This is a genomic window from Acholeplasma sp. ORD1043 (genome assembly GCF_057808485.1).
Map to the genome: position 1 here is coordinate 1 of NZ_JAQLOJ010000010.1, position 57671 is coordinate 57671.

General features: G+C 32.8%; 50 protein-coding genes and 2 other annotated features (1 of these 52 running past the window's edge). Of the genes, 34 read left to right on the forward strand and 16 right to left on the reverse strand.

Going from position 1 to position 57671, the window contains the following annotated elements; genetic code table 11:
• Positions 1-45: 45 nt before the first annotated feature.
• The 12 genes from PG914_RS04565 to rpmH form a co-directional block, all read right to left on the reverse strand.
• Positions 46-2742: an immunoglobulin-like domain-containing protein gene (locus tag PG914_RS04565; RefSeq protein WP_488822529.1), complete on the reverse strand. Its 2697-nt coding sequence runs from the start codon at positions 2740-2742 to the stop codon at positions 46-48.
• 50 nt (positions 2743-2792) lie between these two features.
• Positions 2793-4226 carry an ABC transporter substrate-binding protein gene (locus PG914_RS04570; RefSeq protein WP_488822530.1) on the reverse strand — a complete coding sequence of 478 codons (1434 nt, stop codon included), beginning with the start codon at positions 4224-4226 and terminating at the stop codon, positions 2793-2795.
• A 43-nt stretch (positions 4227-4269) separates the two neighbouring features.
• Positions 4270-5199 carry a carbohydrate ABC transporter permease gene (locus PG914_RS04575; RefSeq protein WP_488822531.1) on the reverse strand — a complete coding sequence of 310 codons (930 nt, stop codon included), beginning with the start codon at positions 5197-5199 and terminating at the stop codon, positions 4270-4272.
• A gap of 9 nt (positions 5200-5208) precedes the next feature.
• Entirely contained in the window at positions 5209-6135 is a 927-nt protein-coding gene (locus PG914_RS04580) for a carbohydrate ABC transporter permease (RefSeq protein WP_488822532.1), read from the reverse strand.
• A complete protein-coding gene (locus PG914_RS04585) occupies positions 6135-7751 on the reverse strand; it encodes an ABC transporter ATP-binding protein (RefSeq protein WP_488822533.1) in 1617 nt (538 codons plus the stop codon). The genes PG914_RS04580 and PG914_RS04585 overlap by 1 nt, the downstream gene beginning before the upstream one ends.
• A gap of 339 nt (positions 7752-8090) precedes the next feature.
• Positions 8091-9482 carry an asparagine--tRNA ligase gene (gene asnS / locus PG914_RS04590; RefSeq protein ID WP_488822534.1) on the reverse strand — a complete coding sequence of 464 codons (1392 nt, stop codon included), beginning with the start codon at positions 9480-9482 and terminating at the stop codon, positions 8091-8093.
• 44 nt (positions 9483-9526) lie between these two features.
• Positions 9527-9747 (reverse strand) — a binding site (T-box leader).
• A gap of 23 nt (positions 9748-9770) precedes the next feature.
• Entirely contained in the window at positions 9771-10928 is a 1158-nt protein-coding gene (locus PG914_RS04595) for a DNA recombination protein RmuC (protein ID WP_488822535.1), read from the reverse strand.
• A gap of 14 nt (positions 10929-10942) precedes the next feature.
• A complete protein-coding gene (locus PG914_RS04600; protein ID WP_488822536.1) occupies positions 10943-11818 on the reverse strand; it encodes a hypothetical protein in 876 nt (291 codons plus the stop codon).
• Positions 11819-11981: 163 nt separating this feature from the next.
• Positions 11982-12602, reverse strand: a complete 621-nt coding sequence (jag, locus tag PG914_RS04605) for an RNA-binding cell elongation regulator Jag/EloR (RefSeq protein ID WP_488822537.1) — start codon at positions 12600-12602, stop codon at positions 11982-11984.
• A 13-nt stretch (positions 12603-12615) separates the two neighbouring features.
• Positions 12616-14091, reverse strand: a complete 1476-nt coding sequence (locus PG914_RS04610) for a YidC/Oxa1 family membrane protein insertase (RefSeq protein ID WP_488822538.1) — start codon at positions 14089-14091, stop codon at positions 12616-12618.
• On the reverse strand, positions 14084-14440 hold the full coding sequence (gene rnpA, locus PG914_RS04615) for a ribonuclease P protein component (RefSeq protein ID WP_488822539.1): 357 nt from the start codon (positions 14438-14440) through the stop codon (positions 14084-14086). Before rnpA ends, PG914_RS04610 begins: the two co-directional genes overlap by 8 nt.
• Before the next feature lie 132 nt (positions 14441-14572).
• On the reverse strand, positions 14573-14707 hold the full coding sequence (gene rpmH / locus PG914_RS04620; RefSeq protein ID WP_035369861.1) for a 50S ribosomal protein L34: 135 nt from the start codon (positions 14705-14707) through the stop codon (positions 14573-14575).
• 365 nt (positions 14708-15072) lie between these two features.
• On the opposite strand from rpmH, the gene dnaA reads away from it, so the two are divergent.
• The 12 genes from dnaA to PG914_RS04680 all read left to right on the forward strand — a co-directional run bounded on the left by dnaA (position 15073) and on the right by PG914_RS04680 (position 31359).
• Positions 15073-16431, forward strand: coding sequence for a chromosomal replication initiator protein DnaA (dnaA, locus tag PG914_RS04625; protein ID WP_488822540.1), 1359 nt, complete (start codon positions 15073-15075; stop codon positions 16429-16431).
• Positions 16432-16558: 127 nt separating this feature from the next.
• Positions 16559-17689: a DNA polymerase III subunit beta gene (gene dnaN / locus PG914_RS04630; RefSeq protein WP_488822541.1), complete on the forward strand. Its 1131-nt coding sequence runs from the start codon at positions 16559-16561 to the stop codon at positions 17687-17689.
• 541 nt (positions 17690-18230) lie between these two features.
• On the forward strand, positions 18231-18437 hold the full coding sequence (locus PG914_RS04635; protein WP_488822542.1) for an RNA-binding S4 domain-containing protein: 207 nt from the start codon (positions 18231-18233) through the stop codon (positions 18435-18437).
• Positions 18434-19480 (forward strand): DNA replication/repair protein RecF, encoded by a 1047-nt coding sequence (gene recF, locus PG914_RS04640; RefSeq protein ID WP_488822543.1) that lies wholly within the window; start codon positions 18434-18436, stop codon positions 19478-19480. Before PG914_RS04635 ends, recF begins: the two co-directional genes overlap by 4 nt.
• Positions 19470-21380, forward strand: coding sequence for a DNA topoisomerase (ATP-hydrolyzing) subunit B (gyrB, locus tag PG914_RS04645; RefSeq protein WP_488822544.1), 1911 nt, complete (start codon positions 19470-19472; stop codon positions 21378-21380). The genes recF and gyrB overlap by 11 nt, the downstream gene beginning before the upstream one ends.
• Before the next feature lie 14 nt (positions 21381-21394).
• On the forward strand, positions 21395-23989 hold the full coding sequence (gene gyrA, locus PG914_RS04650) for a DNA gyrase subunit A (protein WP_488822545.1): 2595 nt from the start codon (positions 21395-21397) through the stop codon (positions 23987-23989).
• Positions 23990-24085: 96 nt separating this feature from the next.
• Complete coding sequence (locus PG914_RS04655; protein WP_488822546.1) at positions 24086-24538, forward strand: hypothetical protein; 453 nt, start codon at positions 24086-24088, stop codon at positions 24536-24538.
• Between the two features lie 140 nt (positions 24539-24678).
• The gene (locus tag PG914_RS04660) at positions 24679-25308 is read left to right on the forward strand and encodes a TetR/AcrR family transcriptional regulator (RefSeq protein WP_488822547.1); all 630 of its coding nucleotides are present in this window, start codon (positions 24679-24681) and stop codon (positions 25306-25308) included.
• 3 nt (positions 25309-25311) lie between these two features.
• Positions 25312-27621: an ABC transporter ATP-binding protein/permease gene (locus PG914_RS04665; RefSeq protein WP_488822548.1), complete on the forward strand. Its 2310-nt coding sequence runs from the start codon at positions 25312-25314 to the stop codon at positions 27619-27621.
• Positions 27622-27637: 16 nt separating this feature from the next.
• Positions 27638-27839, forward strand: a binding site (T-box leader).
• 53 nt (positions 27840-27892) lie between these two features.
• Positions 27893-29161, forward strand: coding sequence for a serine--tRNA ligase (gene serS / locus PG914_RS04670; RefSeq protein WP_488822549.1), 1269 nt, complete (start codon positions 27893-27895; stop codon positions 29159-29161).
• Positions 29162-29374: 213 nt separating this feature from the next.
• Positions 29375-30046 carry a response regulator transcription factor gene (locus PG914_RS04675; protein WP_488822550.1) on the forward strand — a complete coding sequence of 224 codons (672 nt, stop codon included), beginning with the start codon at positions 29375-29377 and terminating at the stop codon, positions 30044-30046.
• A gap of 80 nt (positions 30047-30126) precedes the next feature.
• The gene (locus tag PG914_RS04680; RefSeq protein ID WP_488822551.1) at positions 30127-31359 is read left to right on the forward strand and encodes a sensor histidine kinase; all 1233 of its coding nucleotides are present in this window, start codon (positions 30127-30129) and stop codon (positions 31357-31359) included.
• Here the strand turns inward: PG914_RS04680 and PG914_RS04685 are convergent.
• Positions 31340-31756, reverse strand: coding sequence for an HIT family protein (locus PG914_RS04685; protein ID WP_488822552.1), 417 nt, complete (start codon positions 31754-31756; stop codon positions 31340-31342). The genes PG914_RS04680 and PG914_RS04685 overlap by 20 nt on opposite strands.
• Positions 31757-31858: 102 nt before the next feature.
• Here PG914_RS04685 and PG914_RS04690 point away from each other — a divergent pair, with 102 nt between their 5' ends.
• The 11 genes from PG914_RS04690 to cls all read left to right on the forward strand — a co-directional run bounded on the left by PG914_RS04690 (position 31859) and on the right by cls (position 44730).
• Positions 31859-32449: a phosphate propanoyltransferase gene (locus tag PG914_RS04690; RefSeq protein ID WP_488822553.1), complete on the forward strand. Its 591-nt coding sequence runs from the start codon at positions 31859-31861 to the stop codon at positions 32447-32449.
• A complete protein-coding gene (locus PG914_RS04695; RefSeq protein WP_488822554.1) occupies positions 32449-33654 on the forward strand; it encodes an HD domain-containing protein in 1206 nt (401 codons plus the stop codon). The genes PG914_RS04690 and PG914_RS04695 overlap by 1 nt, the downstream gene beginning before the upstream one ends.
• Entirely contained in the window at positions 33651-34190 is a 540-nt protein-coding gene (gene rnmV, locus PG914_RS04700) for a ribonuclease M5 (RefSeq protein WP_488822555.1), read from the forward strand. The genes PG914_RS04695 and rnmV overlap by 4 nt, the downstream gene beginning before the upstream one ends.
• Positions 34174-34971, forward strand: a complete 798-nt coding sequence (gene rsmA, locus PG914_RS04705) for a 16S rRNA (adenine(1518)-N(6)/adenine(1519)-N(6))-dimethyltransferase RsmA (RefSeq protein ID WP_488822556.1) — start codon at positions 34174-34176, stop codon at positions 34969-34971. Before rnmV ends, rsmA begins: the two co-directional genes overlap by 17 nt.
• A 115-nt stretch (positions 34972-35086) precedes the next feature.
• On the forward strand, positions 35087-35371 hold the full coding sequence (gene spoVG / locus PG914_RS04710; protein WP_488822557.1) for a septation regulator SpoVG: 285 nt from the start codon (positions 35087-35089) through the stop codon (positions 35369-35371).
• A 228-nt stretch (positions 35372-35599) separates the two neighbouring features.
• Positions 35600-36562, forward strand: coding sequence for a ribose-phosphate diphosphokinase (locus tag PG914_RS04715; protein ID WP_488822558.1), 963 nt, complete (start codon positions 35600-35602; stop codon positions 36560-36562).
• Positions 36562-37137 (forward strand): aminoacyl-tRNA hydrolase, encoded by a 576-nt coding sequence (gene pth, locus PG914_RS04720; protein WP_488822559.1) that lies wholly within the window; start codon positions 36562-36564, stop codon positions 37135-37137. The genes PG914_RS04715 and pth overlap by 1 nt, the downstream gene beginning before the upstream one ends.
• 34 nt (positions 37138-37171) lie before the next feature.
• Positions 37172-40591, forward strand: a complete 3420-nt coding sequence (gene mfd / locus PG914_RS04725) for a transcription-repair coupling factor (RefSeq protein ID WP_488822560.1) — start codon at positions 37172-37174, stop codon at positions 40589-40591.
• 91 nt (positions 40592-40682) lie between these two features.
• A complete protein-coding gene (locus PG914_RS04730) occupies positions 40683-41924 on the forward strand; it encodes an adenylosuccinate synthase (protein ID WP_488822561.1) in 1242 nt (413 codons plus the stop codon).
• Between the two features lie 8 nt (positions 41925-41932).
• Positions 41933-43117 carry an aminotransferase class I/II-fold pyridoxal phosphate-dependent enzyme gene (locus PG914_RS04735; RefSeq protein WP_488822562.1) on the forward strand — a complete coding sequence of 395 codons (1185 nt, stop codon included), beginning with the start codon at positions 41933-41935 and terminating at the stop codon, positions 43115-43117.
• A 110-nt stretch (positions 43118-43227) separates the two neighbouring features.
• A complete protein-coding gene (gene cls / locus PG914_RS04740; protein ID WP_488822563.1) occupies positions 43228-44730 on the forward strand; it encodes a cardiolipin synthase in 1503 nt (500 codons plus the stop codon).
• Here the strand turns inward: cls and PG914_RS04745 are convergent.
• Positions 44722-45390, reverse strand: a complete 669-nt coding sequence (locus PG914_RS04745) for a DUF2238 domain-containing protein (RefSeq protein WP_488822564.1) — start codon at positions 45388-45390, stop codon at positions 44722-44724. The two genes, cls and PG914_RS04745, sit on opposite strands and share 9 nt — an antisense overlap.
• An 82-nt stretch (positions 45391-45472) precedes the next feature.
• Complete coding sequence (locus PG914_RS04750) at positions 45473-46366, reverse strand: AAA family ATPase (protein WP_488822565.1); 894 nt, start codon at positions 46364-46366, stop codon at positions 45473-45475.
• A gap of 192 nt (positions 46367-46558) precedes the next feature.
• Between PG914_RS04750 and pflB the strand changes: the two genes are divergently transcribed.
• From pflB to PG914_RS04785, 7 genes are all read left to right on the forward strand, one after another.
• Positions 46559-48832, forward strand: coding sequence for a formate C-acetyltransferase (pflB, locus tag PG914_RS04755; RefSeq protein ID WP_488822566.1), 2274 nt, complete (start codon positions 46559-46561; stop codon positions 48830-48832).
• Complete coding sequence (pflA, locus tag PG914_RS04760) at positions 48819-49571, forward strand: pyruvate formate-lyase-activating protein (protein ID WP_488822567.1); 753 nt, start codon at positions 48819-48821, stop codon at positions 49569-49571. Before pflB ends, pflA begins: the two co-directional genes overlap by 14 nt.
• A 90-nt stretch (positions 49572-49661) precedes the next feature.
• Positions 49662-51248 carry a formate--tetrahydrofolate ligase gene (locus PG914_RS04765; protein WP_488822568.1) on the forward strand — a complete coding sequence of 529 codons (1587 nt, stop codon included), beginning with the start codon at positions 49662-49664 and terminating at the stop codon, positions 51246-51248.
• The gene (locus PG914_RS04770; RefSeq protein ID WP_488822569.1) at positions 51245-52087 is read left to right on the forward strand and encodes a bifunctional 5,10-methylenetetrahydrofolate dehydrogenase/5,10-methenyltetrahydrofolate cyclohydrolase; all 843 of its coding nucleotides are present in this window, start codon (positions 51245-51247) and stop codon (positions 52085-52087) included. Before PG914_RS04765 ends, PG914_RS04770 begins: the two co-directional genes overlap by 4 nt.
• Positions 52084-53193, forward strand: a complete 1110-nt coding sequence (locus tag PG914_RS04775; protein WP_488822570.1) for a glycerophosphodiester phosphodiesterase family protein — start codon at positions 52084-52086, stop codon at positions 53191-53193. Before PG914_RS04770 ends, PG914_RS04775 begins: the two co-directional genes overlap by 4 nt.
• 59 nt (positions 53194-53252) lie before the next feature.
• A complete protein-coding gene (locus PG914_RS04780) occupies positions 53253-53837 on the forward strand; it encodes a YdeI/OmpD-associated family protein (protein ID WP_488822571.1) in 585 nt (194 codons plus the stop codon).
• Positions 53838-53851: 14 nt separating this feature from the next.
• Entirely contained in the window at positions 53852-54547 is a 696-nt protein-coding gene (locus PG914_RS04785; RefSeq protein WP_488822572.1) for an HAD family hydrolase, read from the forward strand.
• Positions 54548-54601: 54 nt separating this feature from the next.
• Here PG914_RS04785 and PG914_RS04790 read toward each other — a convergent pair whose 3' ends face one another.
• A complete protein-coding gene (locus PG914_RS04790; protein ID WP_488822573.1) occupies positions 54602-55009 on the reverse strand; it encodes an OsmC family protein in 408 nt (135 codons plus the stop codon).
• 99 nt (positions 55010-55108) lie between these two features.
• Between PG914_RS04790 and PG914_RS04795 the strand changes: the two genes are divergently transcribed.
• The 4 genes from PG914_RS04795 to glyA form a co-directional block, all read left to right on the forward strand.
• Positions 55109-55642, forward strand: a complete 534-nt coding sequence (locus PG914_RS04795) for an inorganic diphosphatase (protein ID WP_488822574.1) — start codon at positions 55109-55111, stop codon at positions 55640-55642.
• Between the two features lie 6 nt (positions 55643-55648).
• Positions 55649-56356, forward strand: coding sequence for a YebC/PmpR family DNA-binding transcriptional regulator (locus PG914_RS04800; RefSeq protein WP_488822575.1), 708 nt, complete (start codon positions 55649-55651; stop codon positions 56354-56356).
• Positions 56357-56400: 44 nt separating this feature from the next.
• A complete protein-coding gene (locus PG914_RS04805) occupies positions 56401-57036 on the forward strand; it encodes a DUF805 domain-containing protein (protein WP_488822576.1) in 636 nt (211 codons plus the stop codon).
• Positions 57037-57237: 201 nt separating this feature from the next.
• A protein-coding gene (glyA, locus tag PG914_RS04810) for a serine hydroxymethyltransferase (RefSeq protein WP_488822577.1) crosses the window boundary here: on the forward strand, positions 57238-57671 show its start. Its footprint extends 793 nt past the window's final position; only the first 434 of its 1227 coding nucleotides appear in the window; it begins with the start codon at positions 57238-57240; its stop codon lies off the right edge, out of view.

Sequence of the window (57671 nt, forward strand, 5' to 3'; positions counted from 1 at the left end):
TTTTGAATCCGCCTTTTTCTTATTATTTGTTGAATTTAAAATTAATTATTTTGTCCAACTAAAGTTGTCAATAACCATTTGTTGGTTACCGTCGTTACCTGTAGCATAAATCTTAACTGTAACTTCACCAGTTAATGCTGGTCCGTCATAAGTATAAGTAAACACTGTAGTTAATGCACCAGAACCTTCACCAAAAGCAGGGATATCATATGTTGTTGTTACGCCATTAGCTGTAACATCAATTTTGTATGTTCTTGGAGTACCACCAGTGAATACCTTGCGGTATTCAAATGAGAATCCATCTAAACCATCAGCAAATACTGCTTGTAATGAAGAAGGTTCATTTGCACGACGTAATAATACGCCAGCACCATCAATTGTACTATCAGCAGGAGCTGTAGCATTCATTGCATGTACCCATGTCCATACAACGCCTTGAGCAGTATATGTACCATTAGTGTATGATGAAGAGTTTGTTGATAATTCTGAAGCACCATCAAATGTTTCTGTGAATGTTTCAACTGCAGTACCTTTTACAGTGATTTCAAATACTTTAGTATCTGTTTCTTCACCGTTTACTAATGTAGCTGTTAATGTAACAACAACATCATTTTCGCCTCTTGTAATTTTGCCGTCTAAAGCGATAACAGCATCATTTGAAGTAGCCCAAGTAATTGTTGAACCTTTCGCACCAGTTGCTGGTAATACTAAGTCAACAGTAGTTGTAGCAGGTAATGTTAATTCAGCTTTGTCTAATGCTAATTCTTCAGCATCAGTTAATACCGGGGTAGCACCTTCTGAAGCTTGAGAAGCTTTGTAGATTGTTACAAATGCATTGTTGCTAGCCCAACCTAATAAACCACCTTCAATTGATACATAATCACCAACTTCTAAAGCAGCGATGAATGTAGAATCATCTAATGCCGTAACTCTAGAATCCCAGAAGAATCTGATCGTCTTGTTAGTTACTTCATCTAATAATACTAAATCGACATTACCAAAGTTATTAGCAGTGATTGATTGAACTTTCATATTTGAAAGACTGATTAAACCTGATTGGAATGGTAATAAGTCAGCAGCAGCCCATGATTCTACTTCACGTAGATCTTTAGCTTCTGGTAACGCAGCACCAGCACCTAATTCAGTGAATTCATAGTTTGTAATTTGTTGTAAGCCTTGGTATGCACCACGTTGACCTAAGATTTCAACTTCCTTACCAACAAGAGCAATTAAGTCTACGTCTTTAGCGTTGTGGAATGTTGCAATAAAGCCAGTTTCGTCGAATACAACGATTGTATCATTTGCAGAATATCCTAGTACTGTTGCATGGATTCTTACATAGCCTGAAGTCTTAGCTAAAGCTTGAGCAACAGTTGAAACTGCAGGTAAACCGACAACCATTGAAATTTCTTTAGTATCTGTTACTGAACCTGATTGGAATGTAGCAACAACTGTAACAGTAGCTAAACCTTCAGCAGGCATTGTAACAGCACCGTTTGTTAAGTTTAATAATGCATTATTTGGATCATCAGCATTCTTGAATGCCCATGAAATTTGAACACCATTTGCATCTGTAGCAGGTAATGTTACATTACCAGCTTTAACTACTTCTGCAGGTAATGTGGTTGCATTCTTAGCTAATTCAACTTTTTGAGCATCATTTAATGTAGCAACGATACCAGTTGGGCCGCCTACATAATAAACTGCGAATGCATGATTGTTTGAACGGTAAGTATAGATAACAATATCCATTGTTACTTCATAACCGTTAAATGATTTAACATATGCGAAATCACTTGTACCATAATAGAACATGAAGCCCATAGCAGGATTATCTTGTGAACCAGTAGTCCAACCTTCAGTAGATTGTGCAACATCTAATAAATAGGTGTTATAGTTACCAGTATCACCAGGGATCATATAAACTTTACCAGTTACTCTTGCATAAACTGCTTCAAAATTGCCGTCTGCAACTGTACCGTAAGCTGACTCATGAACACCGGCATTAACCCATGCATCACGTTTTTCGTTAATGTTTGTGATAACTTCTTTAGTTGGCATTTGAGGAGTTGCATCAGTTTGTTCTACAGCTGTAGATTCAGTGATTTCCCAGATACCATAGTACCAGTCAATTGTACCAGAAACTGTATATACTTTACCTACTTCTAAATCTTTAGCTGCGCCTTGATAGATTTGAATAATACCTGTTCCATCATAAGCCCATGCTTCAGAAGCACTCTTAGCAAAGACGGTCATATTAGCAATTTCAACTTGATATGTACCATCGTATGATTCATCAGTAAGCGCTAGAATATCGGCAACTGTATTGATTTCAATATCAGCGACTTCTTTTTCTTTTACTGTTAATTCTATTGACCAAAGTTTAGTTAAAATATCATCAGATAATTCTGATTTGATTTTTAACTCTGCTGTGATTGTAACTTTGGCATCCCCTTGTCCTTTGATAGGACGATTAACTGTAGCAATGATAAAACCTGCTGCATTTGGTTCACCAAATGAAAGGATTCCTGTCTCACTTGATTCCCATGTAGCGGTAACACCACCAGTCATAGTTGAAGGTAATTGGAAGTTACCTGTTATGTTTGATGGATCATTGATAAGTTGTGTCAATGATTGAGACGCTGTATCTAATTTTGCTAAAGCTCCGTCAACTGGTTGTTCACACGCCCAGAGTACAACAGAGAATAACATTACTAGAAATGCGGTTAAAACATTTTTCATGTATTTTATCTCCTTTATATAAATTTTATTTAAATAACATGAAATACAGATTAGTTTCTAATAAAGTCGTAAGTATCTTCGAATTCTCTTTGGATGAATGCTTCTAAGTCATCATCGCTAGATGGAGTATATTTGAAAATTCTATCTAACATCTTACCAACTTCAGTTCTAGTTTTTGATCCTAAACCGAAGACAGCTGATGTGAAGAAATTATTTTGATATTGATTGAAAATTTCAATCGCTTCTTTTACTAATTTGTTTTGTAAGTCCACAGATGTTGTTGCATTCGGGTTAATTGATGCAACATAATCTAACCATTCTTGAGTCTCATAAGAAGATTTTCTAGTTGGAGCATAACCAGATGGTGTACCAAATTCAACACTCTTTTCTGGTTGTGTGATGAATTTCATGAATAACCATGAAGCTAACATTTCTTGTTCGTTTGATTTTTTGAATAGATTAATGTTTGGTCCTTGTTGGATTTGGAATGCATGTTCTGCATCTTTACCAGGAAGTGGAGCAACACCTACACGATATCCAGATTGCATTACTTCATTTGAAGCACCAATATAAGCGTAACGTGTGCCACCAGTTGAACCAACATACATGTATACTTTTTTATTAGTTTTCATGATGTCTGATGTATATGCACCATTTAAACTTCTAGTAATCATTAAACCTTTGTCTACTTTATCTTTGAAATACATAAGCATTTCTTTGTTTTTATCATTTGCAAATTGAATTTCACCTTGACCAGTTACCTCATTGTAACCTGTATAAGGAGCATCCCATTGTTTAGCACCAGTAATAAATAAATTATCTGATGAATCGTAACCAAATGGTGTAGCATCTGGTTCTCTTAATTTAATATCTGCAGCGATTTCAAATACTTCTTCCCAAGTAGTTGGGACTTCATAACCATATTTTTCGAAATATGAGGCATTATAGAAGAATGCTTCACTTGATTTAGAGAATGGAAGTGATAAAACTGTACCCTCATTATCATAACCAACACTTTCAGCCCATAAACCTGGTAAGAAGTCGTTGACTTCTTCTTCTGTCATTCCATAAACTGGATGAGAAATAAAGTGGTTTAATGCTAGCGGAGCATCAGCTGTAGCATATCTTGCAATATGGTCAGGATAACTTTCTGCGATATGGGGTTCATTACCTGCAGCAATTGATAATGCAATTGTATCAGCAAGAGCACCATAATCATCTGAAATCTTAGTTTGAACTACCGTAACGTTTGGATATAATTCTTGGAAATCCTCAATCCAAGATACTAATAGTTCCTGACTTGCGGCTCCCATGCGGTGCCAAAAATTAATTGTTACAGGTTTAGTTGTATCAAAAACAGCTGTTTCTGGTAGTTCGTACCATTCAACTAGTTTTCCACCAACTTTACCGGTTCTTTCGCCGCCACATGCAACAAGCACGAAACTGACGAATAAAGCCATTAAAGTTATATAAACTTTTTTCATCGATTCTTTTCTCCTTTTTTTTTGAAAATATTTTTATTAGGTTTTAACCTTTAACACCTGATCTTGATACGCCTGTCATAATATATTTTCTAAAAATTACGAATAATAATAACAGTGGAACCGTAACAATAACAGTTGCAGCCATTTGGTAATTGATTAATGTTCTACCAGAACCAGTTGATGATTGGTCTGTGAATGAACTTCTTAGCCATGTTGTTACGAGTTTATATTTCGCGTTAGCAACCATATCTGGCCAGATGTATGCATTCCATGAACCCATAATTTTTAAAATTACAATTGTAATAATACTTGACTTAGCCATTGGTACCATTACTCGCCATAAATATACGAAATCACGAGTTCCATCGACTTTTGCAGCATAGTAGAGCTCATTTGGAATTTGTTTAAATGTTTGTCTTAAAAGATAAATGTGGTAAATAGATACTAGGAACGGAATAACCATTGCGTAGTATGACTCAATTCCATCAGCATTAAACCAGCCTAATCTAGATACTGTAATGAAGTTTGAGATAACCATCATTTCCCCTGGAATCATCATTGTTGCAAGTAAAAGAGTGAAAATTAATTCGCGTCCTTTAAAGTTTAATCTTGCTAATGAAAAGGCAACAAAGATAGAGAATAGGGTTCCTAATAATGTAGATGCTAATGCAACCACAATTGTATTAAATAAATATGTGGAGAATGTAATACTTCCTTGTGATGCTTGCGAATAGAAGAAAACATTTATATAGTTTTGTGGGGAGAATACTTTAGGAAATAAACTAATATTTGCAGAGTTTAAAACTTCCTCACTACTTTGGAATGATACGTTTAGCATCCAATAGAATGGAACTAAAACGATAATCGCAACAACTGTTAAGAATAAGTAGGTAAAGATCTTAGAAGTAATCATTGCTGATTTTTGAGCTACGATTTTTTTATTGTGTGTATAATCTGTTTTAATTGTTGTCATAGCGCCCTCCTAATAGTGTACTTTCTTCTTACTTACATATAGGTTGAACACAGTGATAATCATAATAATAAGGAATAAAATTACCGCTGCAGCTGCACCTTTAGAATAGTAAGAGACAAAATTATCATCTAACCAGCCATCGCCCTTAATCTTACTATAGACGTAAGCAACGACAGTCCATTTACCTTGATATAGGTATCTACCTTCACCAGCAACCGCTAAGACAGATTCATAAGTCTTAAATGCACCGATTAATGAAGTAATAACAATATAACTAATCAATGGGGAAAGTAGAGGAACTGTAATTTTTGAGAATACTCTACGTTTTGGTGTCGAGTCAATTTTGGCTGCATCATAATATTGTTTAGAAATACTTTGAAGTCCACCGATAAATACTAAAATTTTAAATGGTAACGCATTCCAAATGTTATAGATTACAACTACCATCATCCAGCGTTCATATGGGGCTGTGTCACCAATCCAGTCTAATTTTAAGTTGAGTATTGTATTAACTAGACCTTCTGGAATTCCACCTGAGACAGTTGGATGGGCAAACATTAAGCTAAATACCATACCAACAGCAAGTGTATTAGTTACATAAGGAATAAAGAAAATTGTTTGGAATATTTTTTGAAGTGGCTTGATTGAGTTTAAACCAACAGCAATTAACAATGCTAAGATGGTTGAACCCCCGACAGTGAAAATAACCAAGACAGTAGTATTAGCAAGTGCTGTGAAGAAAGAATTATCTATGAACACTGCTTGATATGCCATTAAATCAAAATAGCTACCAAATGTATCATTTGTTGGGTTATATTGCGTAAAGAAAGAAATCAATACGGTTTTGATCAATGGATAAAATGTGAATACTGTTAATAGGAATAGCGGAATGGCTATATAGAGCCATGCAATCCTATCTTTTTTATGGCTTAACATTACGCAATTCTCCTACCGGTTTCTTTATCAAAAATAAAGGTCTTACGAGGTTTCAAGTTAAACTTAACTTCTTTCATGCCACTAACATTAACTTCATCATTGTTTAAGATAATTCTCATTGATCCATTAAATGCATTTTTGTGACTTACAACTAGTGCTAAGTCACGACCAATTGTTTCAACGAATTGTGCTTGAACAGTTAATGCGCCATCTTCAGATATTTCATAACCTTCAGGTCTAACACCAATAACAACTTTGTTTGATGAAGCATCTTTTAACTTATTTGAAGTAAAGACGACTTTTCCATCAATTAACACTTTGTTACCTTCAACTGTTCCTTCATAAAGGTTAATTGGAGGAGTACCTAAGAATTTAGCAACAAATAAGTTTTCTGGTTGATCATAAACCGCTTGAGGCTGACCTTTTTGTTGTTCTTCACCGTAGTTCATAACAATAATCTCATCAGAGATTGACATCGCTTCTTCTTGGTCGTGTGTTACGAATACTGTAGTAATACCTGTTTCTTTTTGGATACGTTTAATTTCTTCACGAGTTTGTAAACGTAATCTAGCATCAAGGTTTGATAATGGTTCATCAAGTAATAATACTTTAGGTTTTTTAACAAGCGCACGAGCAATCGCAACACGTTGTTGTTGACCACCTGATAATTGAGCTGGCTTCTTGTCTAATTGATCTTCAATACCAACAAGTTTAGCCATTGCAATAGCTTGTTCAATCATATATTTTTTATAATTCACTGAACGTGCATCGTGTACAAGTTTAATACTTGGAGTCATTGTTTGTTCAAGACGAACTCTAATCAAGGCTTCACGTTTTTCTTTGTCAGTTTCTTGAGTCTTAGCTTCAGAAATAATTTGTTTTTTGTTTTGAAGAAATGCTTTATATTTTTGATCAAAGTTTTCTTTGATCGTTTTATATAATGTATCAAGACTTTCTGGAGTGATTTCGGCTTTTTTAGCTAAATAGTCTTCTCTAAATGCGTTGATACGAGCAATGTGCTCTTCTTTAAGTTTAATTAAAACACCATTGTGAGCTTCTTTAACTTGTTGATAGTGTTCTTTGTTGCTAGATTCTTTAGCATCTTTAAGTTTCTTTTCTTCAGCTAATACAAGGCTATCGTATTGAGCTTTAGCTTCACTTTCTGTTCTTCTAAATTTATTTTGAAGACTTTCAAGTTGAACTTGATAATCATAATAAGCCTTAGCTTCCTTCGGCATTTCGAGTAAATGTGCTTGTTTATAAGCTTCATCAATCGATACCTTGCGCAAGTTCATATTTTCAAGTGGGAACAAGATGTTTTGTCTCACTGTCATATGAGGGTATAAAGCATAGTTTTGGAATACTAATCCAATACCACGTTTTTCAGGTGTTAATTCAGTAACGTCTTCGTCACCGAAAAAGATTCTACCTTCTGTTGGATAAAGTAAACCAGAAATCATATAAAGGGTTGTTGATTTACCACATCCTGAAGGTCCTAAAAGACCAACCAATTTTCCTGAAGGAATCACGATGTCTAAATTCGAAACTGCGCGTGTTTCGGTTTTAGCTTTAGGATCCGAGAATACCTTGGTTAATCCTTCTAACTTAATTTGCATATTGCCTTGCTCCTTAATTTTTTTTGTGTTCTTTTAAAATTTTTCCATAAAAAAAGCCCATAGAAATAGGCATTTATAATGATACTAAAAAAGAAACGAATGTTTCGTTGGTGTTGTTTACTTGAATTAAATCGAAACTAACTGTCATTAATTTCATAAGAATCCATATTCCTCCAACTTCATCTATCATTATATGATAAAGCAAGACTAAATACAAGCGTTATTGATATTTGATACCTACTTAATTTTTTGCAAAATTAGTAAAATTATTTCGTTGACTGAATTAGAAAAATATATCCAAACGAAATTTTATGAAAAAAGTGCGCTTTTCGCACACTTTTAAAATTCTAAGTTTTTAGGTGTTCTTGGGAAAGGAATGACATCTCTAATGTTTTCAACACCAGTTAGATAGATTAATAATCTTTCAAATCCAAGACCAAATCCTGAGTGAACACATCCTCCATAGCGACGAAGATCTAAATACCAGTCTAAATCTGCCTTAGGAACATGCATTTCTTCCATTCTACGTTCTAATACATCTAATCTTTCTTCACGTTGTGAACCACCAACTAATTCACCAGATCCTGCAACCAGTAAGTCAACTGCTGCAACTGTTTCATTGTCATCATTCACTTTCATGTAGAAAGCTTTAATATCTTTTGGCCAGTCAGTTACAAAAACTGGTGTACCAAAGTGTTTCTCTGTTAGATATTTTTCATGTTCTTTTGCTAAATCTCTACCGTGAACTGGTTTGTTTTCAAATTTAACACCTGAATTTAATAGAATATCAATCGCTTCTTTATGTGTAACTTTGTTAAATTCTGAGTTTACAACCTTATCTAACTTGGCAAGTAGACCAGGTTCTACAAATTTATCGAAGAATTGCATTTCTTCTTTTGCATTTTCTAACACATAAGAAATAACGTATTTAACCATTGATTCAATCACATACATGTTATCTTCTAAATCAGCAAATGCCATTTCTGGTTCAATCATCCAGAATTCTGATGCGTGTGTCATTGTGTTTGAATTTTCAGCTCTAAATGTTGGCCCGAATGTATAAATATTACGGAAAGCCATAGCAAATGCTTCACCTTCAAGTTGACCTGTAACTGTAAGGTTCGCAGCTTTGCCAAAGAAGTCTTTTGAAAAATCAATTTCACCTAATTCTGTTCTTGGTAATTTATCTAAGTTTAATGTTGTAACTTTAAACATTTCACCTGCACCTTCACCGTCATTAGCGGTGATTAAAGGTGTGTTAACATAAACAAAGTCTCTTTCTTGGAAGAACTTATGAATTGCAAATGCAGTTAAACTTCTTACTCTAAATACTGCAGAGAAAAGGTTGGTTCTTGGACGAAGATGCGCAACTTCTCTTAAGAATTCTCTTGTGTGGCGTTTTGGTTGGATTGGATATGTTTCATCTGCACCACCTAATAGTTTCACACTTTTAGCTTTGATTTCAAATGGTTGACTACGTTCAGGGGTTAATTCCAAGATACCCACAACTTCAATAGAAGAACCTACTGTTAGTCTTGTAACTGCTTCAAAATCTGCTGTTTTTTCTCTTTCATAAACCACTTGAATAGTTTCAAAGAAACTACCATCATTTAAATTGATGAATCCAAATTCTTTTTGATCACGATGGTTTCTAATCCATCCTTGTAATACAACTTCTTGATCAGCAAAAGCTTTTGGATCTTTGAAGATTTGTCTAATTGTTAATTTCATATTAAACCTCCTGTTAAAAAATAAAATCCTTAGACTAAAAATAGCCTAAGGACGAATTAAATATTCCGTGGTACCACCTTAGTTCTGGGTTTCCCCAGCACTCATAAACTTGATAACGGTAGTTAACCGTACAGTTCTACTCAACTAAAAAAAGTCTTTCTTCTGTCTCTCAAAGGGTTATTCATATGCATAATATGTTAATTTTCACCAACCATTAACTCTCTTAAATAAACACGCATATTACTCGTCTTCTCTACGATTTAGTTTGATTATATCAAATTTATGGCTTTATTCAACATCATTTGGGTCGTTTAAGGATTCAAAATCACTCTTTTCAATCTTAAATACCTTTTTGTTTAAACGTCCCATTGGTTTTTCTAAACTATCCGCTGCTTTATTGATATTATTAATGGATTTTTTCACATCTTCCCAACGTTCAAAGAATAATCTAAAATCATTGAATAACCCTTCTAGTTCTTTTAACATCTTTTCAGCATTCTTTTCTCTATCAATATTAGATGCAATAACAATAATCATTGTAAGCATATAAACAAGTGTTGTTGGTGATGTAATCCAAATAGATTTTTTTTGAGAATATTCAATTAAATCCGGATATTTAGCTTGGATTTCAGCAAAAACAGATTCAGACGGAATAAACATAACTGCTTGATCCGCTGTTTCACCTTTTAGAATATATTTTGAACTAATATCATCAATGTGTTTTTTAATGTTGGTTTTAAAGTCTTTTTGAGCTTGATTTCTAGCGTCTTGAGAAGCTGTATCATCATTCATTAATAAATAATTTTCCAAAGAGAATTTGGAGTCAATCGGAATATTTCCAACCCCTTCAGGGCCATAGATGATTGCATCAACCATTGCGTTATTTGATAATTTCTTTTGACGTTCATATAAAACTCTATTACCTTCACCAAAGACGTTATCTAAAATGTTATAGAGTTGAGCTTCCCCGTACATACCGCGAAGTTTTTTATCAGAAAGTAAACTAGAGAGTTCATCAACGTTAGTTGATAATCGTTCAATATTTTTTTGAGTCGTGTCAATAACTGTTAGACGTTCTTTAATACCATCAAATAGTTCTTGACTCGTTTTAAATCCTTCTTTAAGTCTAGTTTCAACTTTTTCATTGATTGAAGTCACATCTGTTGTTACTTTTTGAGTTAGATAATCTTTAAATCGATTTAATTCGTCTTTAATTTCATCTTTATTTTTAGCATTTTTAACTTCAAGTTGTGCTGCGATTTCTTGTTTTAAACCATCAATTTTAGCCAGTAATTCTGCTTGATATCGAATCTTTGATTCGTCTTCCTGTGGATTTTGAATAACACCTGGTGTTTCTTTACTTTTTACTAAGAATAAAACTAGAATGATAACTAATATGATTAAACCAGTAATAATGGCTATTAATACTATTTCTAAATTTGTCATTTGTCTTATCCCCCTTAATCTAAGTAATACACATGAATTTCTTGATTTCCATCTTCGTTTGTGATGGTTTCCTTGTAAATTGTGATGTAAACATCATCAGATAAAAGAATATCGTAGTCAGAAGGTATAAATCCATCTTTGTCTAAATTATAGTTTGGATTTGAATTTGTATTTACTTGAGCCCATGCTCTAGTGACTAAATCTGTACAATAAAACTTATCTTGTGTATCGAATATGAAAAGATAATTATATAAACCGCGGTCGACTTTATCTTCGATAAAATCTACTGCTGAATCAATATGTTCTTGACGTGTATTTTGATCTCTAAATTTAGTTCTAACAGCAAAAATTTCAGGACGATAGTATTTTCCATAATAAGGATATTCCGCATGTCCTACACCGCGATATGGAACCATCCAATAATTGGTGATTTTTTGTATAGAAACACCATATTCGTTAGTTTCATCATAACCTCTATGTAATACGACATTAACCATCGTACTAAAATCAAGAAGCCCGTTTGCTGTCATTCCGGTTGATTGTAGAATTTGATTGTCTTTACCAACCAGTGCAGCGTGTCCACCTAACCAAAAAGATAGCATTTGGTGAATTACTGGAGTGTATGGAAATGGTGATTCAAAAGTTAATAAAATATCACCCTCAACACCAGGGTAATGACGTGTAACAGAATCATAAAAAACATCACGATCATCTGCAATTTCCCATTCATGAACTCTAGCTACTTTATGGTATACATAAGTATCACCAAATTTGGTTACAGTTTCTGACTCATATGCACGTGATTTAAACTCTTCTAGTTTCTCGTTTTTCTTAATATTTTCATAGGTTGAAACACCTATCGAATACATGAATGAAAATAGGAGAATCATAAATATAAACTTGAGTAATTTAATGCCAAATCTTCTTCTTTTTTTCATAGTCACATTATAACATTAAAGAATACTCCAAGTACTCTTTATTATCCTTAATAATCTTATTATAATCGAAAACATTTAATAAAAGAAAAGTGGAACATTAAGTCCCACTTTAGGTTTATTTCTTTCTTGGTTTGATAATGATTGCGCGTTCTTCGCCTTCACCTTCAGATTCGGTTTCAACATCGCGCCATTCTGATAGTTTGGCATGAACAATACGACGATCAAACGCGTTCATTGGGTCAAGTTTAACTGCAATACGTGTTCTTGCTACATCTTTAGCAGTTTTAGTTGCTAAAATTTCTAATTGTTTTTTACGGTTTTCATGATAGTTTCCGATATCTAACGTAACAAGTACTGGGTCTTTAGAGAATGATGATAAATGATTTCTTAATAAGGTTTGAAGTGCTAGTAATGTTCTACCATCTTTACCAATTAATAATGCATTTTCGCTTGATTGTAAACGGTAGAATATTTCATTTGGTTGATGAGATCTAATTTCCATTTTGCATTCAATACCAAGTGCTGTGACAATACCTTCTAAGTAAACCTTACCTTCGGTAATCAAGTCAATTTTAGGGGTTGCTAAGTATGTTGTAGTTGCTCCTACACCTAAAAAGCCTTTTTTCTCTTTAAGAATTTCTAAATCGATTTTATCTTCTGCAATTTTTAATGCTTCTGATGCTTTTTTTAATGCTTCTTGCAGATTTTTAGCTTCAATTTGAACTTGCTTTAACATGTTTAATTCCCCCTTAAACAATGGATTGAGCAGATTTTTGCTTTTGGTACTTTCTTTCTGAAAGCTTACGATTAATCATTGATTGAATAATTGAGTAAATATTACCAACTACCCAGTAGAAACCTAACGCGTTAACTGATGAGAATGTAGTGATTGTCATCATAGCAATCATGACTGTTGAGACAGTTTTCATTGTCTTTTCAGTTTGCATAGCTTGTTCAGTCTTAACTTGAGTACCAGTATTTTTTGCATAGCTTGGTTTTTTAGCTGATAACTTTTGTAGTAACCACATTGTAACACCAACAATTGCGGCTAAAATATAACTCCATGGATCGGTGAATCCACCAGTAGAAGTTAAATCTAATGTACCAAACATCATCTTAGTGTTTGAAATTTGGTTTAACCACATTCCACCAGGATTTGTAATACGATAAACTACTTGGAACATTGCAAGGAAGATAGGCATTTGGAATAATGGTGTTAAACATCCTAAGACTGAAATACCATATTTCTTATAAATTGCCATCATTTCAATTTGCATTTTTTGTTGACTAGCTGGGTCTTTCTTCATTGCGTACTTATTTTGTAATTTATTTAAATCTGGTTGTGCAAGTGCCATTTTCATTGACATATCGTTAGCTCTTGCATAAATTGGCCATGCGATTGTACGCACGATAATTGTAGCGAATAAGATACCAACTGCATATGAGTTGAAGAAAATGCTTGCAAAGAATTGCATTAAGAATGAAATGGGGATAATTAAGATCCAGTCCCAAATATAACCTAAGAAACTGTTTTCCATTTCAGTAGAAATAGGTAATTGATTGTCGTTGGCAGGTTTAACTGTATGGTTTTTAACAATCACTGTTGTTTCTTTAGCATCTTGGAACTTAAATGTAAATACATTTAGTGCTTCCATTTTCTTAATATTATCAGCATAACCTGATGGTTTTGCATCTTCGAAGTAATTTACTGCTGGTTCACTAGTTACATCATCCATAGATTCTGCACCAAATGTAGCAGTTAAAACTGAGATACCTTCTAGATCAACTTCTCTCATGATAGTTGTCCAGTATAATTTCATGACATTTTGAAGTTTTTCACCTTCATCCTCAATGCCATAAGAGGTAGATAATGCTTGAACTGCAACAGCTTCCATATCAGGAGCTGCGTCATTAAATAAATAAATATTATATGATGTTGTATATCCGCTATAAGAGATTGTAACCTTATAGATACTATCTGATAATAAATCAATTGTTGTAACAACTTCTGCATTATCAATTAGAGCCGCAGAACGGTTGTCTAAGATAGCATAGACTTCAAAGTCATCTTCTGATACGACAGGTTTTCCACCAGTCACTTCTTCTGTAGTGTAAACAATCTTATTCGGGCTAACGAATAAATCTGATTTGTTTGCACTACCTGTACAAGCAACTAATACAAAACCAAGAGCTAACACTGTAAGTACTGCTAAAAATTTACGCATTTGTTCGATCCTCTTTTTCTATTAATTTTGCTCTTTGTAACAATTTTGATACATGTTCTAGAATACTAATGTATTCTAAAGTACTAACACTAGGTTTAACAACAATCACAAAAGAAACATCGCTTTTGATATCATCTTTAAATTTCGAAAGCACGTATCTAATGCGTCGTTTAACCAAATTTCGTTCAACTGCATTTCCGTATTTCTTACCAATTGATATAGCATATTTAAAGTGTCTGTGTTCGTGCTTTTGCATATAGATCGCAAAATAGCTGTTACCTACAGAATTCTTTTTCTTGAATATGCCATCTATTTCGTTTTGACTTTTGAGTGAATAATATCTGTTCACGAAACTCACCTTTACTTATTTCTATTAAATTTAAAAAATAAAGGACTGCCTAAAACAAATACAACGATTTGTCAATTATCTGGTAGTCCTGGTTATTTTTAATTGAATAGATTCATTTATTGGTTGGTAAAATTAAACGGTTAATACGTGGCGACCTTTAGCTCTTCTTCTTGCAAGTACTTTACGACCATTTGCTGTAGCCATACGTGCTCTAAACCCGTGTGTACGTTGGTGTTTAATTTTGCTTGGTTGATATGTTCTTTTCATAAACGAACACCGCCTTTCTCATGAAACCTTGCCTAACTTATTATAAATAAAGTATCTGTAATTGTCAAACATATTTTTTAAAATAATTTTGTCCACAAATTTTGCCCCACTTTTTAACATTGCTTTTCAACAAAATTGTGGATAAGTTGTCCACAAGTTATCCACAGTGTGGGAAAGTGGATTAAACAATATGAATGGCTTTATAAGGCTGTAAGGTTAGTTTATTTTGTCCACATTTTACCCACTTTGTAACTATTTTCAGTAAATTTTATCCACAAAAAATGTGGAAAACTTTTTATTGTTTTTTCGTGCGCGTGTGCTATTATAGTAGTAACTCAAACCACAAATTTACAAAGGAGAAAAAAATGAGTCCTTACGACAACCTCTGGCAAACAATTTTAAAGGATTTAGAACGACTATATAGTGAAGAAACATATAACGAGTTGTTCTCTCCAATCACCTCTACATATAAATATCAAAACGGACTAATTACGATGGTTGTAGCCAACGAGTTTTTGAAGAATCGTATCAATAAACTCTATATTGGCAAAATCAATGAGTTAGCATCTAAATATTCAGATCATCCGGTTCGTTTTAAATTCATTACTCAAGATGAGGTTAAACCAGAGGATTCTTCTCCTGAACGTAAAATTTCAATCGATTATCGCCAAGGGAATTTAAACTCTACATACACTTTTGATTCTTTTGTAGTTGGTAAAGCAAATATGTTTGCATTCCGTATGGCGATGAAAGTTGCCGATCAACCTGGTGTTGTTGCTAACCCATTCTATATTTTTGGTGATGTTGGTTTAGGTAAAACCCACCTTATGCAAGCAATTGGTAACTATATTTTAGATAATGATGTTTCAAAACGTTTATTATATGTAAAAGCTGATAATTTTATTGAAGATTTTGTTTCCTTATTATCTAAAAACAATAAAACAGATGAATTCAATAATAAATATAGAGATATTGACGTTTTACTAGTTGATGATATCCAAATTATGGCTAATGCTTCTAAGACTCAAATGGAATTTTTTAAGTTATTTGACTACCTATATTTAAATAATAAACAAATTGTAATTACATCTGATAAACCGGCATCTCAATTAACAAATATTATGCCTCGCTTAACTACCCGTTTCGAGGCTGGATTATCTGTTGATGTTCAAGTTCCTGACTTAGAACACAGAATTAACATTCTAAAACGAAAATTATTAACTTTTGATAGTTCAATTGTTGTTCATGATGACATTCTAACCTTTATTGCTTCACAGTTTACAGCAAACATCCGCGAGATGGAAGGTGCATTAATTCGATTAATTTCTTATGCTCAAACATTCAATTTAGAGATCACCATGGATGTGGTTGAAGATGCTTTAAGTAGTATCTTAAAAACTAGAAGAAAAACAGATTCCTTAAATGAAAATAACTACGATAAGATTCAATCTGTAGTGGCTGATTACTTTAATATAAGTCTACAAGACTTAATAGGTAAGAAACGCCATGCTAAATACGCATTACCTCGTCATATTGCAATGTATGTAATTAAGCTTAAATATAATCTAGCTTATAAAACAATTGGTTCTCTATTTAGTGACCGAGATCACTCAACGGTACTTGCTGCATGTGAGAAGGTTGAGAAAGATATGAAGTTAGATAAAAATCTTAAGTTTGCCTTAGATTCAATTCTTAAAAAATTAGATATTTCTTCCACAAAGTAATGTGTACAAAAATATCAAAAATGTGGTAAAATAATAAGTGTATGAAGCGCTCAAATGACGTTTTCCACTTTCCCACAACTACTAATAATAATAACTAGAAACTATAATAAATAAAAAGGGGTTAATTATGAATTTCACAATTGACAGAGATGTACTTTTAAATAACCTTATTCATGTTCAAAAAGGATTACCAGTTAAGACACCATTACCAATCCTTTATGCGATCAAGTTTGAAGTGTTCTCAGATTATATTCAATTAACTGCATCTAATTCAGATATTGCTATTCAAGTTTTAATTGACGATAAATCATTATCTGTTCTTAAGACTGGTAAGATTGCATTACCAGGTCGCTACTTTATCGATATTATTAGAAAAGTGGCCGCGCAACGCATCGAAGTTGCTCTTCAAGAAGAAAGATTATTAGTCATTAAGGCTGATCGTTCTGAATTTAAATTAAAATTAATGGATGTTGATGATTATCCAGATGTTGATTTCTTAGATTTAGCAGAACCGTTAACTGTTTCTTCTGAACTTATTAAAGAAATCATTAAAGAAACTAACTTTGCAACAGCTGATAATGAAAAACGCCCAATTTTAACAGGGGTTAATTTAAAACTTCAAGATCAAAGAATCTATGCGGTTGCTACTGACTCTTACCGTCTATCTCAAAAGAGTTTAGCTTTAAGATCAAGCAATGAGCCATTTAATATCGTCATTCCTAATAAATCACTAGATGAATTATCTAAGATTTTAGATCATGTGAATGAAGAGTTAGAAGTTTTCATCAACCCAAACAAAGTTTTATTCAAAATGAATAAGATTTTATTCCAAACAAGATTGCTTGAAGGTACTTATCCAGATACATTTAAGATTATTCCGACATCATTCCCAACAATTATTAGTTTCAATAAAGAAGAATTATTAGCTGCGGTTGACCGTGTAAGCTTATTATCACCACGTGACCGCGAATCAAACTACAACATTATTAAACTGACATTACGCCCTGACCAAGTAGTTGAAATTTCATCAACTAACAATGAAATCGGGGATGCTAAAGAAGAAGTAATTCCGTCAAGTGATGTTGATGGTGGTCTAATCTCTATTGCTTTCTCTTCAAAATATTTAAATGAAGCATTAAAAGCATTCAAATCAAGTGAAGTTACATTAAACTTTGCTGGAGATATTAGACCGTTCGTTATCAAAGGTAACTTAGATCCAGATTTATTACATCTAATCCTACCTGTAAGAATCGACTAATTTATAAAGCGTTCCTAAATGGAGCGCTTTTATTATGCTCAAAATTAGGATGAGAGAGATAAAATTAGCGATTTTAGCCTTTTTATATAAAATCATGAGTTCGTATCTTACCCTGAAATAAAACGTTCATATATAAGGAATTTGAAACATATGATTAAAATCTCTTAAGAAAGGTAAAAAACATGTAAAAAATACACACATTCTTCACCATATAAAACGATCTAAAAAGAGATAAAGTAAGATTTAAAACGACTAGTTTTCCTCTACTACATACACTGTTAGTTATCAAAAATATAAACATTTTTGTGATAAAGATAAGTATTATGATTGATTTACTTCCCACCATAATATCAATAACAAATTAAGTTTTTTCGCACGCGTAAGGAAAACCACACATTTTATAAAACGGCAAAAATCGGCTCGATTTAAAAGTTTTACATAAAACCTTAACTGAGTTAAATATTGATATCAAAAAGCGTTATTTTAGGCGTGTTTTTTCTTATATTATGATATAATATAAACAGACAAGGAAATAAAACACATGGAAATCGTAAAAATTATTGGTGAATTTATCACCATCTCCCAATTATTAAAAATTAAAGATTATATCTCATCTGGTGGAGAAACCAAGTTTTTTTTATTTGAAAACGAAGTTCTTCTAAATGGTGTTGCAATTGTTGAAAAAAGAAAAAAGATTTATCCAGGTGATATTGTCACAATTAACAAGAAGAGATATCAAATGCAATGATTGAAAAAATCGAGATTAGGAATTTTCGTAGTTTAAGTCAGTATGAACTAAAAATTAATAATCCAGTGGTTTTAATTGAAGGACCCAATGGTGTAGGTAAAACTTCTATCCTAGAAGCGATTTACTTTGCAGCTACGACGAAGTCACATCGAACATCAACCGAAAAAGAGATGATCGAACACGATAAACCTTATGCTTTTGTTAAACTTCAAACACATGATGCTCAATATGAAATAGTTTTATCAAGTAGTGGAAAGAGAACTTTAATCAATAAAGTTGAAATTAAAAAGATTTCTGATTACATTGGTAAACTCCATTTAGTTATGTTTGCCCCAGAGGATTTAATGTTAATCAAGGGGGGACCTGCAGAACGTAGATATTTCATGGATTTAGAACTGATGCAAGTTTCTAAAGAGTATTTACGATGGCTCAATCATTACAAAAAGATTCTAAAACAAAGAAATTCACTCCTAAAGAAGTTAAAACCTGATGATGATCTTACTTTCTTAAACATTTTAGGTGAACAACTCTATGAAGTTGGTTCAAACATCTATGATGCAAGAGCGTCCTTCACTACAGAAATTAATGAATTCTTAAAAGCGTCAAATTTCAAGTATAACGACTTTAAGGTTGAAATTAAGTATCAACCTAACCTCAGTAAAGAGGCATGGCTAAAATACTTAAAAACGAAGCAAAAACAAGATATCCTCTATGAACAAACGATGACTGGTGTTCATAAAGATGATTTTGAAGTTCTTTTTAATGGAGTATCAGCTAAAGATTTCGCATCGCAAGGAACCCAAAGATTAATTGTTATTGAATTAAAGCTTGCACTATTAGAGTGGATCAAGAAAAAAACAAATAAAGAGGTAATCCTACTCTTGGATGATGTCTTATCAGAGCTTGACTTAGATAGACAAGAGAAATTCTTGGCTTCAATCTCTAATGCACATCAAACATTTATTTCAAGTGCAGTAAGTATAAATACCCATATCAAATATCAAAAAGTTATGTTGTCAAAGGAGAAGCATGATGGAAAATAATAAGAATAATGCGCATTATACCGCCGATAATATTCAAATTCTTGAAGGATTAGAAGCCGTTAAAAAAAGACCTGGTATGTACATTGGTTCAACCGGGGAAAGAGGACTTCATCATTTAGTTTGGGAAATCGTAGATAATTCAATCGATGAAGCACTAGCAGGTTATGCAGATACCATTTTAGTTGAAGTATTACCAGGTAATATTATTCGCGTTTCAGATAATGGACGCGGTATTCCTGTTGATATTCACCCTAAAACTGGCCGTCCAGCGGTTGAAACCATTTTAACAACCTTACACGCAGGTGGTAAGTTTGATAAAGGTTCATATAAAGTTTCTGGTGGTCTTCACGGGGTTGGTGCTTCAGTTGTTAATGGTCTTTCAGCATGGTATTTAGTTGAAATCCATAAAGATGGTAAGAAGTACGAACAAAAGTATGAGTATGGTATCCCAGCTTATGACTTAAAAGATCTTGGACCAACAGATAAATCTGGTACAACAACATCTTTCTTAGCAGATCCACATATCTTCACTGAGACAACACACTATAACATTGAAACGCTAAGAAATAGAATTCAACAATTGGCCTTCTTAAATAAAGGTTTAAAGATTTCATTAGCTGATTTAAGAGTCGAACCTCACTATGAAGAAACATTCCATTATGAAGGTGGAATTATCGAATATGTTCAATTCTTAAATACTACTAAATCAAAGATCCATCCAGAAGTTATTTATATCGATAAAGAACAAGATGGTATCACTGTTGAAATTGCTCTTCAATATGTTGATTCATATACACCAAATATTTATTCATTCACAAATAACATTTCAACCACTGAAGGTGGTATGCATGAAGATGGCTTTAAACTCGCATTAACACGTGTATTATCTAAATATGCAGATGATCAAAAGATGAAGAAAGATGATGCAATTTCAGGTGAAGATACAAGAGAAGGTTTAACTGCCATTATTTCTGTTAAACACCCTGAACCACAATTTGAAGGTCAAACTAAGACTAAACTTGGTAACCCAGAAGTACGTTCAATCACTTCACAAATTACGCAAGAAGCATTAGAAAGATTCTTACTAGAAAATCCAGCACAAGCTAAATCAATTGTTGAAAAGGTTATCCTTGCAACAAGAGCACGTGTTGCTGCCAGAAAAGCTAAAGAGTTAACTAGAAGAAAGTCTCCACTTGATGCATTAGGTTTTGCATCTAAACTTGCTGACTGCCGTTCGAAAGATCCTGAAAAATCTGAATTATATATCGTCGAAGGGGACTCTGCGGGTGGTTCTGCAAAACAAGGTCGTGACTCAGAATTCCAAGCGATCTTACCACTACGCGGTAAAGTTTTAAACGTTGAAAAAGCACGTTTAGACAAAATGTTAAACAACAAAGAAATCGTAAACCTTATCCAAGCGATGGGGACAGGTATTTCTGATGAATTTGATATTACTAAAGCAAGATATCACAAGATTGTTATTATGACCGATGCCGACGTCGATGGCGCGCACATTAGAACATTATTATTAACATTCTTATTTAGACACATGAAACCATTAATTGATGCCGGTTACGTTTATGCGGCTCAACCACCACTATATAAAGTTAGCTGGGGTAAAAACATTGCGTATGCTTATTCAGATGATGAGCTACAACAAATTACTTCAAAGATTGAATCTAAACCATCAATCCAACGCTACAAAGGTCTTGGAGAAATGAATGCAGAACAACTTTGGGAAACAACAATGGACCCACATGCTAGAACATTACTACAAATCAAATTAGAAGATGCAATTGAAGCTGATCAAGTATTCTCAATGTTAATGGGAGAAGAAGTTGAACCTCGTAAAGACTTCATCCAAAAGAATGCTCAATATGCAACTGATATTGATATTTAAGAAAGGATTTCATCATGAGTGACGATATTAAACAATATGACAAAGTAAAAGAAGTGAATATCTCTTCTGAGATGAAGACATCGTTCTTGAATTATGCGATGAGCGTTATCGTATCACGTGCATTACCAGACGTTCGAGATGGCTTAAAACCGGTTCAAAGACGCATTTTATTCTCAATGCATGAAAATAATATGTATGCATCGAGTGCACATAAAAAGTCTGCACGTATCGTCGGGGACGTTATGGGTAAATATCACCCACACGGTGACTCTTCAATCTATGAAGCAATGGTTCGTATGGCACAACCATTCTCATATAGAAAACAATTAGTCGATGGACATGGTAACTTTGGTTCTGTAGACGGCGACGGCGCAGCTGCGATGCGTTATACTGAAGCAAGATTATCTAAGATTGCTGGTGAAATGGTTCGCGATATCGATAAGAACACAGTTCAATTTGTCGACAACTATGATGCTTCTGAACAAGAACCATCAGTGCTTCCATCACGTTATCCAAACTTACTTGTTAACGGTTCAACTGGTATTGCAGTAGGTATGGCAACAAACATTCCACCACATAATTTAGGTGAAGTTATTGATGCAATCTTTGCATACATGGACTACCCTGATATTACAGTATTAGACTTAATGAAATATGTTAAAGGACCAGACTTCCCAACCGGTGGTCAAATCCTTGGTATTACTGGATTACGTTCTGCTTATGAAACGGGCCGTGGTATTATTGCAATTCGTGCAAAACATGAGCTTGTTGTCACTAAAAACAGAACTGAAATCATCATTACAGAAATTCCTTATGCAGTTAACAAATCAGCATTAATTGAAAGAATTGCTGAAGTAGTTAAGAATAAGATTATTGAAGGTATTTCAGATTTACGTGATGAATCAAATAGAAAAGGTATGAGAATTGTCATCGAATTAAAGAAAGATGTCAATCCAATGGTTACTTTAAATAACCTATATAAACATACTCAATTACAAACATCATTTGGTATTAATATGATTGCCCTTGTTAACGGACAACCACAATTACTATCATTAAAAGATGCTCTACACCACTATTTAGTTCACCAAGTAGAAATTATTACAAGACGTACTCAATTTGATTTAGAAAAAGCTGAAGCTAGAATGCATATCATTGAAGCTTTAGTTAAAGCATTATCAGATGTTGATAATGTTATCCAAATCATTAGAGACGCTAAAAACCCTGATATCGCTAGAACAAACTTGATTGAAAAATATCAATTCTCAGATATCCAAGCACGTTCAATTCTAACAATGCAACTTCAAAGATTAACTTCGCTTGAAATCGATAAGATTTATGAGGAAGCAGAAGGATTAAAAGTACGCATTGCTGAATATAACGAAATTCTTCAATCTGAAGAAAAGAAATATGAAGTTATTAGAACTGAATTATCAGAAATTAAAGCAAAATATGATGATGACAGAATCTCTGAAATCAATATGTATGAAGACTTAGATATTGATAATGAAGATTTAATCCCAGTTGAAGATATTATTGTGACTGTAACAAATAATGGTTACATCAAACGTATGCCAGTTGATGAATATAAACTTCAAAACAGAGGCGGCGTTGGTATGAGTGGTGTTAAACTCCATGAAGATGACTATGTTGAACATATCGCAATGACATCAACACACGACTTCCACTTATTCTTTACTAACTTTGGACGTGTATTTAAGATTAAAGGATACGCTCTACCAAGCGGTTCTAGACAATCTAAAGGTGTACCAATTGTTAACTACTTAAACTTCTTAGAAGGAGAAAAACTTGCATCATTTACTGCAGTTAAGAACTTCGATGAGGAAAACCATTATCTATTCTTTGTAACGAAGAAAGGTATTGTTAAGAGAACACACATCTCAAGTTACCAAAACATTAGATCAAATGGTATCATCGCACTATCACTTAGAGAAGGTGATGAATTAATTACTGTAAAATCAACCGATGGTAATAAGCAAATTATTTTAGGTGCATCAAATGGTAAAGCAATTCGATTTGCTGAAACTGATGCAAGAGAAATTGGACGTACAGCAACCGGTGTTCGCGGTATGTCACTTGCTGATAGCGAATCAATTGTTGGTGTTGCAGTTGTTGATGGACAAAATGAAGATATTTTAGTCATCACAGAAAAAGGTTATGGTAAACGTACAAATGTTGAAGAATACCGTCTACAACAAAGAGGTGGTAAAGGTGTTAAAACACTTAATGTCACTGAAAAGAATGGTAACCTTGCAACACTTCGTTCAGTAACAGATGATGAAGATCTAATTGTTGCAACCGATAAAGGTATTACAATTCGTCTGGCAATCAACCAAATCTCTCAAACAAGAAGAGCTACTCAAGGTGTTAGAATCATCTTATTAAAGAATGATCAAAAAGTAGCAACTGTGGCAGTTGTTCCACACCAAGATGATGTTGAAGAAGAAGTTGTTTCAGGGCCAGAAATGACTCAAGAACAAATGTCTTTAGAGAATGCAGCAAAACGCATTGAAGCAGTAGAACTTTCAGTAGATGATACTGTTGAGGAAGAAACTGAATCAGCAACTCAAACTAAACTAGACTTATAATAAATAAATAAACTCTATTCCTTTTGGGAGTAGAGTTTTTATTTTTACTAAAATTGATATAATAGAAGTATCATAACGCTTAGGGGTAAGTGCATAATGGAAAAATTATTTAAACATGGGATTAATCTAAATAATCCGGCTATTTCTATTTTATATAAAGAATCAAAAAATAAGATACTTTCCAAATCAAATGATTTTATTAAAGTGTTTGAAAACTACTATACTTTGAAAGTATCACTTTTTGATGGGTTAATTGATTGTGATATGGACTTACATTTCAAAGACGATAAATTAGTTGAAATTGAGTTTTGTAAACCAAATCCAGTTAAAAGTAAAGATGCAAAAGCGCATTATAAAGAGATTCAAAAACATTTAGAAACGCATTTAGGTAAGGGCGAAGAAATACCAAATATCCTAGATGTTGTAAATCAAACAAAAAGTGATCAAATCAAATTTGTATGGGAATTAGAAGAAGCAACGGTAATTCATAAGTTAATTCATGAACTAGCTTACGAAGAATCGGTCATCATTAAAATTAAGGCGTATTAAAGGAACCTAGAATAACGGGTTCCTTTTTGTTATTTTATAGACAAATATAAAAATTAACACACAATCATGCAGAAATTAAAATATGTACTATAATATATGATAATATTTCGTTGAACAATTATTCAACGAGGGTGATTGTAATGAAAAAAATAGAAGAAAAAACAACGCGAACACAGCAAAAAGAACAAACTAAACGTAAGATTTTAGATGCAGCATTAAAAAGATTTTCTTTACGTGGTTTTCACGGGACATCAATTAGAGATATTAATAGTTCAATTGATGTAGCAGATGGACTGTTATATCACTATTTTCCTGGTGGAAAAGAAGAGTTATTTAAGATTATTTCAGAAGATGCTGTAAAAGAAATTGAAAATGAAATAATAAGTCGTCAAATAAGTTTTGAAACAATGCAACTTGAAGATATATTAGAAAGCATGTATCAATTTACATCAGATGTATTTAGTAAACACGACAATGAAGTTAAATTATTGGTTAGTGCCTATTCTGAACTTGAATCAGATGCTAAAAAGAACATTGTAAAAATTATTAACGAAGCAGGCAATTGGTTTCCTAAAATTCTTGATGACAGAATCAAAAAAGGGGAATTAAGAAAAATGGATACAAATACTGCAGCATTATCAGTTATAGGTATCTTCTCTTATCACTTCATTATTGAACAAATGAGTTTAGGTGAAGGTGTTTTAAAAAATAAGGAATTAAGAAAGCAAATATTTAAATCATTAATATCAACTTGGAAAAGTGAGGCATAGACTATGTTAGAAGTCAAAAACATTAAGAAGCATTATAAATTAGGGGAACAAACTTTCACTGCACTAAAAGGTATCTCTGTATCTTTTAGAAAGACTGAGTTTGTTAGTATCTTAGGGGAAAGTGGTTCAGGTAAAACTACCCTTTTAAACATCCTTGGTGGTCTAGATCGATATGATAGCGGGGATTTAGTTATTGATAATATCTCAACTAAAAACTATAAAGATAAAGATTGGGATGCGTATAGAAACCACAGAATTGGATTTGTTTTCCAAAACTATAACTTAATTCCTCACTTAGACGTATTAAGTAATGTTGAACTTGCTCAAACACTCTCTGGTGTTTCAAAAGAAGAACGACAAAGAAGAGCTAAAGAAGTATTAACTCGTGTTGGTTTAAAAGAACATATGTACAAAAGACCTAACCAATTATCTGGTGGTCAACAACAAAGAGTTTCAATCGCAAGAGCACTGGTTAACAACCCATCAATCATTTTAGCGGATGAACCAACAGGTGCTCTAGACTCAGAAACATCTGTTGATATCATGAACTTATTAACTGAGATCTCAAAAGATAAATTAATTATCATGGTCACTCACAATGGTGAACTTGCTGAAAAATATTCAAACCGTATTGTTAGATTAAAAGATGGTCTAGTTGTTTCAGATACTAATCCATATAATCCTAAAGCAGATGAATTAAGAAAAGATGACACTAAGAAAACATCAATGTCATTCTTTACAGCTCTTCGTCTATCTTTCAAAAACTTATTAACTAAAAAGGTTAGAACACTGATTACAGCCCTAGCTGGTTCAATCGGTATTATTGGAGTTGCTTTAGTTTTATCACTTCAATATGGATTTACTGATTACTTAAATGAAATGGAACGCGGTACATTTGCAGGGTTACCATTAACAATTAGTAGAAGCTATATTGATATTAGTGCACTAGTAAGTGAGAGTCAAAATCAATTAAAACCAATTGATCCAATCGAAAATGGTGTTGGTGGATATGATCCTCAAACCTCTAGTGGTTTTGAAACAAATAATATTACACAAACATACATTGACTACTTAGAGTCAAGTGACTTAGAAGAATATGCAACTGTAGTATATAATTATGGTTTCACAGGTCAATACTTCTTTTTAAATGGCGACACTTTAAACTATAATCCAAAAGCACCAACAAGTGGTCTTGGTACTGGTGGTAGAAATTATGTTTCTCAAAGTGGTTATACTAACGAATTCCTTGAAAATTTCTTTGTTCCAGTATATGGGAGATTCTATGGGGAATCGGCTAATGAAGCGATATTAATGGTTGATAATCAACATCGTGTACCAAATAAGATCTTAGAATTCTTAGGCTTTGAAACAGGTGAAGATGTTGTTGTTCCGTTTGAGGAAATCATTGGTAAAGAATTCAAAATATTTACAAATAATGCATATTATAAATACGAAGATAATACATTTAAATTAAAATCATCAAGTGAATTATTAGCAACTTATCAAAGCAATTCAGAATTTATTTTAACGGTTAAAATTGTTGGTGTTGTTAAATCAGATAGTGAATTTATTACTGCTAGTGAAGCAATTCTTTATTCAAGTGCGGTTTCAAAATCTATCCTAGATTTAAATATGACAAGTGATGTTGTTGTTGCACAAAGAGAATCAGAATTGAATGTTATTGGAAACATGCCTTTCCAATTTGGTAATACTAAAGAAGATCAATTATACACTTTAGGTGGTATCGATTTACCAACTCAAATTTTAATTTATCCAAATAACTTTGATTCAAAAGAAGCAATTGTTGAAATTCTATCTACTTACAATGAAGGTTTAGATGAAGAAGATCAAATTCATCATACAGATAATATTGCATCCGCACTTTCAATGATTAAAACAGTTATGGATTCAATTTCTGCAGTATTAATTGCGTTCTCTGCAATCTCATTATTTGTATCATCAGTAATGATTGGTATTATTACATATACATCCGTTCTAGAAAGAACAAAAGAAATTGGTGTATTACGTTCAATTGGTGCAAGAAAGAAAGACATTTCTAGAGTATTCAACGCAGAAACAATTATCGTTGGATTTATCGCAGGTATTTTAGGTGTTGTTATTACTTATGGTATCGTTCCACTTGTAAACATTATCTTAGCTGATGCAACAGGTACAGAAAATGTTGCAGAACTATTCTATGTACACGCAATTGCATTAGTAATCATCTCAGTCTTATTAACATTCGTTGCTGGTCTAATCCCAAGTAAAATTGCTGCTGGAAAAGACCCAGTTGTGGCTTTACGTACAGAATAAAATAATATATAATATGTGTAACACGTTGAAAGAGCTAAGTAATTAGCATCATTTGTTCAAAGAGAGTTCCTGGTTTGGTGTAAAGGAATACAAAGATGTTAATGAATCTACTCTGGAGTGATGGCAAAACCATCCGGGTCATTCCGTTATCAATGGTAAAAGCGCTATGAGCAATCATAGAATTAAGGTGGCACCGCGAAATCAAATTCGTCCTTAGGAAGTTTTTTCCTAGGGACTTTTATTTTTTATAAATATATAAGGAGGCATTCTCATGTTAGATTTAAAATTTGTAACAGAAAATTTAGACTATGTGCTAAATAAATTAGAAGGTAGAAATGGAGATTACACTTTCTTAAAGAAAATCCCATTACTTCAAGAAGAAAGAAAAAACATCATTAACGATGTTGAAACAAAAAAAGCAAAACGAAATGAAATCTCTAAATTAGTTGGCCAATATAAAAGAGAAGGTAAAGACGCTACCGATCTTTTAAAAGAAGTTGAAGCAATCAAAGCTGATATTCCACATCAAGAAGAACGTTTAGCTGCAATTGAACAAGAAATATTTGAAATGTTATCAATTGTTCCAAATCTCCCTGCTGATGAAGTTCCAGTTGGTAAGGATGAAGAAGCTAATGTTGAAATCAAAAGATGGGGCACAATCCGCAACTTTGATTTTCCAATCCAAGACCATGTGGCATTAGGTGAAAAACTAGGCATCCTAGACTTTGAACGTGCAGCCAAAATTACGGGTCCAAGATTTGTTGTTGATATGGGGTTAGGCGCAAGACTTGAGCGTGCGCTAATCGCATTTATGATTGACTTGCATGTAGCTAAAGGATATAAAGAAATTATTCCACCATATATCGTATCTGCTAAGAGCATGTTTGCTACAGGTCAATTCCCTAAATTCAAAGAAGATTCATTTAATCTTGCAGGTACTGATTGGTATTTAAATCCAACAGCTGAAGTTCCAACCATTAACCTATACCGTGATGAAATTGTTCCAAACGAACAATTACCAATTAGATATGTATCATTTACAACTGCATTTAGAGCAGAAGCTGGATCAGCTGGACGTGATACAAGAGGTATTTTACGTCAACACCAATTTAACAAAGTTGAATTAATTAAGTTTGCTCGTCCTGAAGAATCTGAAGAAGAACATCAACAAATGTTAAAAGACAGTGAATCTGTGCTTCAAGCATTAAATCTACCATACCGTGTTGTTTTATTATCAACAGGCGATATGGGATTTGGGATGAAGAAAACATATGATTTAGAAGTTTGGTTACCAGGTCAAAATATGTACCGTGAAATTGGCTCAATCTCTAATGCGGGTGATTTCCAAGCACGCCGTGCAAATATTCGTTTTAAACGCGATAAAGATGCTAAAACAGAATACCTACATACATTAAACGGTTCAGGTTTAGCTGTTGGTAGAACTATTATTGCAATCCTAGAAAACTATCAAAATGCTGATGGTACTGTAACTATTCCAGAGGTTTTAGTGCCCTACATGAGAGAAACAATTATTAAGTAAAAACCGTATTTTCACACAGTTTCTACAACATTTCCCATAGTTAACTTAACTCGTTGAAGAATTGTTCAACTCAGTTTATACTATAAGTACTTCATTTTTCTCTCTTTTTTATAGAGCCCAACCGATTAAGCTTTCTTAATATGGCGGCTCTTTTTGTTAACTAAAGGTTAAAATCCAAATTATGTGATAAAATTATTTTAACAAGTCACAACTATGTTAAAGGGGTGTACAATAGTGAAAATTTATTATGTTGAAGATGAAAAAGATTTATCTGAAATTATCAGAAAGTATTTAGCTAGAGAAAATTATGATGTAACAGTCTTTTATGATGGTGAATCAGCAATGCCACATATCGCAGATCAAGTTGATTTATGGATCTTAGATATTATGTTATCAGGGCACATTGATGGTTTTGAATTAATTCAAGAAATTAAACGTGTGAACCCAGATGCAGCGATTATCTTTACCTCAGCTAGAGATCAAGCATTAGATAAAATTAGAGGGTTAGAGCTAGGTAGTGATGATTATCTTGCAAAACCTTACTCACCAAGAGAATTAATTCTACGCGTTAAAGCAATTCTTAACCGTAAGAATTCAAGACCAGGACATATGAATTATAGTGAATATGTAATCTCACTTGATTCACGTGAAATTCGTCATGGTGATGTTCAAATCGAATTAACTAACAAAGAATTTGAAATGTTATTAGTATTCTTAAAGAATAAACAACAACCTATTGAAAGACAAGTAATGTTGGAATCAATTTGGGGCAAAAACTATGTAGGTTCTGATAGAGTCGTTGATGACTTATTAAGAAGACTACGTGCTAAGATGCCATTATTAAGAATTGAAACTATCTACGGATACGGCTACCGCTTATTATGAACCATATTAAATTAACCACGCAAATTAATATTATATTTACATTCGTATCTATACTAGCCTGTGTGGTTTTTTTATTCGTTATGAACTTATCATTTGCAAGAGGATACGAAAACCAAAATATGTATCACTTGAATGAGTATTTTTTAAAAATTAAAACACAATATAATCCAACAGTTGATAACTTCACTTATGATCAGGAATCAACTTATAATGATTACATTATCTTTAACCGTGGTGAGATAGTCGCATACTCAACAAATGCGATTCCAAACAAGGTTAGAAATGAAATTGCAAGTGTCATTGAAGAAACATATGTAAATCCAATCAAACCATTTGGTGAAAAAGAAATTACTTATACTAGATATGGGGATTATGCATATGCAGGAGAAGTTATCGACTATAACAGTGCTTCAAACAGATATGTCATAGTTGTTATTTCTGATACCCAAAATTATATTAATGAAATGACTGGTAGTGTTCCATTTTATACAACCTTAGCATTCATTAACATTCTAGCTTTAGGCATGATTATCATTTGGTTATGGAGTTCAAATACAGTTAAAAGATTAAATGATTTAAGAACAGTTGTTGATGAAATGGTTCATGATGGATACCAAACACCAATCAATGTAGATGGGGCTGAAGAGATTTCAAGCCTTGCTCGTGCAATCGATAATATGCGTATTGAAATTAAGAACAATGAAGATACTAAGAAGGAAATGATACAAAACTTAGGACACGATTTAAAGACACCAATAGCTGTTATTAAATCGTATGCTGAGGCCATTCTTGATGGTGTTGAGTCATCAGATTCAGCTGAATTAATCATCAAACAAGCAGATGTTTTAAATAATAAAGTTAAACAGATTATTGAATATACAAAGATTGGTTATATTGAACTAGATGGTAACTATGAAGATGTATCAATGAAAGATGTGATTAATCAAGTTGTTAACCACTACAAGTACTTAACAGAAGCTAAATTTATTGTTGACATTGAAGCAGATTGGCAACATAAAATGGTTAGAGAAAACTTCTATATCGTCGTATCTAACATTGTTGATAATGCTATTCGTTATGTAAAATCTAAAATTGTTATTCAATTAAAACCAAAAAAACTCACCATCTGGAATGACGGTGAGCAAATTAGTGAAGAGTTATTACCAAAGATTTTTAAAGCTTATGAAAAAGGTAACAAAGGTCAATTTGGTTTAGGGTTAGCGATTGTAAAAGAAACGCTTGATCGATTCAAATTGAATGTAACAGTTACTAATCACAAAGATGGTGTATTATTTACGATAGAGCCGCAATAATTGCTTCGGCTCTTTTTTTATAATCATCTTTAGAAAGTTCTGCCATGTGATTTACAAAATGGAATGAAAAATCACCTTGTTCAAAACGAGGGATAATATGTACATGATAATGGAAAACAGTTTGACCAGCTGCAGCCATATTATTATTTAAAAGGTTAATGCCTTTTGCATCAAACGCTTTAAAGATAGCTTTTGATAATTTTTGAACAACAGAAAATAAATGTTTTAAGGTTTCTTCAGGTACTTCAAAGATATTTTCATATGGTTTCTTAGTTACAACAAGTGTGTGACCAGGTGTTGCTTGAGTAATATCTAAAAAGGCAATTACTAAGTCATCTTCATAAACAATTGATGATGGAATTTCGCGATCGATAATTTGTGAAAAAATGGTTTTCATAAGTTTCTCTCCTTTAAAACTATTATAACAAGTTTTTAATTTAAACCACACTATGTAAATAGTGTTATAATCTAATTGATTATAGAGAAGGGAAATATTATTATGAGAAAAATACCAGTTGGAATCTCAGGACGTCACGTGCACGTTACAAAAGAACATTTAGAAATCTTATTTGGAGAAGGATATGAACTTAAGGTTTTCAAACCATTAAGCCAACCTGGACAATATGCTGCTGAAGAAAAAGTAACTGTTGTTTCACCAAGCGGCCTAGCTTTAGAAGGGGTTCGTATTTTAGGACCAGTTAGACCAGCATCTCAAGTAGAAATTTCACAATCAGATGCAATTCGTTATAAATTTACTGCTCCAGTTCGCTCATCAGGCGATGTTAAAGGTAGTGGTGCTTGCAAATTAGTAGGACCTAAAGGTGAAGTAGAGTTATCAGAAGGTGTAATCATCGCTGACAGACACATTCACTTCTCATTAGAAGAAGCAAAAGAATTCGGAGTTGTAGACAAACAAGTTGTTTCAATTAAGATCGATGGTGTTAAAGCTGGTATCTTAGATAACATCTTATGTCGTGTAAATGCAAACTTCCGTTTAGATTGCCACCTAGATACTGATGATGGTGCGGCTTTCATGTTAAAGAACGGCGATACTGTTACTTTAGTTAAGAGTTACACTATTAACGAATAATGCAAAAAAAAGCAAGACAACAAGTATTTAGAGATCCGTTGTACGGATATATACATATTGAATATGACTTGATTACACACTTGATTGATACAAGTGTGTTTCAACGTTTAAGACGCATTAGACAATTATCTGGTGTTCACATGGTTTTCCATGCAGCTGAACACTCTAGATTTTCACACTCCTTAGGAGTTTATGAACTAGCATATCGCTTCTCAATGATTCCAGAAATTAAAGAGAATTTAAGTGAACGTGAAGAATTATTATTTTTAGCGGCCGCTTTACTTCATGATATTGGACACGGTGCTTATTCACACGCATTTGAATACGTCTTTAAAGTAAATCACGAAAAGATTGGTGCTAGACTTATTAAAGAACATCCTGAATTACGTGGAGTTTTAAGTGAGGTTGACCAAACCTTCGCAGATGATGTTGCATCCATCATCTTAAAAGAAAAGAAATTTCCATTAATTGAGCAATTAATCTCATCTCAACTTGATATCGATAGATTAGATTACTTAGAACGCGATGCATACTTTACAGGTGCAGCATATGGCCATATTGATTTAGATCGCTTAATGAGAGTTGTTATTGTAAAGGATAAGAAGCTTGTCTTTAAATCAAGTGGTATTCATGCAATTGAAAACTATTTAGTTGCAAGATATCACATGTACTGGCAAGTATACTATCATCCAAAAGCAAGAGCATACGAAGTTATTCTAGAAAAGATTTACTTAAGAGTTAAAGATTTACTAGAACAAAATTTTGACTTTAAACACGATGTAACAGCACTAAAAGCAATCCTTAAAAATCCAAATGACATGTATGCTTATTTAGAAGTTGATGATTTCTATATGAATGGACTCATTGCTTACTTCTTAAAATCAGAAGATGAGATTTTAAAGACACTAGCCCATGATTTCTTAAATAGAAAGATTTGGGACTTTATTGATGATACTGTTGAAAACCAAGACGAAATTAATAAAATTCTTTCTTCCATGACAGATGAAGAAAAACGTTATTATGCATTAAAGACAAATGTCTCACAAGGTGCATATAATGAAACTGATTTAAATCTTGGTGATCAAGTCTACATTTTAACGGAAACAGATAAAGTGATACCTTTATCTAAGTATTCATCAATTGTTCATTCACTGGTCTCATCAAGTCTAAAAGCAGATCCGAAATTCTTTTATAAAAAATTATGAAAACTAGAATTTATGTCGTCGAAGGGTATCATGACGAAGCACGACTAAAAAATTTATACCCAAATATTCAAACAATTTCTGTGGGTGGTTCACAAATTAAGGAAGATGTCATAAAGTTTCTTCAAAAAAACGAAGAAAAATTAGACATCGTTCTTTTATTTGACCCAGACCACGCAGGAGAATATATTAGAAAAAAAATCGCATCTAAACTTAAAAATCCAATCCATATCTTTGTTGAAAAAGATATTGCTCGTTCTAAAAACGGTAAGAAGATTGGTATTGAACATATTAAAACCTCGATTTTAAAAGAGAAACTACAATATGAAGTTATATTAGATCAAGATTCAGATTTAAAACTATCAGACTTAGTAAATGCAGGTTTAGCTGGAGTTAATGAAGCAAAAGACCTAAGAGAAAAGATAACAAATTATTACCATATTGGACACTGTAATGCTAAAACATTACTACAACGTTTAAAATGGTTAGGTATTACAAAACAAATGTTAGAAAAGGTAATAGATGAAACATCAAGCTAAAAAAAGATTTGGACAAAATTTCTTAACCGATAAAAATCTATTGAGAAGAATTGTCGATAAAGCAAACATTAAAGATAAAAACGTCTTAGAAATCGGACCTGGGTTAGGTGCACTGACTCAGTTTTTAACTGTAGATGCAAAAAAGTATTTAGCTTATGAAATAGATTACTCTTTAATAGAACCACTAGAACAATTTAGATCTGATAAAGCAAAAATTATCTTCAAAGATTTTATGGAAGATAACGTTGAAGAGACATTAAGCACTTATTTTGGTGATGAAGAGATTCATTTAGTTGGTAATCTGCCATATAATATTACAACACCAATTATCTTCAAATTTTTAGAAATTGATAACTTAAAAACAGCTACCATTATGGTGCAAAAAGAAGTTGGGGATCGTGTGATTTCTGAAACCAATCTTAAGAGTTATAATGCCTTCTCTGCAATACTTCAATACCATGCAGAAGTATCAAGGGTTGTTAATGTAGGCAGAAAAATGTTTACCCCACCACCACAAGTTGATTCAACGGTTATTCAAATTGTTAAACGTGAAAAACGTTTATCAAAAGTGGATGAAAAAACCTATGTTGAACTTGTGAAAAAAGCTTTCCAACATAAACGAAAAACGTTATTAAACAACCTTAATACAGGCTTTGATTTACCTAAAGAAAAAGCTTTAGAATTCTTAAAAAAACATGGTTTTGATGAAAACATTAGAGCTGAAAATCTTGGTGTTGATGACTTTATAAGGCTGACAAAGGACTGGAAATCACTTAATTGATTTCCTTTTTTTTCAGACTATATGAAAAAAATTTTAGCAAATTGAAATGTAAGCGCTTGTCTAATGAAAAAATATGTTATAATGAAGGTAGTTTTAAGTACACCAGGAGGAGCAAATGCAAGTAACAGACGTGAGAGTACGACTTGTAGCTAGTGATTCACGATTAAGGGGCGTGGTTACTATTACATTCGACGATGCTTTTGTAGTTCATGATATTCGCGTCATTGAAGGGGAAAACGGTATATTCGTTGCTATGCCAAGCAAGAAGATGCCAAACGGTGGGTTTAGAGATATCGCTCATCCAATTCATCAAGAAATGCGCAAATCAGTAGAAGATGCGATCATCGCAGCTTATAATGAAGCACTAAAAACGCAAGTGCCAGAGTCATTAGGGGACTAATTAGCACCAAAGACTTAATAATTTTGAGTCTTTAATCATCTCAATAACTGGAAAACTAATCGAGATATCGATTTTTTGAGAACGTACTCATTTTTAAACCGCACAAGATGCGGTTTTCTTTTTTTGAAACATTTTGAAAAATTATGAAAACTGGTTTCATTATGTGTCATTAGACATCCCTATTATCATCGCTAGATGATATAATAGTCTCGAGGCGAGGTATAAATCATGAGTATTGAAGATAAAAAAGTAAAACTATTTAGTTTATCAGCTAATAGACCACTTGCTGAAAAAATTGCAAAAGCAGCTAAAATTCCACTATCAAACGTAGAAGTTATTACATTTGCTGATGGTGAAATTACAACAAACATTGAAGAATCTGTGCGCGGTAATCACGTATTTGTTGTTCAACCAACAAGTCAACCGGCAAACGATCATTTAATGGAAGTATTGATTCTAACGGATGCTTTAAAACGTGCATCAGCAGCATCAATCACTATCATCATGCCATATTTTGGCTATTCAAGACAGGACAGAAAAGTTAAGTCACGTCAACCGATTACAGCTAAACTAGTCGCTAATTTAATGACAGTTGCTGGTGTTGATCGTATTGTTGCTATTGACTTACATGCTGCTCAAATTCAAGGTTTCTTTGATATTCCAATTGACAACTTCCCTGCAGCACCACTTCTAGCTTCATATTTTAAGAAAAAGAAGTTAGATAACATTGTTGTTGTATCACCAGACCATGGTGGTGTGACACGTGCTAGAGCATTTGCTACATTCTTTGAGGCACCTCTTGCGATCATCGATAAGAGAAGACCAAGACCGAATGAGGCAGAAGTTATGAACATCATCGGGGACGTGAGTGGTGCAACTTGTATCATGTTAGATGACATTGTTGATACAGGTGGTACATTAATGGCAGGTGCTAAAGCATTATTAAAAGCAGGTGCTAAAGAAGTATATGCCGCAGTCACACATGGTGTTTTAACTAAAGATGCAACTGTTAAAATTCAAAATTCTGAATTAGCAGAATTAGTCATTACAGATACGATTTATCTTGCACCAGAAAAAATGCAACCAAAAATCAAACAATTATCGATTGGACCGTTACTAGGTGAAGCGATTATCCATATTCTTCATGATGAACCAATCTCACAAATCTTCAACCGTATCGAGGAAGTTTAATGAAATTAATAGTAGGGCTTGGCAATCCTGGTAGGGAATATGCTCAAACTCGACATAATATGGGTTTCATTGTAATCGATCGCATCTTAAAAGATTTAAACTTAGAATTAAAGGTTGATAATAAACTTCAAGCTGCATATGTAAAAACAAAGATTAATGGTGAAGATGTTATTCTTGCTAAACCATTAACTTATATGAATCTTTCCGGACAAGCAGTCATTAATCTTATGAACTTCTACAAGATTGAAAAAGATGATATCATCATTATTTCAGATGATACTGCAATTGAACTAGGGAAGATTAGATTACGTGCATCAGGTTCTCACGGTGGACAAAATGGACTACGTGATATTATTAACCGATTAAGCTCAGATCAGTTTAAAAGATTAAGAGTTGGTATTGGTGACAATAAACTCATTGATAAGAAAGATTTTGTTTTAGGAAAACTAACTTCTAAAGAAATTGATTTCCTAATGCCTGTCTTTGATAGATGTCGAGATTTAATCTTTGACTGGGTAAACCAAATGAGTTTTGAAAACTTAATGAACAAATATAACACCCCCCTGGTTAAATAACTGGGGCTTTATTACGTGGGAAAGAAGTGAATTTATGAGTGAAAATCTATATAAAATATTAGAAAAATCAAAACTTTTAACCGAAAAAACAGGTCATTTTAATCATGTCAATCATGCGTATATTGAACTTGTTTTAGCACTTAGATATCAAAAAAATAATAAGAATTTGCTCATTGTTCTGCCTAATTTATATGATGCACAAAAGTTTTATGATGCGATGAGTTCAATCCTTGGTGATGAGGATGTTTTATTTTATCCAGCTGACCAAGTTTTAACTTCCATGATGGCATTAGGTTCGCCTGAGTTTAAGAACGAAAGACTCTACACATTAAGAAAACTTATTGATCAATCTAAAAAGTATGTTATTATAACAACTCAAGAAGGGTTACTTCGCAGACAACTAACACCAAAAGATTATATCAATAGTGTTGTAACTTTAAAAACCGGAGATTCAATTGAGATAGAGGATCTCTCTAAGAAGTTAGTTTATGACGGGTATACCTTTAACTATACAGTTGAGCGCCCTGGAGAGTTTTCTGTTCGTGGTTCTATTGTTGATATATTTACACATAATAATAAAGACCCATATCGTCTAGATTTCTTTGGTGATGAAATAGAAACTATTAAGACATTCGATGTCTTAACTCAAAGAAGTATTTCAAAAGAAGAAAAGATTGATTTATCACCATTAAATGAACTATTCTTTACCGATAAACAGAAACTTCAAGCAATAGAAGAAATTAAAGAATTCTTCAGAACCCTCACATTAAGTGAAAAAGAAGAAACTAAATATAAACAAGATTTAGAATATTTAGAAACTAGAAAACGTATGGATGGATTACACATCTATATTGATTTTTTCAATAAGGAGAAAACAACAATCCTAGATTTTTTAGGTAATTATGAATTAGTAGTTGTTGACCCATTCAAGATTGAAATCAATGAAGAGACGATTCAAAGTGACTTACAAACATATGCAGAAACAATGATGGGGCATAATTTTTTAAAGTTAGGTTTTAGACTACCTTATGAAGAAATAAAATCAAAGGTTCATCTCTTTTTAGATATTTATCAATCAACAAATGTTTTTTCCACATCACTTGGAATTATGGAGACTGAAAACTTTGTTGGGGAATTAAATCAATTATTAATTTATCTTTTACAATATCCAAACTTTGATAAATTTATTGCATTAAGAAGTTTAGTTAATACTGAAAAAGTAAAAGCTTTTTTAGAGGCTCAAAAAATAGAATATCTGACTTCTTCGTATCGTGAAGGTTGTATCCATATTGTTGAAGCTGATTTACCAGGTTCATTTGTCGATACAGTTAATAAAGTATTAGTATTAACAGAAGACACTATTTTCTCAACTAAACACAAAACCAAAATCAGATACCGTTCAGTGATTAACCAAGCAGTTAAAGTTAGAGACTCAAGTGAACTTGAAGTAGGTGACTATGTTGTTCATTATGACTTTGGAATCGGTCAATATATGGGTTTAAAAACGATGAGTTTATCTGGGGAAAAAAGAGATTATCTTCATATTGTGTATGAGGCAAATGAAGCACTTTATGTTCCAACGGATCAAATCGAACTCATTCTAAAATATCGATCCCACGAAGGGATTGCACCTAAACTATCTAAATTAGGTGGCAAACAATGGAGTAAAACTAAAGCTTCTGTACGTAAGAAAATTAAAGATTTATCTGATCGATTACTTAAACTATATGCGACTAGAAACAGTGCGCTAGGGTTTAAATTCAGTCCTGATAATGAAATGATGGAAAGCTTTGAACGCGATTTCTCATATGAGGAAACGCTAGACCAAAAACTAGCAATTGATGCAGTTAAAAAGGACATGGAACAATCTCGTCCAATGGATAGATTAATCGCAGGTGATGTTGGTTTTGGTAAAACAGAAGTAGCTTTAAGAGCGGCATTTAAAGCCGTTTTAGATGGAAAACAAGTTGCGTATTTAGTACCAACAACTGTACTTGCAAGACAACATTATTACACCTTTAAAGAGCGTTTTGAAAAGTATGGTGGTACCGTTTCATTATTATCTAGATTCGTTTCAGCTAAAGAACAAAAAGATACTTTAGAGAAACTATCACGTGGTCATGTTGATGTTGTTATTGGAACACATCGAATTTTAAGTGAAGATGTAAAGTTTAAAGACTTAGGCTTATTCATTATCGATGAAGAACAAAGATTTGGTGTTGAGCATAAAGAAAAGATTAAAGAAATGAAGGTTAATGTAGATACCTTAACATTATCTGCAACACCAATTCCAAGAACCTTACAGATGGCAATGTACGGTATTAAAGATTTATCCATGATTGAAACACCACCACTTAATCGTTATCCTGTTCAAACATATGTGGTTGAGCGTCAAGATGCACTTGTTAAAGAGGCAATTGATCGTGAGCTTTCACGTGGTGGGCAAGTATTCTATTTATATAATCGAGTTGAGACAATAGAAAATGTGGTTGCTAAAATTCAAAAGTTAGTACCAAATGCGAGAATAACTTATGCTCATGGAAAGATGAATAAAAATAAGTTAGAAGAAGTTTTATCCGACTTTATTGAAAAAGCATATGATGTATTAGTATCAACAACAATTATTGAAACAGGTGTAGATATACCAAATACAAATACATTGATTATTCATGATGCGGATAAGCTTGGTCTTGCACAACTTTATCAATTAAGAGGTAGAGTTGGAAGATCTGATCGAATTGCATATGCATACTTAATGTTTGATGCATATAAGAATATTAATGATGAAGCTAGAAAACGTTTATCTGTGATTGAAGATTTTACTGATTTAGGTAGTGGGTTTAAGATTGCTTTAAGAGATTTATCAATTCGTGGTGCAGGCGATCTATTAGGTGATGAACAATCTGGATTTATCGATTCTGTGGGGATTGAACTCTACATGAAATTACTTGATGAAGTGATGCAAGGTAAGTTAGAAGATGAACCGAAAGCACAACAACAAGACCAAGTATTTGCATCCAGACATATTCCACAAGAATATATCAACTCAGACCCCGTTCGAATCGAAATCCACAAACGTATTGCAACTCTAAATTCCATCCATGAAGTCGAAGAACTAAAGAATGAACTCATCGATAGATTTGGTGAGATTGATGTGGATGTCTTAACTTACATGTATGAAAAACTATTTAAAAAATTAGGATCTAAATTAGGCATTGAAAAAACTGCTGTCACTAAAGACTCAGTTAAGTTTACGCTAAGTTTAGACAAGAGTGGAGAAGTCGATGGTATTTCTTTACTTGAGGCTGGAAGTCTTGTTAAAACGAGAATGTCATTTGGTACATTAAGAGGTCATGTTGAAATAAATATGATGATTAAGGATCATAATGAACATTGGCTTTATCTAGCGTGTTTATTTATTGAAAAGTATTATCAACTTAAGAATAAGTTGTGATATAAGATAACTTAGTAAAAATATAACTTAAAACATGTTAAAATTGAAATTGGTTAGTACGATAACCAATTTCTTTTTTATGGGAGCTTATATGAAAAATACAGTTGTTGTTGGAACCCAATGGGGAGATGAAGGTAAAGGAAAGATTACAGACTTTCTAGCAAGTAGAGCGGATGTTGTTGTTCGCTATCAAGGCGGAAACAATGCAGGCCACACAGTTAAGTTTGATGGTAAAAAATATGCACTACATTTATTACCATCAGGTATTCTTAATCCAAATACCTTAAATATTTTAGCTAATGGTATGGTAATCAATCCAGAGGCTTTTTATAATGAATTGTCAAAAATTGAAACACCATTTAAATTGATGATTTCTGATCGTGCGCATATTGTACTTCCTTATCATATCAATAAAGACAAATACAACGAATCTAAGGATAATATTGGTACTACTCACAAAGGTATTGGTCCAACATATGAAGATAAATATGGTCGTCGAGGTATTCGTGTTGTTGATTTCGTAGGACCGCATAATAAAGAGATTTTAGAGAAGAAATTCGCATCTGAAAAAGAATTTATGCCTAAAGATAAAGATGTAAATGAATTAGTTGCAGATTATTTAAAATTTGCTGAATTCATGAAACCATACGTAGTTGATACTTCATATATTTTAAATGACTTAGTGCACACTAAAACGATTTTATTTGAAGGCGCGCAAGGTGTGTTATTATGTGTTGACCACGGGACATTCCCATATGTGACATCATCATCACCTACTGCTGCATCTGTTCCTATTAACACAGGTTTAGCACCTTGGTATATTAAAGGAGCTGTCGGTGTAACTAAAGCTTATTCAACCAGAGTAGGTAATGGACCATTCCCTTCAGAATTATTTGGTGATTTCGCACAAAATATTCGTATTAAGGGTAATGAATTTGGAACAACTACCGGTCGTCCAAGAAGAATTGGTTGGTTAGATACAGTTGTTATAAACTATTCAAAGCGAGTTTCAGGAATTTCTAGTCTTGCAATTACACTACTTGATGTTTTAACTGGTTTAGATGAAATAAAGATTGTTACACATTATATGTTAGATGGTAAGAGAATTGATACGATTCCAGCGGCATTTAATGATTTTGAAAGATGTGAACCAGTTTATATAAGTGTGCCTGGTTGGAAAAAAGATATTACAAATGCTAAGAGTTTTGATGAACTACCAGAAAATGCCAAACTGTATATTAAGAAAATAGAAGAATTAACAGGACTATCTGTTTCAATTGTTTCTGTTGGTCCAGACCGCGTACAAACAATTGAAAGATTTTCTGTATTATGAGGTAATCAATGGGGAAAGTAGATATTTTAAAAATAGCTAAACATGCACAAGAACAAAAGAAAATCAATCCGAATGTTATTGATGCTACAATCGGTATGTTTTATTCTGATGAATCAAAACTGGTGATCCCAGATGTTGAAAAAGCATTTTATAATCTTGACTTATTTGATACCTTTAAATATGGGGCAACAGATGGTGGTAAAGTATTTGAAGAAAATCTAATCAATTGGGTATTAGATGATAAAAAAGAAGTCTTATCTAAAAAATTTACTTTCACAGGGCTTGCAACACCAGGGGGTTCTGGTGCATTATCAGTTGTTTTTAATGCGTATGGTTCACCTGGTACAAAAGCATTATTAAGTGATATTAGATGGCGTTATGATTACTTTTTAAAAGCCGCTAAAATGGATGTTCATGAACATAAACTTTTTGATGGTGAAGGATTCAACTTAAAAGATTTTGAACAACAATTAGACTTATTAACAAGTAATCAAAAAAGAGTAATCGTCGTCATCAATGACCCATGTCATAATCCTACTGGTTATCACTTAAGTGATTTGGAGTGGCAATCGATTATCTCAATCTTAAATAAATATCAAGATAATGAAATTGTTCTCACTTATGATCTTGCATATTTTGATTATGATCCTAGAGGCTTTAAGAACGCAAGAAACACATTTGATTTCTTTATGGATTTGAAACCTCATGTACAAGTTTTGGTTGCTTTCAGTGCATCTAAATCATTTGCAATATATGGTGTTCGTTTAGGTGGATTAATTGGATTACACCAAACAAAAGAACAATATAATTTCTTTAAGAAAGATGCATTAGAAGATGCTTTAGGTAAATGGAGTACAGCACCTTCAGTTGGTGTTGGTATCTTTAATCAATTATCTATGGATAAAGATAAATATATCTCTTCTTTAACTAAGCTTACATCAACGCTTAAATCAAGAGGTGACATTTTTCAAAAAGAAGCAAAGGAAGAAAAATTAGATATTTATCCTTATAGAGGTGGCTTCTTCGTACTTGTTAAATCAAGTAATCCGGAAGCTGATTATGAAAAATTAGCTAAAGAAAATATTTATGTTGTACCAATGGAACAAGGCCTAAGAGTCGCATTATGTGGTATTACAAATAAAGAAGTGATTGGTCTTGCCGGTAAACTTAAAAAAGTTGTTTCAAATAAATAGTTCAACTTGATTGAAAAAAATAACAGAATTTAAGGGGAGAAATCCCCTTTTTTGTTGGTTTATGTTATGATGGAGGTAATATCACTTTTCAATGAAGGGAGATAAAATCGATGCGTAAATTGATTGCATTATTAACAAATAGACTAATGTTTATTGGGTTGTTTTTCTTACTTCAAATTGGCTTAATCATTTATTTTGTTAATGTCCTTTCAACTGATTTTTATGATCTTCATTTTGGTGCAATGATTATAGGTTTTTTAATTACGTTGCATTTAATTGCTGATGATGATAATCCAATGTATAAACTACTTTGGATCATCATTCTATTAACACTACCAGTTTTTGGGGTATTATTCTATTTATACTCACGAACAGAACGTTTATCCATTTCATCTAGTTCTAGAATGAAACGCGCTCAAGCAACTAGAGAAGAAGAATTAAAAAAACAAGCAAGTGTGTTTGGTGATGAATACTTAAAACACCAAAAGTATTTGGCTAATCTCAACTTCCCAGTTTATGTCAACACAAAATCAAAATTTTTAGGTAGTGGTCAAGAAAAATTAGAAGCGTTACTTGAAGCTTTAAAAACAGCTAAGCATTTTATCTTTATGGAATATTTCATTATTACGAAATCTAAGATGTGGGATCAAATACTAGCGGTTTTAATTCAAAAACAAAAAGAAGGCGTCGAAATAAAGATTATTTATGATGACTTTGGTTCTGCGACTAAACTACCTTTCAATTATCATAAATATCTTGAACGCTTAGGTATGGAAGTTGTTAGATTTAACCCAATGAAACTCCATATTAATTACGCTATGAATTATCGAGACCATAGAAAAATTGTTGTTATTGATAATAAGATTGCTTTCACTGGTGGGGTTAATATTGGTGATGAATACACCAATAAGAAGAAGATATTTGGTCAGTGGAATGATGCTGCCATTATGGTTGAAGGTGAAGCAGTTTGGACTTTCTCAGCAATCTTCTTAGAAAACTGGCAATTTAGTAAGAAAAAAGAAATTAGTCACGAACCATATCACGTAGTACATTCGGTTCCAGGTAAATATCAATATGCACCATTTAGTGATATTCCAGTTGATAAGAATTTAACAGGTAAAAGTATATATCTTCATTTAATTAATGATGCGAAAGAATCAATCTATATTACAGCTCCTTATCTAATTCTAGATAATGAACTTGCAACAGCTTTGAAACTTGCCGCTGAAAGTGGTGTTGATGTAAATATTATCCTACCGTCAATCCCAGATAAAAAACTTGTTTATATGGTATCTGAATCTTATTCGGAGGAACTGGCTAAATATGGTGTAAAAATATTTAAATATACACCAGGGTTTATCCATTCTAAAATGATTATTGCAGATAAAAAAGTAGCAATGATTGGTTCTTCTAATTTAGACTTTAGAAGTTTGTATATGCATTTAGAAAATAACCTTTGGTTAAACGACGTAGATACAATTTCTGATATGGTTAAATACTATGAAGAAACTATAAAAAAGAGCCGCTTTGTTACGGCTCAGGATTATAAGAAACGAAATATTATTTACCGGGTATTCCGTGCAATCTTAAGAGGATTTTCACCATTACTTTGAAAGCTCACTAATCATGAATTTCATGATTGGAGTTTTTTTTGTTTTAATGAATAACATGTATTCTAATATGAATACGATTGCCCCTACGAAGTTAGCGATAATATCAAACATAGTCTCACCAACATCTGTTGATGTGCCTCCGCCTATGATTAATTGAGGCTTTCCTTGTGTAAATGTACCAAATAATGAGTCAGATGCAAATTCAAATATTTCCCATACTGCACTAATCATCATTGCAAAACTAAATATGAATAAAAGAGAGAAGATATAATTTGAGTTATTTAATTTGTTTGTTTTAATTAAGATATATAATCCAATTAAAGCACTCGAGTAGCCAAAAAAGACATGAATTAATTTATCATAATGAATATTTTCATATAAATTATAGAAGTTTAAAGATGAACCCAAAAACACTGCTAAAAAAACATAGACTGCAGTATATAGGTATAAGAATAAGTTAAACTTACCCTTTGTTAATAAACGAATCAACATTGGTATGAGTGTAAAGCATATAGTTGCAATATGACTAGTCAATCTCTTAGTTGGATCTACACCTGTTAAAAGAATCATAGTCAATAAGATCATAGCGGTAACCAACATCATTGAGTTTAGAATATATGTAAAGCCTACAACAAATTTTTTTATCCCTTCATCATTCATAAATATCCCCTCTTTTCTATGATTATATGCTCATTAAGAAAAAAAATCGGATTGACACTTTGGATCAAACGCGATTTATGAATTAAGATAAGGATTTAAACTCTTTCATGAAGTTAATTAAATTTGAATCTATTTTTTGTTGAGTTAAAATTTCTTCATTTAAGGTTTCAAAATTTGAATGATACATGATGGTATCAATGATGTATTCTTTATTTAGGTTTGAAGGTAAACCTTTAATTTCATTAAAGAATCTGAATGCGTACATACTTGAAACTAAACTATAACCCATAAATTTGTTAATCTTTGTTGCACCTTTACCAAGTTGATGGAAAAAGGCAACTAGAATCAAATCTAGGCTTTTTGATTTATTTAAAGTAGATTCAATCTTAGAAAGTATTTCAACTTCACCTTCTAGTTTTAAAATCTCAGGTAAGTATGCCGCTGAGACAAATCTTTTAACGGTATCAATTACAGAATGAGATTTCAAATATAAAATAAATTCATTGAAATTAACATCTTCATTTAAGAAACTTGATTGTGAAATGATTTTATAATCATCACAATCCATACCAATTTTAGGAGGCATCATACCTCGATACATATCTTTAATAACAAAATCAGGAACTACACGCTCTGTCTCACGGCGTTTATTTTGGAATAGAGCTAATGCCTTCGGTTCTAAAACAAGATGAAGTTCAACATAAAAACCGCGTTGTTTAAATTCGTTATATAAAAAGATTCTCTTTTTACGATCTAGATTTGTAGCATCATAAATAAGGGATTCACCATAATTAAAAACAAGCTCATGAAGTCTTGCAAAGACTTTTTGATCATCTTCTGGAGCGTGATTCGCTTTTAAAGTTTTGAATAGTTCCAGTCTGACCATATCTGACGAGAAATATGGTATTTTTTGACTTTTCCCATAGGTGGATTTTCCACTTCCTGGAACACCAACTAAAATGATTGCTTTTTTCATTAAAAAGTCCCCTTTATTTTCATGAATATGATAACACATTGTGTGTTATTCGACACAATTTAGACAACTAAAAAAAGACCCATTTTATAGAAAACGCTTTCTATTATAGAATTCCAAGCAAAAATTTTGACGACCTACTAAAATGATAGTAGATAATCATATCCAAAAAATTTATAGAAGGAGAATTAAGATATGGAAAACGCGTGGAGAGGGTTTAACGCTGGAGCATGGAATAATTCTGTTAACGTTTCAGACTTTATTAAAAAGAACTACTCTGAATATAAGGGTGACGGTTTATTCTTAGAACCTGCAGCTGAAAGCTCACTTAAATTAAATGAAGAATTTAAGAATTTACTTAAATTAGAGAAAGAAAAAGGTGGAGTTATTGAACTTGATACTAAAGTAGCTTCTACAATTGTTTCTCACAAACCAGGATATATTGATCAAAAATTAGAAAAGATTGTTGGTCTACAAACTGATGCACCGTTAAAGAGAGGCTTCTTCCCATTTGGTGGTATTCAAGTAGCTACTAAAGCTGCTGAAGCATATGGTTATAAAGTAGAACAAGAAACTATTGACCTATATACAGATATTAGAAAGACACATAACCAAGGTGTGTTTGATGCTTATACACCAGAAATCAGAAAGGCTAGAAGATCACACATCATCACTGGTTTACCAGATGGTTATGGTCGCGGAAGAATCATTGGTGACTACCGTCGTGTAGCATTATATGGTGTTGATTTCTTAATTAAAGAAAAACAAGCTCAACAAAATACATTAACATTCCCAATGACTGAAGATGTTATTAGACTTCGCGAAGAAGTATCTGAACAAATCAAGTCATTAAAAGAATTAATCCAACTTGGTGATATGTATGGCTTCGATTTAAGAAGACCAGCAGCTGACTCAAAAGAAGCTATTCAATGGTTATATTTAGCTTATCTTGCAGCAGTTAAAGAACAAAATGGTGCTGCGATGTCATTAGGTCGTGTAGATGCATTCTTAGACATCTATATTGAACGCGACTTACAAGAAGGTAAATATTCAGAATTTGAAATTCAAGAAATGGTTGACCATTTCGTAATGAAATTAAGAATGATCAGATTTGCTAGAACTCCTGAGTACAACCAATTATTTACAGGTGACCCAACATGGGTAACAGCTGTATTAGGTGGTATGACTGCTGAAGGTGGTAAATCACTTGTTACTAAAACAGCATTCCGTTTATTACACACTTTATACAACTTAGGTACATCTGCAGAACCAAACCTTACTGTATTATGGAGTGAACATTTACCAGAAGGTTTCAAAAACTTCTGTGCTAAAGTTTCTATTGATACATCATCAATTCAATATGAATCAGATGAATTAATCCGTCCAAATCATGGTGATGACTATGCTATTGCATGTTGCGTATCACCAATGATTGTTGGTAAAGAAATGCAATTCTTCGGTGCACGTGCTAACCTTGCTAAAGCATTATTATATGCATTAAATGGTGGTCGTGATGAAGTCTCTGGTGATCAAGTATTTGAAAAAACTAAGAGAGAAGTATTAAGAGCAGATGTGTTAGATTATGATGTAGTAATGGAAAGATTTGATGAAACATTAACAGAACTTGCAGAAGTATATGTGAATGCATTAAATATCATCCACTACATGCATGATAAATATGCATATGAAAAGATTGAAATGGCATTACATGATTTACATGTTACAAGATGGTTTGCAACTGGTATTGCAGGACTTTCAGTTGTAGCAGACTCATTATCAGCAATCAAATATGCTAAAGTTCATCCAATTTATGATGAAGAAAAAGGTATCATTGTTGACTTTGAAACTGTTGGTGATTTCCCTAAATATGGTAATAACGATGAAAGAGTTGACTCAATTGCAGTTGATGTCGTACGTCGTATGATGAACAAAATCAGAATGTATCCAACATATAGAAACTCAGTTGCTACAATGTCAGCATTAACAATTACATCTAATGTTGTATATGGTAAGAATACTGGTAATACACCAGATGGTCGTCGTTATGGTGAACCATTTGCACCAGGTGCTAACCCAATGCATCAACGTGATAAGAGTGGTGCTTTAAACTCATTATTATCGGTTGCTAAACTTCCTTATGAAGATTGCCGCGATGGTATTTCAAATACATTCACAATTATTCCAAAAGCGCTTGGTAAGAACATTGAAGTTGAAGGTTCAATCGTTCATTTAGAAGATGATATTCAAGTTCAAAATCTAGCTAGATTATTAGATGGTTACTTTGCAAACAATGGTTACCATTTAAACGTCAATGTATTTAACAGAGAAACATTAAAACAAGCTTACGATCATCCGGAATTATTCCCTAACTTAACAGTTCGTGTATCTGGATATGCAGTAAACTTCTCTAATTTAACAAACGAACAAAAACGTGAGGTAATGAAACGTACATTCCATGACAACTTCTAATAATGTAATATTAGGAAATGTTAATACCATTGAAACATTTGGAGCATTCGACGGACCAGGATTAAGATATGTCTTATTCTTACAAGGTTGTCCACTTCGTTGTAAATTCTGTCATAACCGTGATACTTGGGGAACCGAGGAAAACAAATTAATGACTGTAGATGAAGTTTTGAATGACTACAAAAAGTACAAAGCCTTCTATAAAGGTGGCGGCATCACCGTATCTGGTGGTGAAGCCACCCTTCAAATGGCTTTTTTAACCGAACTCTTTAAACGTGCAAAAGCATTAGGCATTCATACATGTTTAGATACTGCTGCCGGCACATTTTCTGAAAAGAGAATGGATGAATTTGATGAGTTGTTAAAATATACAGATCTTGTCTTACTCGATATTAAACATATCGATAATGATATGCACAAATGGCTATGTGGTGCGCCTAATACAAACATTTTGAAGTTTGCACAAGTTTTATCAGATAAAAAAGTTCCTACTGTTTTAAGACATGTCTTGATTCCAACGATAAATTCTCAAGAAAACTACCTCTCTCGTTTGAGAGAATTTATCGATGGACTAGACAATATCACTGGTATTGATATTCTTCCATACCATAAGTTTGGTATTAGAAAGTGGGAATCAATGGGTTTAAAGTATGAACTAGAAGATATTAATGAACCCACAAAAGAAGAAATTAAATTGGCTGAAACACTACTTAAAAAAGATTATAAGTATATGGTGTAAAAGCCTTATAGACTATTTAACTTTATATACTATGTATAATAAAAGTATCTAAAACAATTTGGATACTTTTTGTTTTATAGGGGTAATAACATGAAAAAGTATGATTATATTAAAGATGTATTAAAAATAGATCCTTTTGAGATTATTAGTTTTGGTGAGGATAAATTTAAAATCGATTTAAAACTTCAAAAAAGATTAAAAGATTTACCAGATGGTAAACTTATTTTAGTTTCAGCAATTAATCCCACTTCTTCAGGTGAAGGAAAGACAACTGTTTCAATTGGTCTTGCTCAAGGGTTTAATAAAAATGGGGACAAAGTGATGCTTGCGTTACGTGAACCTTCAATGGGACCAGTCTTTGGTATGAAAGGGGGCGCTATTGGTGGTGGAGAATCATCACTTGAACCTGGGTGGGATATTAATCTACACTTTACAGGTGATTTACATGCAATTACTGCAGCTAATAACTTACTTTCAGCCATGATTGATAATCATATTTATTTTGGTAATCAATTAAAAATCAAAGAAGTATTTTGGCAAAGAGCACTGGATGTTAATGATAGAGCATTAAGAGAAGTTCAATTAAAAACCAGAACCGATGCATTCCAAATTACAGCTGCTAGTGAAGTCATGGCAATTTTAGCACTTGCCAAAGATTTCAAAGATTTGAAACAAAGACTCTCTGAGATTTTAGTAGGTATTAACGAAGAAGGTAAGAATGTCTATGTTAAAGATTTAGGTTGTGAGGATACATTAGCATTAATCTTAAGAGATGCCATTAAGCCTAATTTAGTATTTGCTAAAGAGATGGTTCCTGCATTTGTTCATGCTGGTCCATTTGCAAATATTGCACATGGTTGCAACAGTGTGATTGCCACAAGTATGGCATTAAAACTTGCTGATTTTGTCATCACGGAAGCAGGTTTTGGTGCTGATTTAGGGATGGAAAAATTCCTACACATTAAACAACCATTACTATCAACTAAGGTAGCAGTTGTTGTTATTGTAGCAACCATAAAAGCGTTAAAATTACATGGTGGTGTAAATGAATCAGAACTTGATCAAACAAATCTCTTAGCACTTGAAAAGGGCTTAGAGAACATCGAAAAGCACTTTGAAAACTTAAATATGTTAGGTATGCGAGGTGTTGTTGCATTAAATAAATTTGCAAGTGATGCACAAGAAGAATTATTATTCTTGGAAACTTGGGCTAAAAACAAAAACATCCCATTTGGATTATCAGAAGGATTTTCTAAAGGTGGTGAAGGCACTAAAGAATTAGCTAAGCTTGTTAAAGAAGAAGCATTAAAGGGTTCTAACTTTAAACCACTGTATGATTATAAAGATAAGATTACAGATAAGGTTAAAAAAATTGCAATCAATATGTATGGTGCAGATGATGTGGTATTTTCCAAGAAAGCACTACGTAAGATTGAACAATTTAAAGAATTAGAATTTCCAATTTGTATTGCAAAAACACCACTCTCTTTATCAGGGGACGCTAGTTTAAAAGGACGTCCTAGAAACTTTTTATTAGAAATCAGTGATATAAAAGTGTCATTTGGTGCTAAACTAATTGTGGCACTTACTAAAGGCATTAATACAATGCCTGGTCTAAATGAACATCCACGTGCACTTGATTTTAGAGTGGATGATGAAGGAGAGATTATCTCATGATTTTATTAAATGGTAGAGAAACTGCAGACAAATTAAATCTAATTTTAAAAGAGGCTGTATCTAAACTACCGACTAAACCTCAACTGGATATTATTTTGATTGGTAATGATCCAGCGTCAGAATCCTATGTTAAAGGTAAACTTAAAACAGGTGAATCACTAGGCATGGTTGTTAATATTCATAACCTAGATGAAACAGTTGAAGAAAAAGTTGTCTATGATTTAATTCAAAAATTAAACAAAAGTGATGAAACCAATGGTATTCTTCTGCAACTTCCGATTCCTAAACATTTAAATGCAGATCTATTAATGGAATCAATTGATTATAAAAAAGATGTAGATGGATTCCATACAATGAATCAAGGCTTACTCTTCCAAAAGAAAAAAGGCATTCGTCCTGCAACACCTCAAGGTATTATGATGTTACTTGATGCCTATCAGATTCCTATTGAAGGTATGCGTGCGGTTGTGATTGGGAGAAGTCAAATCGTTGGTGCACCGGTTGCTAAAATGTTGTTAGATAGAAATGCAACAGTCACCATTACACACTCAAAAACAAAGAATTTATCAGACATTACTAAACAAGCAGATATTTTGATTGCGGCAATTGGTAAAGCTAAATTCGTGACCAAAGATATGGTTAAAGAAGGTGCTGTAGTTATTGACGTAGGTATTAATAGAGTTGATGGTAAACTTGTAGGAGATGTAGATTTTGAAACAGTACAGCATGTAGCAGGTTACCTAACACCGGTTCCAAAAGGTGTTGGTCCTATGACAATCTGTGCACTTGCACATAACTTATATCATTTATACTTAGAACAAAAAGGAGAAACAAGATGAAGATTTTATTACGTATTTTAAAATGGTTTTTAATTTCAGTATTCTCAATCGTATTAATTATTAGTATTTTCAACTTCCTACCATTTACCATGTCAAAAGTAGACAAAGTGAATCGCTTTGTTAAAACTGAGAAGTATCCATTGATTATTCCTCACGGAGGTGCTAAAGAATTAGCACCAGAAAATACAGTTTATTCATATGACTATTTAGTTAATGATTTAAACGCCGGCGTATTAGAAATTGACCTTTCTTTAACAAAAGATAATATCTTAATTTCACAACATAACCTAGACTTAGAAATGAGTCCAGATTCAGACATGAATGGTGCGTTAGTTCGCAACTACACATATCAAGAAATTGTTACTGAAATTATTGAGGATGATTATTATTTAGCACGTGAGTTTAGATTACCAGAAGACTTAGGTGGTACAAAACCATTTGAAAGCTTACCTTCAGATCATGAAGACATTGTAAGAATGATTCCTGCTAAAATTGAAGATATCTTCGCAACAGTTGGTAATGATGTTTTATATATTCTAGAAATCAAAGATTCACCAGGCTCACAACACTATGATGATGAAATCCATGATTATGAACTTGCTGCTCAAACTTTAATTGATTTAGTTAGAGCATATGAATTAGAAGAATATGTAGTTTTAGCATCATTCGATGATGATGTTATTGATTATTTCAAAGCTAACATTCCAGAAGTATCAGTAAATGCAGGTACATCTGAAGTTACAATGTTTGCAGTATTTTCAGCATTCCATATCGATTTCTTTTGGAACGTTAAATCAGAAGTATTAATTTTACCTGAACCAGGTTCAATGACAATTGATAGTGCAGGTACTGTGGGACTATTAAACATGTTACCAGGTATCTTTAGAGATAATATTGCGACTAAAGATGGTGATGTCTATCGACCAAACTTCATGCACTCACAAATCATTAATGATGCACACAGACACAACATGGCAGTTTTATACTGGACAGTTGATGATCCTGATCAAATGAGATTACTAATTGAATTAGGTGCTGATGGTATTATTACTGACCGTCCTGACCTTTTAAAAGCAATCATTGATGAAATGATGGCTAACGATTAAAAATAAAAACATAGGCACTTGGGGAATTTCCAAGTGCCTATACCTTTCTGGAGGGTCAGATGAAACATCCTAAAATAACAGAAATGATTGAAAAGCTTCCTGCTTGGAAAGATGAAATTAAATTACTGCGTGAGATTGCGACACAACTTGATGTAAGCGAAGAAATCAAATGGAAGCAACCAACCTATGTAGTTAACGGAGAGAATGTTTTTATTTTAAGTGTATTTAAAACTTTTTGTACGGTTCATTTTTTTAACGGAGTGTTATTAAAAGATGAAGAAAAAGTTTTAACTTCACATGGAGATTATCAACAAGCATCCAGAATCATCAAATTTAAATCACTTGAAGAAGTTCAAAGACTTGAACCAATTGTTAGAAGTTATATGATCGAGGCAATCGAGAATGCTAAACAAGGAATTAAACCAGAAAAAGAAAAAATCATTAAAGTTGTTCCATATCCATCAGAGTTATTAGAAGTTTTCGAAGAAATGCCAAGATTTAAAGAAGCGTTCGATAATTTAACTCCAGGCAGAAGAAAAGCTTACCTTTTGTATTATAATGATGGTAAGCAAAGACAAACCAGAATAAATAGAATCCATAAATATATAGATAAGATTCTAGATGGAAAAGGTATGGCAGAATAGAAAAAGGTATTTATATGAAGAAAATGATTGTCTCTGATTATGACGGAACTTTTTACCGTAATGAAAAAGAATTAAAAGAAAATATTGAATTAATTAATGCGTATCGTGCGAATGGGAATTTGTTTGTTATTGCAACCGGCCGAGCTTATACTAGTTTTATGGCTGAATTAGAAAAGAACCCAGTGCCTTATGATTATTTAATTTTATCAGGTGGGATGGTTCTTGATAAAAATCATAATGTCTTATATTATGAGGAAATTTCTAAGGAAACAACAACTAATCTTAAAGCATTGATTGATAAATATTCAAAATTTATCACACATTTTAAATATGTTGGACTAAAAGATTCAGGTGAAAATATAATCTATCCATTAACTAAAATTGCGATGCGTTTTAGTGATCTTTTAAAGGGTTATGAGTTCTCTAATCAAGCACTTAATTTATATAAGGATATTAACTGTTATATTCTATCTGTACCATCTGGAAATTACGTTGAAATTATTTCATCTAAAACAAATAAAGGGGTTGCACTAAAGTATCTACAAGACCACTTGAAATTAGATGCTGATGTTATCTTTACAATTGGTGATTCATCTAATGATTATGAGATGATTGAACTTTATAATGGGTATGTCGTTGACACTGCACAACCTGATCTTAAGTCACATGGATTTAGAGTTTCATCCATCAAAGAACTAACACAAAAATAAAAATATCACCAACGCTGGTGATATTCTTATAAACGGCTCTATGAAAGTGTTTTATTAATACTCAACGATTTCCCAAGTTACATCTTTATGGTTTTTTAAAAGTTTAGATACTGGGCAGAATCTGTGTGTCATTTCAACGATGTCTTTAGCATCTTCACCATGAACATCACGGATTGCAATCTTAGCATGTAAATGGAATTCAAAACGAGTAACATCATCTAAGAATAAGTCAACTTTGACCTCAACTCGAGAAACTGGCTCAATGCCTTTTAGCTTTAAAACAGAGTGCAAGGTAGCACTTAAACAAGTAGCCCAAGAAGCACCAATTAATTGTTCAGGATTTGTGTGATTTGAATCAGCATTTTTCACACCATCCGTTGTGAAAGTATAACCACTATCGGCCTTAACAACACCGGTTAAACCATCTGTATTTGTGATAATTGTTTCATAAACGTGTTTCATTATCTACACCTCTTTTGGTTTATTATACTATCTTTAGATAGAAAAATTAAACTTTTAGTGTTACAATTATATTGCTGAAAAAGAAAATTAGGTGATTATATGAATATATGGCATGATATTAATCCTGATCGAATCAAGCCCGGACGCTTTATCGTCTGCGTAGAGATTTCAAAGGGGAGTAAGAAAAAGTACGAACTAGATAAACAAACGGGGATGATTATCTTAGATCGAGTATTATTTACATCGGCACACTATCCAGCTAATTATGGATTCATTCCATTAACGTATGCTGGTGATAATGACCCGCTAGATGTTCTAGTTTTATGTCAAGAAGACATTGAACCAATGTCACTTGTAGAGTGTTATCCAATTGGTGTTATTAAAATGATTGACAGTGATGAAGTTGATGAGAAGATTATTGCAATTCCATTTGGTGATCCATCATTAACCCAATACACTGATTTAAAGAGTTTACCACACCACTTACTATCTGAAATTACACATTTCTTCGAAGTGTATAAATCATTAGAAGGTAAGAAAACATATATCTTAGATGTTGAATCTAAGGAAGAAGCAGAAAAAGTAATCGAAGAAGCAATAGAAACTTATAAACAAAAATTTGGAAAGAAGTAATTTATTATGGGAAGAGCATTTGAAGTAAGAAAAGTCGCAATGGCAAAAACTGCCGCAGCAAAATCTAAAGTTTATTCAAAATATGGTAAGGAAATCTACATGGCCGCTAAATCCGGTACACCTGACCCAGATACGAATGCAACTTTAAGAAGAATCATTGAAAAGGCAAAGAAAGAACAAGTTACAGCAGATGTAATTAAACGTGCAATTGAAAAAGCGGCTGGAGGTAGTGATGAAAACTATACAGAAATCCGATATGAAGGATTTGGACCTGGTAATAGTTTATTCATCGTAGAATGCTTAACAGACAATACTAACAGATCATTATCTGATGTTAGAACTCAATTCAATAAAGCTTATGGCAAATTAGGCGTATCAGGTTCTGTTTTACACCAATTTGAACACCGCGCTGTTTTTGAAATTGAAAAAACCGAAGAAGAAATCTTAGAGTTCTTAATCGAAAACGATATTAACGTCATTGACGTTGAAGCAGAAGATGGCAAAGTAACATTATATGCAGAGCCAACTGACTATGCAGCTATTAAAGATGCATTAAAAGCTGCAAACATTGAAACAACTCAAGATACAATCATGTTTATTCCAATGACAGAGGTTGAAATAACAGATCCTGAAGATCTTGCAAAGTTCGAACGTTTAGTTGCGGGCTTAGAAGACCTAGACGACGTATCTAACGTATATCATAACGTAAAATAAAAGTGTTTTAATTAACACTTTTTCTTCATTAAAGGGGGAGCTTTATGCGAAGAAGTGCACACTATTGGTTCGTTTTTTCTTATACCTTATTTTTCACCATTTTGTTCATGGTGATGTTCTTTGTTATGAGTGACAATGATGCCAGAGATATGGTGCTAGTTATCATCTTTGCCAGTGCTTTAGTACTAATTATCCCTACCCTAATGATTTTAAGATATCCGCTTTATAAAGCCTTTAACCTTTATCATCAAGGAAGGTTCGAAGAATTATTAAAATACGGGGAAAAACATTTGGATTTAGTTTTAAATATCGACGTTCAAAATATGCATGTGCTGATTGCGGTTGCTTGTTTTACTTTATATGATGATGTTGGTTTTGTTTCCCATATGAAGCATGTGAAACATAAAAATATGCTCCCAACCAAGTATGCATTCTTATCCATTTATTATGGCGTTCATGGTCGTGAGCCTGAATGTTTAGATAATTATCTCCTGTTTAAAGAACACGCGAAGCATATTCATCCATATAGTGCTAGACTACGATTTTTAAAATTAATGAAAAATTTCCATTTAGTGATTACTGGTCAAGCCTCTCAAACCGCTTATGAAGACATTATGCTTGATAATAAGAATCCAAGAATCACCAAATTCATTCGTGAATTTATGCCTAAAAACAATTAAAAAGCCCCAAAATTTTACATGATTTATTGAAAGCGTTATCAATTATAGAATTGTTTGCAAATCAATATACAAGTCTTTAAAATGGAAGTGTCATAACGATCCTTCCATTTTTTTATGAAATAATATTTCTATTTATATTAAAATATAAAAAAATATTCAATGGTATAATTTAAGCATACGAGAAGATACGAGGTACTTACTATGCTTAAAAATTACGATCCATCTTTATTTGAAGCGATTGAAAAAGAAAGACAAAGACAAGAAGCCCATATTGAGTTGATTGCATCTGAAAACTTTGTTTCAGAAGCAGTATTAGAAGCTCAAGGATCTATTCTGACGAATAAATATGCAGAAGGTTATCCACATAATAGATATTATGGGGGCTGCGAGTTTGTAGACATCGTTGAAGAATTAGCGCAAGAAAGACTAAAGGCGCTTTTCAACGTCAAATACGTTAATGTTCAACCACACTCGGGTTCAAGTGCGAATGCAGCTGCATTAAATGCACTACTTAATCCAGGAGATAAAATCCTAGGCATGAGTCTAAATGCTGGTGGACACTTAACTCATGGATATAAACTTTCATTTTCAGGTAAGTATTACGATGCCCACGCTTATGGTGTATCAGAACAAAA

Excerpts from the sequence above, each read along its gene's own strand:
- PG914_RS04565 (WP_488822529.1), bottom strand. The coding sequence starts at position 2,742 with ATGAAAAATGTTTTAACCGCATTTCTAGTAATGTTATTCTCTGTTGTA.
- PG914_RS04570 (WP_488822530.1), bottom strand. The coding sequence starts at position 4,226 with ATGAAAAAAGTTTATATAACTTTAATGGCTTTATTCGTCAGTTTCGTG.
- PG914_RS04575 (WP_488822531.1), bottom strand. The coding sequence starts at position 5,199 with ATGACAACAATTAAAACAGATTATACACACAATAAAAAAATCGTAGCT.
- PG914_RS04580 (WP_488822532.1), bottom strand. The coding sequence starts at position 6,135 with ATGTTAAGCCATAAAAAAGATAGGATTGCATGGCTCTATATAGCCATT.
- PG914_RS04585 (WP_488822533.1), bottom strand. The coding sequence starts at position 7,751 with ATGCAAATTAAGTTAGAAGGATTAACCAAGGTATTCTCGGATCCTAAA.
- asnS (WP_488822534.1), bottom strand. The coding sequence starts at position 9,482 with ATGAAATTAACAATTAGACAAATCTTCAAAGATCCAAAAGCTTTTGCT.
- PG914_RS04595 (WP_488822535.1), bottom strand. The coding sequence starts at position 10,928 with ATGACAAATTTAGAAATAGTATTAATAGCCATTATTACTGGTTTAATC.
- PG914_RS04600 (WP_488822536.1), bottom strand. The coding sequence starts at position 11,818 with ATGATTCTCCTATTTTCATTCATGTATTCGATAGGTGTTTCAACCTAT.
- jag (WP_488822537.1), bottom strand. The coding sequence starts at position 12,602 with ATGTTAAAGCAAGTTCAAATTGAAGCTAAAAATCTGCAAGAAGCATTA.
- PG914_RS04610 (WP_488822538.1), bottom strand. The coding sequence starts at position 14,091 with ATGCGTAAATTTTTAGCAGTACTTACAGTGTTAGCTCTTGGTTTTGTA.
- rpmH (WP_035369861.1), bottom strand. The coding sequence starts at position 14,707 with ATGAAAAGAACATATCAACCAAGCAAAATTAAACACCAACGTACACAC.
- dnaA (WP_488822540.1), top strand. The coding sequence starts at position 15,073 with ATGAGTCCTTACGACAACCTCTGGCAAACAATTTTAAAGGATTTAGAA.
- dnaN (WP_488822541.1), top strand. The coding sequence starts at position 16,559 with ATGAATTTCACAATTGACAGAGATGTACTTTTAAATAACCTTATTCAT.
- PG914_RS04635 (WP_488822542.1), top strand. The coding sequence starts at position 18,231 with ATGGAAATCGTAAAAATTATTGGTGAATTTATCACCATCTCCCAATTA.
- recF (WP_488822543.1), top strand. The coding sequence starts at position 18,434 with ATGATTGAAAAAATCGAGATTAGGAATTTTCGTAGTTTAAGTCAGTAT.
- gyrB (WP_488822544.1), top strand. The coding sequence starts at position 19,470 with ATGGAAAATAATAAGAATAATGCGCATTATACCGCCGATAATATTCAA.
- gyrA (WP_488822545.1), top strand. The coding sequence starts at position 21,395 with ATGAGTGACGATATTAAACAATATGACAAAGTAAAAGAAGTGAATATC.
- PG914_RS04655 (WP_488822546.1), top strand. The coding sequence starts at position 24,086 with ATGGAAAAATTATTTAAACATGGGATTAATCTAAATAATCCGGCTATT.
- PG914_RS04660 (WP_488822547.1), top strand. The coding sequence starts at position 24,679 with ATGAAAAAAATAGAAGAAAAAACAACGCGAACACAGCAAAAAGAACAA.
- PG914_RS04665 (WP_488822548.1), top strand. The coding sequence starts at position 25,312 with ATGTTAGAAGTCAAAAACATTAAGAAGCATTATAAATTAGGGGAACAA.
- serS (WP_488822549.1), top strand. The coding sequence starts at position 27,893 with ATGTTAGATTTAAAATTTGTAACAGAAAATTTAGACTATGTGCTAAAT.
- PG914_RS04675 (WP_488822550.1), top strand. The coding sequence starts at position 29,375 with ATGTTAAAGGGGTGTACAATAGTGAAAATTTATTATGTTGAAGATGAA.
- PG914_RS04680 (WP_488822551.1), top strand. The coding sequence starts at position 30,127 with ATGAACTTATCATTTGCAAGAGGATACGAAAACCAAAATATGTATCAC.
- PG914_RS04685 (WP_488822552.1), bottom strand. The coding sequence starts at position 31,756 with ATGAAAACCATTTTTTCACAAATTATCGATCGCGAAATTCCATCATCA.
- PG914_RS04690 (WP_488822553.1), top strand. The coding sequence starts at position 31,859 with ATGAGAAAAATACCAGTTGGAATCTCAGGACGTCACGTGCACGTTACA.
- PG914_RS04695 (WP_488822554.1), top strand. The coding sequence starts at position 32,449 with ATGCAAAAAAAAGCAAGACAACAAGTATTTAGAGATCCGTTGTACGGA.
- rnmV (WP_488822555.1), top strand. The coding sequence starts at position 33,651 with ATGAAAACTAGAATTTATGTCGTCGAAGGGTATCATGACGAAGCACGA.
- rsmA (WP_488822556.1), top strand. The coding sequence starts at position 34,174 with ATGAAACATCAAGCTAAAAAAAGATTTGGACAAAATTTCTTAACCGAT.
- spoVG (WP_488822557.1), top strand. The coding sequence starts at position 35,087 with ATGCAAGTAACAGACGTGAGAGTACGACTTGTAGCTAGTGATTCACGA.
- PG914_RS04715 (WP_488822558.1), top strand. The coding sequence starts at position 35,600 with ATGAGTATTGAAGATAAAAAAGTAAAACTATTTAGTTTATCAGCTAAT.
- pth (WP_488822559.1), top strand. The coding sequence starts at position 36,562 with ATGAAATTAATAGTAGGGCTTGGCAATCCTGGTAGGGAATATGCTCAA.
- mfd (WP_488822560.1), top strand. The coding sequence starts at position 37,172 with ATGAGTGAAAATCTATATAAAATATTAGAAAAATCAAAACTTTTAACC.
- PG914_RS04730 (WP_488822561.1), top strand. The coding sequence starts at position 40,683 with ATGAAAAATACAGTTGTTGTTGGAACCCAATGGGGAGATGAAGGTAAA.
- PG914_RS04735 (WP_488822562.1), top strand. The coding sequence starts at position 41,933 with ATGGGGAAAGTAGATATTTTAAAAATAGCTAAACATGCACAAGAACAA.
- cls (WP_488822563.1), top strand. The coding sequence starts at position 43,228 with ATGCGTAAATTGATTGCATTATTAACAAATAGACTAATGTTTATTGGG.
- PG914_RS04745 (WP_488822564.1), bottom strand. The coding sequence starts at position 45,390 with ATGAATGATGAAGGGATAAAAAAATTTGTTGTAGGCTTTACATATATT.
- PG914_RS04750 (WP_488822565.1), bottom strand. The coding sequence starts at position 46,366 with ATGAAAAAAGCAATCATTTTAGTTGGTGTTCCAGGAAGTGGAAAATCC.
- pflB (WP_488822566.1), top strand. The coding sequence starts at position 46,559 with ATGGAAAACGCGTGGAGAGGGTTTAACGCTGGAGCATGGAATAATTCT.
- pflA (WP_488822567.1), top strand. The coding sequence starts at position 48,819 with ATGACAACTTCTAATAATGTAATATTAGGAAATGTTAATACCATTGAA.
- PG914_RS04765 (WP_488822568.1), top strand. The coding sequence starts at position 49,662 with ATGAAAAAGTATGATTATATTAAAGATGTATTAAAAATAGATCCTTTT.
- PG914_RS04770 (WP_488822569.1), top strand. The coding sequence starts at position 51,245 with ATGATTTTATTAAATGGTAGAGAAACTGCAGACAAATTAAATCTAATT.
- PG914_RS04775 (WP_488822570.1), top strand. The coding sequence starts at position 52,084 with ATGAAGATTTTATTACGTATTTTAAAATGGTTTTTAATTTCAGTATTC.
- PG914_RS04780 (WP_488822571.1), top strand. The coding sequence starts at position 53,253 with ATGAAACATCCTAAAATAACAGAAATGATTGAAAAGCTTCCTGCTTGG.
- PG914_RS04785 (WP_488822572.1), top strand. The coding sequence starts at position 53,852 with ATGAAGAAAATGATTGTCTCTGATTATGACGGAACTTTTTACCGTAAT.
- PG914_RS04790 (WP_488822573.1), bottom strand. The coding sequence starts at position 55,009 with ATGAAACACGTTTATGAAACAATTATCACAAATACAGATGGTTTAACC.
- PG914_RS04795 (WP_488822574.1), top strand. The coding sequence starts at position 55,109 with ATGAATATATGGCATGATATTAATCCTGATCGAATCAAGCCCGGACGC.
- PG914_RS04800 (WP_488822575.1), top strand. The coding sequence starts at position 55,649 with ATGGGAAGAGCATTTGAAGTAAGAAAAGTCGCAATGGCAAAAACTGCC.
- PG914_RS04805 (WP_488822576.1), top strand. The coding sequence starts at position 56,401 with ATGCGAAGAAGTGCACACTATTGGTTCGTTTTTTCTTATACCTTATTT.